The organism is Legionella sainthelensi, assembly GCF_900637685.1.
GTDB lineage: Bacteria > Pseudomonadota > Gammaproteobacteria > Legionellales > Legionellaceae > Legionella > Legionella sainthelensi.
The window spans coordinates 1,029,044-1,086,714 of the sequence record NZ_LR134388.1 but is presented as its reverse complement, the minus strand read 5'-3'; the positions used below and the strand labels follow the sequence as shown (position 1 = coordinate 1,086,714).

Sequence of the window (57,671 nt, the reverse complement as noted above, 5' to 3'; positions counted from 1 at the left end):
AAATTGAAGGATTTGAAGATATTAAAGACCAACATCATGCAGGCCTTAGAGAAGATTTACTGAATATTCGCAATGGCCTGATTGACTACATCAATCAACCCATCATTGCACCACGCAAGATCAAAGCCTTGGAAATGGATTTTGTGAGGAAACCCTAATGAGTAAAGACGAGATAGCCAGGATGTTTGCCACTTCCTTTAAACAAGCAAGCAATAACATATCGGCACAAGTCTTTTCCGGCAGTATCCGCTTTATTGCCATAGCCCTGGTGATATTAGCGGTGATGTGGTCTGTCAACCACATGATGGATGCAGAGGAAAAACAACAACATGGATACCTACTGCGTCTGGGTTCTCGGCTCATTAGATTAGTGATTGGTCTGATGATCTTCATTCTGGTTTTATTTGTTAAGGAGACAACATGAAAACAATGCTTCGCTCTATCTATTTTGGAGCCATCAATCTCTTTTATGCCCCTGTGCTATTGGCAGATAATTGGTTCCCTAAAATTTCCGATGCGGACAACATCGGAGATGGCTCTAAAAGCATGATGTCAGTAACAGGAAATTACGTTAAGCAAGGTCTGGGTTTATTGCTCTTCATTACCGCTGTCGTGACCTTTATTAAATTCATTACCACGGTACAACATGGTATTGAAGAATCCAAAAAGAACGAAGGCTCTATGGTGGCCTTTGGTACTTTCGCCGTAATGGGCATCACCTATTTAGCCATTAGCATTGCTTCTGGTTATGTGGGTTACACCATGATTACCAAGTTCAAAATATAGGAGGTGAAACTATGAGTCAGCCTTCTTCGCGCCATCTTTCACATGACTTCCCAGCCTGGAAAGGCTTAAGTCTGCGTGAATTGTTCTGGATTGTGATCACCACCACCCCAGCAACTACACTGTTCTTCGTTCTTTTAGGAGTAATGGTTGGGTTTCCGCTGGCCTCTGGCTGCATCGGTTTTGTGATTGGATTCATTCTATCAATTACTGTGTGGCCTAAAGGTGTTTCCAGCATCAAAGCAGGCAAACCTTACGGATATGTGATGAAGAAAACGATTCTGTGGATGGTGCGATTAAGGCTCAAACATTCACCCTGGATTCATTACCAGGGAACTTGGCAAAAAAATAAATCTGTTGGAGAGCCGCATGTTTAACTACTGGAAAAAAATCGACAGCCTACAACACCACAATCGTTTACTACTGGCTTTTGTCGGCGTGTTATCAATCATCGTTTTGGCATTAATTATTAACCTGATGACCATGCCCAAACGCTATGAATTCTGGCTTAGTCCTAATATGGCCGCTAATGGTGGTTTAATGAGAGTAAGTGAAATACCGAACGAATACGTGCAAGGATATGTGACTTCCTTAATGCCCACACTCTACAGCTGGTCTAATAAGGGCAAAGAAGAATTCAACCAAAACATTAAAGCTTTTCATTATTACTTCACCCCACGGCATGAGCAGTTACTTCGTGAAACCCTGGCAGCTTATAAAAACGCTCAACTCTTTGACCGCACTCAAGTAGCAAGTCTCTATCGCTTTATGGAACCGCAAGACATTAAAAAAATTGGTCCTGATACCTGGGAAGTCAAACTGATACTACGCATTACGCAAAGACTCAAAGATAACTCTGCCATGGTCATTGCTGACAAAGTAGTGGCTTATCACCTTCGCGTGGTCAAGCTCAATCTGTCGCGTCTACATAACCCCTTTCAATTAGCCCTGGATGGCTATACCCGTCCTGAAGAACGCTTACAAGATTTACTGGTCGACACGGAGGAACACCATGAAACTCATTAAAATTAGCTTATTCACTCTGGGCTTTATCGTAATGCACCTAAGCTATGCCTTGCAAAGTGAACATCTGGTTTGGGAAAAAGTCCCTTTAACGATTGAATTACCTATTAATAAAGAAAGGCTGGTTCAGTTTCCCCAGGCCATTAAGGTGATTGATCAACAACTCAGCGCCAATCTTGATATTCTGAAAGTCAAAGGAAGCCTCTATCTTAAAGCCAAAGAATCATTCAAAGATTCTCGATTGATTGTCCAGCTATTGCCTGAAGGTGAGGTAATTATTCTTAACCTTAACGCCAATGAAAAAGCAATCAATGCAATACCAATTGAGATTCTGATTGATGATCCTAAAACTACCCACAATGCAGGAGCCAGTCAGTACGAATATAATGCCATTCAATTAACACGTTTTGCCATTCAAGCCTTGTATTCGCCTGAACGAGTCAGAGAAATTCCAGAGGGAATTTACCGTTCACCCATGCAAACCAATAAAACCATCTCTTTGTTTTATGGAGCAAGTATTGAAGCTCAACCCCTGGCTTCATGGCGTGGAGGCAATCTTTATGTCACCGCAGTGGATTTAAAAAATTTGCTGAATCAACCTTCAAAGCTGCAATTCACCAAACTGATGGGGCATTGGCAAACCGCCAGCTTTTATCCTAAAAGCGAACTGCCGCCACGCAATCAGCATGAAAGCACTACTGTCTTTTTAATCTCTGATCAGCCTTTTGCAACAGCACTCACCCAACATGCGAGGTACAGCCGATGAATAAAAACAATGGCATTAAAATTTTGGCAGGCTCGGTGGTTTTTGCGGTCATTATGATTCTTATCAATAGCCGTCATAGCTCACCTGTTAGCGACAATATGCCTAATCCTAATAATTTTGGCGAGGCTATAGCAAGCCAATTCAATGACAACATTCGTGATGTTTCCGCACGATTATTAGAAACAGAAAAGAAATTAGCGCAAATGCACAAAGAGAATAAATCGCTACAAAAACAATTAAAACAACCCAAACAAGAAACAAGTTTTGCACTGCAAGATGAACTGAACACATTAAAGGAAAAATTTGCGTCACTCACTGAACACCAAACGCAATCTTACCCCATGGAAAGCAATCAAGCTACTGTATCTGGTCAAATTAAAGATCTGGATACCTTGTTGGATAAAGCTCCGACAGAAAGCAAAATTTTCACCGAACATGACACAACGACCAAGGAAGAAGCACCTACTAAAACGCCCTTTTATACCATTCCAGCTGGCAGTGATTTTAGCAAAATCACGCTCTTATCAGCTTTAATCGGCGAAGTGCCTGTTGAAGGTAAACTCATGCAGCCTTTATTTCCCTTCACAGCAATGGTAAGTCGAGGGGATTTAATGACAGCCAATGGAATGCAATTACCCGAAGAAATCACTGGTATGAAAATCAGCGGTTATTCGATTGGCGTTGGTTCCTTTCTCGATAACATCAGTTGTGTTCGCGCCTATGTCACCTCAGCCTTATTTGTCTTTGAAGATGGGCATTTTGTGAGTGTCGGCCAGGAACAAATGAAAAGCTCCGCGGAGCTGGTGAATAACGACAGCATTGGTTATTTGACTACCCAATTCGGCAACCCATGCATCAAAGGACAATACATCACAAATGCCCCCAGAGTATTAACTGCCTTCATGGCGGCTGGCGGTATTCAAGGTGCAGGAAATGCTCTGTCTAAATGGCAAATGAGCTATCAAGCTGAGGGCGGTTCTGCCATTGCCACGCCTACAGGCGATTTAGCACACTTTGCCGCGGGAGGGGCAATCAACGAAGGCAGTCAAAAGATTACTGACTGGCTTGAGAAAAGAATCCAGGGCAGCTTCGATATGGTCTTTGTTCCCGCCAGCATCCGCAGCCATTCAGGATTTATCCCTAATCAACTCAGTTTACATTTCAGCCAAACCATAGCCATTGATAAAGAACACCAAGGGAGGGTATTAGCTTATGGTTACCATCAACAAAAAAACTTTGATAATGCTTTGCGCTAGCCTGGCGTTAAGCGCTTGTTCCACTGCCAGGATGTCGCAAAACGCCATTCCTGAACAGGGTTTAACGGTGAGCCAGTTGTATCAGCAAAGCCTGCAACAACCCATACAAAAACCTGTTTACCAGCAGATGCGTTTTGATGATTCAGGTGAAGAATTTAAGCAACTGCCTAACCCTGAAGTGCCTATCCATGTTTTCGCACATGTGGCGCAATTGGGTGATGAACAAATCATCAAACCTGCCTACACGACACGCTTTTTCCTTTACAAGCAAAACCAGTATGCCTTGGCATCAGAACTGTATTAAGGAGCCATGATGAAACGATTATCTAACTGGTTGCTTGGGGAAATGAATCCCCAAGCTATAAAGGAACAAGCAGTTAAAAAGTATTACTCCAATCCTTTACCCTCATTTGCCGATAGACTCGCTATTGTTGATTTTAATGAACAAGAGCAGGTCTTTTTATTTGCCGATGGCAAAAGTTTAGGTTCAGGGTTTGAATTAGGCGACATTCAAGCAGAAGCCGCTTCTCCTGAGTACTTACAGGCTGTGTTTAATAAAATTCGGGATACCTTTGCATCTGTGGTTCCTCTCCATGCCGTTGACCCTTGGGTCATGCAGATGTTTGTTCAAGATGAATATTGCCTTGATCCCGTTATCACGCATATTAAAGCCCAAATTCCCCAACAATTTAGAGAAAGTTTATTAACACAAGATTATTTAGAACGCCTGCACGATCTCTACAATAAAATGACCCAACCCGAAGGCTTATTTATCGATCCTAAAACAGGTGCACCCTATCGTGGACGAAGACGAAGAATCAGAGTTTTGTTTTATAGACAATTACATCAAACTACCCTACCCCGAGAACAAATTCTTCTCGAACACCAAGAAGTCATTAGCCAGATTGAAACCAAACTGCGTTCACCTGGGTTAGAAATCAAACGCCTCAAAGGACAAGATTATTACCAGTGGTGGGTACGTTGGTTTAATCCCAAATCAGCTGACGCGATATTAGAACAATACCCTTATCCTAATCCGATACCAGCGGGTTTTAACCTAGCCCAAAATGTTTTTTTTACGCCGCCAGAAAGCGATGAGCAAGGATTCATCTTAGAAGGAATGAAACAAAGAATTCTATATGTGGATGGGTTAAAAGAAGCTCCTATCATTGGTTTAGTCTCACGAGAAAGACAACAAGCCAATCCCAAGCACCGATATGCACTTTTAGACACTCTGCCAGAAGGAAGCATCTACACAATCCAAGTCGTCTTTAGTCATGATGAAAATCTTGATTCTCATTTAACGCGATTGGAAAAAGGAATCGTTGGAACCAGTCTAAAACCTCAAGAAGTTAGAGATGATATTAGAACAGCTCGTAATGAATTAAGTACTGGCAATCGACTGTTCTGGGTTAATCAGGCCGTTTTTTATCAAGCAGAAGATGAACAACAAGCTCAAGTCATAGAAAAAAATCTGCATACGATTTTCAACGATGCCAAAATGCCATTGATTCATTCCAGGTATGATCTTCATCCTCTAAATTCCTGGCTCAATGCCTTGCCGTTTAATTTTGATCCTCACTATGCCCGTCAATACTTATGCTTTGACCGTCTTATGTATGCCACTGAACTAGCAGCTTTACTTCCGGTATATGGCCGTAACCAAGGTGCAAGGCATTTACCTTGTTTCCCCTTTTTCAATCGTTTGGGTGAACCTGTTTTCTTTGACTTACTGCATCATGATTTTGTTAGTCAAAATTCTCATTGCGCTATTTTTGCCAACTCAGGAGGTGGTAAGTCAGTTTTGACAGGCTGGATGATCCAATCATTATTGGCCATGAAAAATGCCCGAGTAGTGCTCTTTGAAATGGGAAACTCTTTTGACAGGATACTTGTTCATGCCAAGGCGCACGGTAAAAAGACCAAACAGTTATTACTGAGCAATAAGAAAGATGAAGCAGTTCCATTAAATCCATTTTGTGAAGCATATAAAGCCATTCCTGAAATCACGGATAATTTAAGTACAGAGCAGGCTACTTTAATCGCTCAAAAAATTATGGAATTAAAGGGCAATCTTCAAGAGCCTGCTAATTCAGAGGACGTGATCTGTGGTGATGGTCACCGCTCCTATCTGGCCGAGCTTGCTCTAGCTTTACGTACCATGATTACAGAAGCCAATGCTATGGAAGAAGAACAATTTACCTTGGCTGATGAAACGCTGTTAATAGAGGTGTTAAGTGATGCTATTTTAACATCCTTTAATAATGACATACCGCAAATGCTCACTGAACATATAGTCAGTGCGTTTAAACGACGATTAGATAAAGAAACGGTGGCTCGTAAGAAAGACCGCATTCTGGATATGCACGATCGCTTGAACAGCTATGTAATTAACAGCGCCAAATCTCGATTTTTTAATGTGCCGACAGAGCCTTTAGGTGACTTTGATATTTTTCATATTGATATTTCGGCTATTAAGGATGATACCGGAAAGCTGGCTTTGGTAATGGTGTCATTATTGCCAAGAATACTGGCTATGGCAGAAGCTACCCAAAACGATAACAGACCAACCTTTCTCTTTATTGATGAATCCCATTTGCAATTTCAAATCCCCTCTGTTGTAACCGTGTGTTTACTGGTTGCTAAAGTGGCAAGAAAGCTCGGGCTTTGGCTGGTTGCCATTACCCAAAACGTCACTGACATGAATTCTGAAAAAGCCACCAAAATTTTATCGTTGATTGAAACCTGGATTTTATTGGGGCTTGATGAAAAAGAAATTACTGACGTAAAACGCTTTAAATCCTTAACACCTCAACAAGAAACCTTAATCAGAGATATTGATTCGCAAAAAGGCTTGTATGCAGAAGCAGTTTTATTAGGGTCACGTTATCAGGGACTGTTTCGCGTCATTCCACCGCGCTACCTACTTGCCCTGTTAATGACTGAAAAATCTGAAAAAGCACAACGCCATCTTCTGGAGAAAGAACATGATGTCCTTGAAGCTGCTGAAATCATGGCTAAAAAACTCGAACAACCTAAAACGGACACTCACAATAGGACTTATTTTTATGACTAAATTGTCCTTTGCCTTAGAAAGCACGAGCCCGCCTCACCCTGTGAATACCTTCACTATAGCCACACGGGTCTTGCAAAAACTGTTTCAAAACAGCCATTACAAAGTGGTTGGCTCTTGCACCTGGACTGTAGGTCGTTTACCGCCAAGACTTGAGGTCACACCTGCTATTGAGCAGTTCTTGCCTGATTTAATCATTACTGTCAGTAATAAACCAGAAGAAAATCCCTGGCTTGAGGCACGAACGCTTTACGAAAATAAGGCAGCAAGAACAATGTACCAACAAGCTTATAAAGCTGCGACTGGTTCTGAATTAGGGTTTGGCAATGACAGCGGTCAAACCACCGATCTGCATATCAACGATGAGCGCACACGCATTGTTGATGTGATTGGCAGCCCTGCTGCTTTTTATCGTATTCCCTACCTGTCCCACAGATCTGAAACAGGTTTTGGTGTCCCTTATTATCTTGCAGAAGCTGATGCGGTCATGGATAGAACGGAAGCCGCTGAATTATTGTATATGGGAACTCATCCCCATCTATTAATTAACCATGACATTGGCACATTCACCCAAAATTGGGGCTCTGAAATTCCAAGATTAATGCGAGTGACTCAACCCTATAACTATAGAGCTTCAGTTGTTGCAGCAATGCACGCTGTAGATATTGTCACTAATAAAAATCCCCTTCATGTCTGCAAATCCACCCGTAATTCCTGTGGGAAAAACTGTGTGGTTGCTAATGCTATTTATGACCCGAGAAAAACCAAAGTCATATGGCAGGAAATCTACCCTATTAATCGAAATATTCGCCCAGGGGATGCGCAGGATTTTGGTACAGAAGATGACAAAGCGGGTAATGGTAATTATGTATTTGTCCTCTGGCGTAAATACCGAGGCTGTATTCAACACGAAGGCAAACTCGTGAACTTTTTAACCTTTCCCAAAGTAGAACAACCTCAAAAACGATAGGACGATGCCATGAAAAAATCACTACTGCTTATCTTACTAATACCTTCACTGATCCATGCTGGCGGCTTTATGCCCAGCCAATCTGATTACTATTACGAATTAGGAGGAACATCCAATTTATTTATTCCACCAGTCAATAAAGATCAAACACTGGTTATTGGTGCAGATATAGATGGTCGTATGGGCTTTTCCTGTAGTGGTTTTAATCCTGTGGTATCCATTACCAATACTTTTCAGGATTTAAAGAAATCAGCATTAAATATCCCTGGCGGCGTAATTGATAATTTGAAAGGCTCTGTCGCAGGATTTCCGCTTTATAAGCTACAGCAATCCATGCCTGCTTTATACAATGTTCTACAAAATGCTGCATCTAGCGCGCAAAATGAATTTTCACTCAAAGTTAAAGATTGTCAGGAGGTTAAACAAGCACTGGAACAAAACCAATCTCCTATGGAAGGCATGTTATCAGTCTCGGATAGTCAGGGATGGCTCGATGCTGCTAAACGGGCTAAGAAGGAAAACATCGATGTGACAGAAACGTCAAAAAGTATTGCCCAAAAAAGAGATGAATACGGCCTACCCTGGATAGGAAGTGATAAAGGCAATTCTGGCGGTAAATTCCAACGTCCCATTAAGGTGATTAATGATGTAGTCATTGCTGGGTACAACATTCTTTTGGAGAGAAAACCTTTAAATTCCTTGGAGAAACCAATTACCAAAATTCCTATGACTCTAAGTTGGCCAACGCCCACTGATGCGGCCAATTGGGCAGTTAAGGTTTTGGGTGATATTCAAGTCAGCAGCAGTGAAAACAAACAAAATCACGATGCTAAGGCAGGGATAGGCTTGTCAGCCTTATTGCAGAGCTGTGCGAATGCTAATACCTGTAGTCAGAACATTGCCAAAGCCTTATGGAATTTAGTCAATGGTGCATGGACACTGACCGAAGAAAATCTGCATAAAGTCAGCGCCTCCAATTTACTGATTACTGATGAAGTTATTATCACAATTCAACATTTACCCCGTGAAGAACAGATGCTCACAGTCTCGAAATTAGCTGAGGAAATTGCTGTCCAAAACATGTTGGATAAAGCCTTAATGATGCGTCGTATTTTACAGGCAGGATTGCAAGTGCAAGAAGTTCAGAATTTAAAACCTGCTATGAACATGGTCTTGTTTGCCCTGAAAAAACTGGATGATGACATACACTCTTTGTCCTTTGAAAACGATGTCCGCAAAAAAATGATGAATGAGACTTTAGGAACCATCATGGACATTCGACACCAAGCACAAAACCAAAATATCCCAGGCCAGGATCATGAACAGCCAGCAGTAAAAAATGGAGCAATCTACGTCAAAGAAAATAAAGGAGCTTAATCATGATCGTCTTTAATCCTTTATCCCTCTACACCACCTATCTAGGCTGGCAACAATATGAGGTTCTATTTAACGCCCTGTGGCAAACAGGGCTGTTATATCTTGGCTTTTTAGCCATTGGTTATCGCTTTCTTAAAAATGTGCTCAATCCAGCCGGTGCTTTCTATGCGGTGGAACATGCTTTAAATAATTTCCTTTATGAATTGGCAGTCACTTTTCTGATATGCAGCTTATTTGTCTATCCTTGTGTACCGTTGGAAACTAAAGCCTTACAATTTAAACCCTTATGTGGACTGAAGAACCCAACAACTGCGGTCATTGGCGACAGCGGCACAACTTATGATGAAGCCTTTGCGGATCTACTGACTAACCAGGTCAAAATTCCTATAGGCTTTGCCATCATCCAGAATTTCATGTCGAGCTTTACTTACAGTCTCATGAAAGTAACGGGGTGCACCGATAGCTTACAGTCCATTCAAGGCGATCTGGTATCAACCTATCTACCCCAGAGCGTTCGCAAACAGGCATTGGATTTTCATAAACAATGTTTTATTGAAGCGAGAACGCAATTCAACAGTGAAAAGCATGAAGCCAGTGAATTAGATCCCATGCTCAAACGCTATGGCGGTGAAGATGATTTAAACTGGATGGGTTCTAAAATCTTGCAAAAGATGTATTACACTAAACTTCATGCTCGCCAACCCGTCCCAGGCTTTACCTTTCATCAAGCTCCTAATCGCAATCTTGAAAAAGCGGCTAATCGTGGCGATATCCCACCCGAACAACTGCCAGAAGATGGTTATCCCAGCTGTCAGCAATGGTGGAATAAAATCAAAACTGACCTGGTTGAAGTCTCTAATCAGGCTAGTGTTTTTAATAAACATCTAAACTATTATGCCATGCTGGATAGGGTTCGTCAGTATAAAGTGAAACACCCCAAAGCATGGAAAGCAGACATCAGCGCAGAAGATTTTATTGCGAAAATGCTCTTGCAAGAAAGCAAAGACATGCAGACAAGTTCAATGCAAAACCTCATGGACAATAACAATGGAAAGGTCGCATCTGCCATTACCCATAGCCTGGTCAATGTCGGACAATGGACAAAATCCTGGACATCCACCCCATTAAAAAGAGAAGCAATCATGCAAACCCTGCCTGTGATGCAAGCGTTTTTTATGTTCTTTTTAATCATTTTAACACCGATGGTATTGTCTTTAAGTTGCTATAGTCCAAGAGCGTTGGGTAGTTTGTGCGCCCTATTTTTGATGGCAATTTTTCTGCAATACCTCTGGCACCTGGTGGGTTTTCTTGAACGCTCTGTGCTAGACCCATTAGGTGAAAACGATGCGATTTCGGCCATGAAGAATATGGCTGTAATGTTCTACCTCGTAGCACCTGTTTTGTTGCTGAGATTATCAAGTCATTTTGGCGGTGACGCTGGGGCTGGTCTTATGGATTTGGTTAATGGTGCGGATAGGAATAGTGAAAGCATGGCTCAATCTGGTATGCAGGTAGCCAAGACAGGACTAAAAATTATTTCAAAAGGAATTCGATGAACATGTTAAAGCACATCTTTACGTTCGAAGGCTTCATTGTATTCACGAATAGTGATCAAACCATTATCAAGTTTATCTTGAGCCTCATAAACAGACATGTAGCGTTTGGCAGGTTTATCCTCTGCCACTCCGACAATGGCATCAAGAAAAACTGCCAACAACCGAAATACCTTTCTCATTTGGAGCTATCCCTATGATTAAACATTACATCCGTTCATCCATTATAGTACTGATTCAAGCCATTTTACCAATCATTGGTTTATTGATAATTGCTCCTTGGATTATCAATACAAATCTTCTCACCCGTTGGCAACATACATTCGCCAATATACAGCCCTTGTTTCTGGGCTTACATGGACTACTTTATCTGGTTTTGATTTTGTTATGGCCAAGGTTGATCATGCGTATTAATGATCAACTCACATCCGAACAACTCACTACAGCTCTGAAAATTCGTTGGTATCTACTCGCTATTTTCTTGTTTATTGATGCGATGATGATTTGGAGAATGCTATGAGTACTTATCCAATTAATAACCTGTTAAGAGAACCAACAGAAGCCTGGTCAGCAATTACCTGTATGTCCTTAGCTCTACTTGCTTATAGCCAACCGCATCTGTTCTTGCTTACTCAAACTATGAGCCTGTATGCAGCGATTGCCCTATTAATCCCTGGACTTTATAGAGCATGGCAAACAATAAAGGTTAAGCGATATCACCGCAGACTTTTAGCCATGCCTACCTATGCCCTATCCACTAAAGAAATTCCTTTATCGAAAAACTGGTTATTCTTGGGCAAAGGCTTTCGATGGCGACCAAGCCATACCCAAAAGCTGCATCAGATCAAGCAAGTCAAAAATGAAAAATTTATGCAAAGAGGTTATTGCTATCAACTGGCTAGACAATTCTGCCAAAACCATGAACAAACCCGATTAGCAAAATGGTTTAACAAGCGTTCTAAGTTAAATCTATTTAGACCCGATCCTCCTGTTGGAGGAAGTCCCTTTCTGCATGGAGTTGGAGAAGAAGATAAACCCGTTTACATTCCTCAAGATGTACGTGTAGGTCATACTTTTGTGGTTGGCACCACTAGAGTCGGCAAAACTAGATTAGCCAGCATTCTGATTAACCAAGACATTCGAAACGGTGACGCAGTTATCGTTGTAGACCCTAAAGGCGACCAGGAATTGGTTAGAGACATGATGGCTGCCTGTGAAGTATCAGGACGAAAAGAAGAATTCAAAATCGTTCACTTAGGCTTTGCAAATCAATCGGCACGGTACAACCCTCTCAAGAACTACGACCAAATTAGTGAAGTAGCTACACGAATTACTGATGCAATATCTGCAGAAGGAGAAGGGAAACAATTTGCAGCCTTTGCTTGGAAGTATGTCAACATTGTGGCTATAGGCCTTGAGGAAATGAAACAACCCATTACCTATCAATCTATTGCCTTTTATATCAGTCGATTAGATCAACTATTGATGACATACGCCGACACCATTTTACCCAATCACTATCCCAACTATCATCAAGAGATTGAAGCTATTATAGAGGAGCATGACAGCAAAATTGGTAAAAACAATAAAACCAAATCCTCTATGGAACGCCATCAGGCAGTCATTCAATATGTCAAAGACCACATCAATAAGACCATTAAAAGCAACAATGTCGAAGCTCTACACGACCAAATCCTGATAGACCTTTATGATGCAGCTATTATGGATAAACACTACTATGACAAAATCACAGCCAGTGTAGGTCCTGTGTTATCTGAAATTAATAAAAGTAATGCTTCTAAAATTCTGTCATCCAAAATTGAACCAGGAGATATTGAACTGATGGATGTCATTAAAAATAAAAAGGTACTTTATATTGGCTTAGATAGTCTGACAAATCCTAATATCGCCCAGGCCGTAGGTAAGGCTTTCTTATCAGATCTTGTTTCCACTGCTGGCAAAATCTATAAAGAACCCAATGCTCGTTATACCTTGAATCTGCATTGTGATGAGCTATCAGAGATTATCCAGGATTCTTTCGTGAAAATTCTCAATAAAGCTGGTGGAGCTGGGTTTCAGGTTACTGCTTATGCCCAAACTATTCAGGATATGGAGGTGGCACTTGGCTCCAGGGCTAAAGCTGAGGTATCTGAGGGAAATTTTAATACCTTGATAATGCTTAGAGTTAAAAATGAGGAAACGGCAAATCTATTGGTTAAAGTGCTGCCGCAAGTAGGTGTTGTCGGGCATACCCAAGTTTCTATGGTTAACGACACACCACATGGGGATGATGGAGTTTATTTTAATACGACTAATGAAGACAGAGTACAAACATCTTCTGTGCCGATGATTGGAGTGGATGATATTATTTCTTTACCTAAAGGACAGGCTTTTATGATAGTAAATGGTGGAGAACTATACAAAATTCGAATTCCTCTACCTATAAGTTGCAAAAAACAGACTAATACACAATTGCCAATATTCAGCACCTACTTCAATCGCACTATATGATACAATTTATTCAAAGCATTATATTCCAATCACCTAATGAAGATTTAGTTCTAAGGGTATAACCAGAAACGCATAAGAATGAATACTGAATCAAAGCGAACTGAAAAATATACTATTGTCTCTAACACATTAGCGTGTATGAGCAATCAACAATTACAACAAGTCCTGTCAACCGGGAAAGAGGTGCATGCTGGTATTGGAGGAACTTCTGTTCGAATAGATATAGAAAATATCCCGGTTTTTGTAAAAAGGGTTCCAATTACTGAACTTGAACTCAAGCCAGATAACTTCATGTCAACGGCTAATATTTTTAAATTACCAATGTGCTATCAATATGGTATTGGCTCAGCTGGTTTTAGCGCTTGGCGTGAGCTTGCAGCACACATCATGACAACCAACTGGGTGATCAGTGGTAAGTGCCCCAATTTTCCAATTCTGTATAGCTGGCGCATTATCCCTAACTCTTCAAGTAAAACAGATCTTTCCTATTGGGAATCTACAGAAAAATATTTTGCTTATTGGGAAAACAACGAAAGTATCAAAGAGCGTGTGCATGGTCTGAATAGTTCGAGCGCTAGTGTTTTATTATTTCTTGAGCATTTCCCGAAAAATTTACACCAATATTTAAAAGAAGTTTTGTCATCAAGCATTGCTGAATTAGACTCAATCAACCACTTAAAAAGAGTGAATAAATCTTTTGAAACAGTTTTAAAATTTATGCATGAAAATGGTTTTCTTCATATGGATGCTCATTTTCATAACATTTTAGCTGATGAAGATGACATTTACCTCAGTGATTTTGGTTTGGCACTATCAAAGCAATTCGACTTATCAATGACCGAACATAATTTTGTAAAAGACCATGAACATTATGATAGATGTAGTTATTCAGTCAATTTGCTACATGGTGTCCTAACAACTTATGCGGGAAAGGAACATTGGGACAAGACTTTAAGTGATTACTTAGCAAATAAACTTTCAATTAAATTGCCCGATAAAATAAATGAAATCCTTTCTAAAAATGCCCCTATTGCAGAAAAAATGCATACATTTTATAAAGAAATTCAGAAAGATAAATCAACTCCGTATCCATCAAATCATCTGAATGGAATGCTCATAAACAGTGCGGCAGGGAAAATGCTATGATTCAAATTGAAAAAATAACGGGTGAACTAGCTAAAGCCTTGTGTCAAAAAATTACAGCGGAGTTACCGGAGTACTTCGGATTACCCGAAGCAAATGAGCATTACGCTATAGGTGTTACAAAACGTATAAATTTCGCTGCGAAAAAGGATGATAACTATATTGGTCTCATTTCAATTGATTTTCCTTATCCTAATAATGCCAATATTTATTGGATGGCCGTGAGACGTGATTTTCACCGTCAAGGTGTTGGAAAACAATTAATAGATGAAGCTTGTCATTTTGCTATAACACAAGATGCTAAAACTATAACTGTTGAAACGCTAAGCCCTTCTGAATCAGAAGAGAATTATCTTAAAACGTATCTGTTCTACCAATCGGTTGGTTTTAAAGCTCTTTTTGATTTAAAACCCGCCGGATATGAGTGGAATATGGCGTATATGATGAAACAGCTTGAACCTCTAGCAATAAACCAACAAGCAATTGTTATTAAAGCACTGGAGTTATCCGATATACCCTGCCTGGTCGATGCTTTTCAAAAAGCAAATTGGCAAAAGCCGGCCTCATTATTTGAAAAGTATTACCAAGAACAGCAAGACGCTGAGCGAATGGTGTGGTTGGCCTATTTTAAAGACCAAATTTCCGGCTATGTTACTTTAAAGTGGACATCACTCTATGAACCCCTTGCTCATAAACAAATCCCAGAAATTATGGACTTAAATGTATTGCCTTCTTTTCGCAAATTTGGAATAGGAACTACTTTACTAACAACCGCTGAAGAAAAAGCAGCAAGTCAGCATGATCGTGTAGGTCTTGGCGTTGGTTTATATGGCGGACAAGATGGGGGATATGGACAAGCGCAACGGCTTTACATCAAACGCGGCTATATTCCTGATGGACTGGGGGTCACTTATGACTATAAACCAGTTGATCCAGGAAAAATGGTTTGTTTGGATGATGATTTGATATTATGGTTTACTAAAAAGGTGAAATGACCAAATGAAATTTCCATTTCAGCTCGTCGAATTAACCCATACTTTAGATGCAAACAGTCCTGCCTGGGAAAAAAACTGTGGTTTTACGTCATCAATAGTATTGGATTACGCGGACTGTACTAGTGAAACTCCATTTCGCGTACAACATTTCACGATGCCAGCCGGAATGGGAACGCATATGGATGCCCCCTCGCACTGCTGCCCTAATGGCCTCTCTATAGATCAAATCCCGCTGGATCAATTAGTCGCTCCTTGTGTAGTTATTGATGTATCCCAAAAGGCACATGAACTTTACAGCCTGACACCCCAAGATATCGCTGATTTTGAAAAAACACATGACCTTATTCCTCCTGATTCATTTGTCATCATCAAAACGGGCTGGTCACGCTTCTGGGACAACCCCACTCAATATCGTAACAACCATAAGTTTCCCTCTATCTCGGCTGAAACAGCCACTTTGCTGGTATCACGGGATATTATGGGTTTAGGTATAGATACCTTATCGCCTGATAGACCAGATGATGGTTATCCTGTGCATCGCATCTTGTTAGGTTCAGGACGATACATCGTGGAAAACATTGCAATTAGTGAGCAATTACCATCTATAGGTAGTTTTGTCATGGCCTTCCCACTGAAAGTTAGACAAGCGACCGAAGCGCCTATGCGTTTAATTGGGCTATTGCCATGAATTATCATATGGACGAAAATAAAACTTTAATTCTGTTAAATGAACTATCAGAACAAATAAATAACCTATATGGCTTTGTCAAAATTGCTGGTGAAAATTTTGGGGAACCGGCAATAAACTCAGGCCCATGTGGACCTTTTGCTAATGTTTTTTATACAATTTGGAATCAAAAATTTACTGAAAAAGTAAATATTGCCTTTATCATGGTAAAAAATTCTGATGAATGTTGGCATGTATTAATTAGATTACCAAACGGGTTGCTTTTTGATGGTGGTTTTGGCGTTCATCAAGAAAACAAGTGGGATAAGGACAAATTTGATATAGTGGATATGCTCCAATATAACCTGCAATTATTAGAAAAAAATTCCGGTGGTTTGAATAGAAAGTATCCTCGATATTGCCCCAATTTTTCGATTGATAAAGTCACCAACTTGATAACAAATTGTATCAACCTGATTGAAGAATAGTATGAATATGCAACCATTGGTAGATAAGCTACAACTTGGTGAGTTAAAAACACAGCCTGAATTACTTAAAGGCGGTGCTTTACATACCATGATTAAAATAGAAACAAGCAAAGGTATCTTTGCAATTAAACGATTAAATCCGCATATTACCGATAAAAGTCATTTTAAAAAGTCGTATGAGTGCTCCGAACAGATTGCCAATAAAATGGCTAAAAATGCAATACCTGCGGTGAATGCTTTATCTTTTAATGATGAGTATGTTACTAACATCGCTAAAGATCATTACATAATCTATCCATATATCGACGGTCATTTACTTGATGAGTATAAGTTAACGCTTGAGCATGCTCGTTCGATCGGCGAGTTGTACTCGTTAATTCATACCGCAGATATTCATCACGCTGAAATAGATGAAGCTCAGTACGATTATTTTGAAGACCCGCATTGGGTAAAACTTATTGAGCGCTCCAAACACTCTGATTTGATGGCGCTATTGCCAGTAATTTCAGATTGGAATCAAGCCTATTTTCAGGCAATCCCAGCTCTAAAACAAGAATCTGTTATTACACATAGAGACATGCACATTCAAAATGTGCTTTGGGATAATCAAAATAAACCACATATTATTGACTGGGAAAGTGCCGGTTTGATGAATCCTATGCTGGAAATAATCGGATATGGGTTGGAATGGAGTGGTATTATTTTATATCAAAAGGCAAATGTTCCTTTCTTGCAGAAACTAATCACCACATACAATCAACATATTTCTAAAACATGGGTAACATCTTCTCATCAAGCATTCATGGGGTGGCTAGGGCATTGTGTATTGGCATGGACTGAATTTAACATACATCGTATGTTAGGCGAGGTTTCTACTGATGAGGCTGAAATACGAAAAGGTCGTGAAATTATCGAAGAAAAAATGATCCCGTGTATAAAATATATTAGATCAGAAGAAGCGTTTCTAAAGCCATTATTAGAGTCATTATTTTCAACCAAGTGAGCAATAAATATTTATTTTTGTGAAGGAGTATATTTTAATACGACTAAGGAGGATCGGGTTCAGACTTTTTTAGTGCCTATGATTGGGTCGATGATATTATCTCTTTGCCTAAAGGACAGGCATATATTCTGGTAAATGGAAATGAAGTTTGGAAATTAGAATCCCTTTCATATTAGACTCACATACGTGCAAATCTCCCCCAACGTAACATGACATTGTATTTAATGCTATAATCAGAAAATTGTTTATATGTCTCAAATTTGACATTCATGGATTAAAAAAAGGCCTATCGGGAGATGAGCAATGGGGCTTAAAAATAACGAAACGCAATTTTACATTTTTGAACTTAAATTGTCTTTAACAGGTCGTTTTGTTCAAAATGATCCCGAACTTACAGATGAGGAAAAAAAACGAAATAAGCGTACATTTTTTGATTCGTTGCTAAAAAATGATATTGATTTTAAAAAAAAATACACTATCGAAAATCTTTTAAATTACTTAAATTCAACTCAATTAACTCATTCACTAGAAAACGTTCTTATTAAATTTAATGATTTTCAGTTTATCGATGAGCAAAAAACAGTCTCAGCTTGCCTTTTCTTCTATGCAAATAGAAATATACACGCAAATGATTTGTATAATTTCAATACAAATTCAGAGCGAAAAATTGAACAACAGGATTATGAAGGAGTCCGCCTAGTTTCTCACATAATCATGAAAGTTATTGGAAGTAAAATAACAAAATCATCTCATCTTTTTGTAGCATTAGAAGCTCGCCCATACATATACCCGAATCAAATCCAAAAAGGATTAAATGCCATCTTAAGAGATTGGACTACTGAGTATCAAAGAGATGAACGAAAAATATCAGTACATCCCCAGGTAGAAGTACTAGCATTAAAAGGTGAAACTCTCGAAGAAATTTTAAAATCCGGTAAAGTTATAGGTATAAAACTCACACGAAATCATCCTGTAAACCAAAATCAAGATGAATCACCCTTTGTATATACAGGAAAAAGTGAACTTGTTTTAACTCCACCAAAGAAAATAGACCTCACCCCAGATGAACAGTTAAAAGGTTTAGCTACAGTGGTGAGAACAAAGAAGTTAGAGTATGATCGACTAAAAGTCACAGTAGATCTATCGGGTACAACAAAAACTAATGAATATGAACTTTCCAATCAAACGACACCAGAAGGGATATTACAAGAATATTTTTTCCATAAGGAAATATTAGAATTTGATGAAAATGTAATCGATGTAAATTATACCCACGTAATACCGAAAGTAGTACAAAAAGTTCTCCACGAGGTACTTACCAATGAGAAGCTTAAAATTTTTGATTAAACCATATCTTGATTATGTATTTTATACAGAAGGATATCCTAAATTAGCCTATCATTTTATTATTCCCTTGATGATGACACTCATATTGACTATTTTTGGAACATCCGACACGGATAAACTTGTAAACTCTGGTTATACAGTACTGACTTTTATTTCAGCTTTTTCATTTGCAGCGTTGATTAGCTTTTCAAACTTAAAATCAAAACATCTATCTGAAAAAATATGGGGTAATAAATTATTTAGTTCAGTAGTAATACCAGTTATCTATCATTGCTATAAAAATGGGCACAAAATAAAGATCAATCATTCCAGAAAATCATTTATCTCATTATTATTAGGTTACATCTGTTTCACAAGTACAATACTACTAACACTGCTAGTAGTATTTAATAGCTTACACATCCCTTACTTTTGCATTAAATTAATTGGAAAAATACTATTCTTTTGGTTATTTTTTTCATTATTAGTGAATGTGATTTATGCAATACAATATTTTACCAAAATAAATCTTGAAGAAGCATTAGAAGAGGATACTGAATTTGATAAATAGCATTTCTGCGTCACTGTAAATTTCCCAGCAGTGACGCAGAAAAATCACCTTGATTTTACCGCGTAAAATCAACACATTTCAGCATTTTGTCCGATCCCGCCAATCGGGATTGGACAAAATTCTTTCCAAAACCCCTTGCGAAGCAAGCACCGCTTTGCTAATTTGGAATCAAGCACAACTGATGAGCTGGTGAAACCCCGGCGAAACGTCAACCGACGTCTTATGCTAGGCCACTTCATTCCCTAACCCCGTGGCTGGACGTTCAGTAGGGAAAACCATCTAGGAATCTCTGTCATCCGGCAGGGCAACTCCCTCGGGAGTTTAAGTCAATTTATTTCAATTTGACCATGGACTTGTATGACAAGAGCCATTGTCTTGTCGTTTTTATTAATCATTAAAACAAGGAGAAAATAAGCACTCAAAAACTGTTGTAAATCGGCGAGATCGTTTGCCTTATAACGATTGATTTGCCCCCTACTTCGAGCTTTATGGCTTTGGCCAGGTTTCATCTTTGAGTGAGCCGCTCGTTCAACACTAAACCAAAGACAGGGCAAATAAATTTTTATCGGATGGGATGATGAGAAAATACAGCTTAAGACAAACTGCCAATCAATATTTAAAGCTCGGCAATCAAGGCAGTTACAAAATCAAAAAACAGCGGGCATATGTCATTCGTAAAATGATCGATGATCTCTATACCATTGATGAGGTACCCTCCTCTTGGAAAAAAATCCAATCACACCATATTCATCAACTGGTAGCCCATTGGAAAAAGAGTAAAATACGTGCCAGCACGATTATGAATCACATGACTATAGTCAGGCATTATCTAACCAGCATTGATTGCCTTATTCCCAATATAGACAATCAATCCTTACAACTTAGTAAAACCAACAGGAAACGTAAAAGAAAACTCAAAATCCAGCACGACCACTGGCACTCATGGGACAATCCAATACCACGTCTCATCATGGCATTACAAACAGAATTTGGTCTGACCTTTAAAGAGGCCATTTATATCAAACCTGAAATTAACATCCAAGATGACAGCATCTGGATAACCAGGAACATTGCATTTAATTCCTTAGATAGAACAATTCCTATCAGATTTGAAGTGCAAAAAGCAATCCTCGATGAAATTAAAGAGCTGACTCACGGTAAATCCATTGCTGAATTTAATGATTATGAAGACACCAAAATTGCCTGGCGAAAGACTTTAAAAAAACATGCCATACCAATTAACAAAGCCTACCGCTATCTCTACGCAAAACAGATGGCTCAGTATCTTTTACCACTGTTGGGGAAATACGAAGCCTTTTGGGTTATTCACAGCGAAATGGGCATCAAATCTCGTGATTCATTATGGAGGTATCTTAATGAGTAAGTCCAAACTTAAAAATGCCCAGTATTCAATCAATGAATGTATTAAGAAAATCCAAAACTACTCCCACGCCAGCCGAGCAGATATGAAACACATGTTGAATCGATGCATTAAAGACTTGCACGAATTAGGTTACATGGTCACACACGTAAAAGGATTAAAACCAAAACACATTCACATCCTGGTTGATCTCTGGAAAGCCCAGAATAAAAACCCTGCGACAATAAAAAATTACATGGCAAAATTACGAAAAGTAGCTTTAGTGCTAAACAATCCAGAACTGGTTAAACAAGGCAACGACAGCTATCAAATCAATAAACGTAATTACATTCCTCAATATAATAAAGCAATCAACAACGTTGATTTTTCCAAATGCTCAGACCCGATGATCCGTTTATCCTTGGAAGCTCAATCCCTTTTTGGTCTCCGTCGTGAAGAATCCATGAAGATTGTACTAAGCGATGCCTGGCAAGGAAATAAATTGGTTATAAAGCCCAGTTGGACAAAAGGTGGAATAGGACGTGATATTAAACTAACGAATGAGCAACAACGACTATGGCTACTCAATGCTACAAAGCAAGTTCCTGCTGGACAATCGCTCATTCCTAAAGAAAAGACTTATAAAAATCATCTAGCTCAGTATCATGAAGTAATAGAAAAAATGGGCTTAAGCAAATGCCATGGCCTTCGCCATGCTTATGCTCAACGAAGATATCATGAAATTACAAAATCCTATGACAAAACGGGCAATGGACTTATTTGTCCAATTCAAGGAGGCAGAATATATAAAGAACTGAATCCCCTTGAAAAATATTGGGATAGAACCGCAAGGGAAATTATTAGCCAGTCCCTTGGGCATTCGAGATTGAGTATTACAAAAATCTACTTAGGCTGACAATCTTTGCTTTTTTAAGTCATCAATACACAATTGCATTTTATAATGCGGTACGGGATGCCATGAAGCTATAAACTCCCCAATGATATTAAATCCAGCCTTTTTATAAACATGGACCGCTCGCTCATTTGAAATTTCAGGATCGATAAGTACGATTTTAGAATCAGAAAATTGACTTAGGATAAATTCATGTATCATCTGTACTGATAATCCCTTCCCAATATAATCCAACCTGCAAATAAATAAATCTAATGTAACCGCACCATCAGGATATTCTTCTGATTTCTCTATTTCAGAAGTAATTAAATAAGCGAAAGGGATTTCCTGATCATATGCTATCCAATGAGTAGCCCAAGATTCTCCATCATTCAAAAATTCATGAATATCTTTTATTGTATTACTTAAACCATCACCATGAAGCCATTCATTAATATGTGGCTGACTAATCCAGTCAAGAACAAGGTCTTCTTGTGTTTTATTCACTGGTTTAAAATGAAATCTGCTCTCAATATTCATGTTCATAATTGAATAACTCATATAGCTTGGATAAAAGATTGGTTTGTATTTGTATACCCACATTTTAAATACTGAATACTTCCGACAGGGTTATTTAATCGTATCATAATCCGAATAAATTTCATGCAAAACCCTTCTTACATCAGTACCTTTAATTGGCCAACATAAGGTTTTCCAAAATGCCCATCCTAAAGCTCGTATCCAGGTATCATTATCCACTTGAACTGCATTTTTAAATACTTCTCGTTCTTCGCTGGAAAAAAAATTCCATGCTATTACCAAATCACACGCAGGATCACCTACAGCAAGCTGGCCGAAATCAATAATAGCGCATAGTCTTCCGCTACGAACTAAAATATTTCCAACAGCAATGTCTCCGTGAACCCATACTGGCTTTAAACGCCATTCAGAAGAAAGCGCCTGTTTCCATAAAGATTCTGCAGCTCTTTGTTCATGGACGTTTTTAATTTTAGGAATTGAAAGTTGCATTTCATGATCATATGCCTTTAATGAACTGCCCCGATAAAAATTATGTGCGCCAGCCAAAGGCCCATCTATAGCATCTACAGATTGAAATTCTTTTAAACTTTTCCCTAATTCTTCTGCAAAACATTTTACATCATGAATATTCTCTCTTGAAGCAGACTCCCCTTTAATCCAACGATTGATACTCCAATGCCAAGGATAAGCTGGTGATGGTTTTCCTAATGCAATAGGTTGTGTAATCTGGAATGAAAGCTGTTTGGAGAGCCATGGCAGCCATCGATATTCTTTATTAATCTGTGGCTCATACTCCTTATCACTAGGCAAACGAATCACCATTTCTTCACCTAAGTGAAACGTTCGATTATCCCAACCACTTTGCGCAACTGGCTGTATTGGTAGTGATTTCCATTGTGGAAATTGCTCGGCAATGAGCTTTTGGACTAAATTTGTGTCAATTTTTATTTTATCCATTAAGCCCTCTATAGTTTCTTTATTGTAGATTTTCTATGAAACTTGTGCGTAATACCTGCATGCTCAAAATCAAACTCAAATTTAAAACCTAATTTTTCCATAACGCGCAATGATGGATAATTATTGTATGCGGTAAAACAAATAGTGCTAGCCAAATCCAAGTGCTCTTCGGCATACTCCAAGGATGCTTGCCCTATTTCAAATGCTAAACCTTTTCCCCAATAGCTTTGAGCTATTTGATAAGTTAACTCATCTTCCTCTTTTCCCTCAAATATAAAAGTCTTTAATCCCCCTCTCCCAACGTAGTTGTGGGTTTCTTTGTCATACCACATCCAGGGAGCAAAACCATATTGGTTGTAATGCGTCATATCCGATTCCAAACGATTTAAAGCCTGATCCTCATTGTATGAAACACCATAACATTGAATAAACTCAGGATTTGAAAGCATTATTGCATAGTCTTCGTGAAAAGCCACTTGGGGAATAAATGCAATAAGGCGGGGGGTTTCAATGAATGGTTTATTAAAGCCAAAATGTAAAAAGGCTTTCTTATCTATAAGCTGGCAAAATTCATTCTTGGCATTGGCATAATCAATCGTATTGTCATGGATTTTGCTCAAGTTGAGCTTAAGTGCTTCATATTCTTTGGCAATATTGGGGTAAAGACGCAAATAATCGCGAAACAACAGATGCTTCGCATACCAGGAAGATGGATAAGTAACCAAATGAATCTGATGCGTTCGCTCACCCTGTTCATTGTCTTTTTGGAAATAACGCCGATGTGGAAAAACTGTTTCAAAAACCTGGTTATATCGATAACCCAATGATTCAATTTTTTGGATATCTTCGGAAGTAAATTCACTCAAACACTTAACACCAATTAAAATATCAATCACTGGTTTTGCATAAATGCCAGGTATAGCTGTACTGCCAATATGTTCAATTTGGGTTATATTCTTGATACCCAATTGTAATAGCTGTTCCTTTTCAATTTCAAATGCAGCTTTCCATGCAGGATTATGAGGCTCTAAGGTAATCATATTCTAAGATTTTATATTTAATAATATTCAATAGTGGGCTATCTTAACATAGGTCTTAAAAGTGTATTAAAAATATTCATCATACCGAGGAAAAAATGATTGCGATAAAAAAACTAGACGAATTGCATGTAGATGAATTGTCATCCTATCTCAATCATTATCAAGAAACGACCATGTTCATTAGGAATAATCTATACCACTCGGGAATTACCTACCAAGATGCACCATTTCACGGAGAATATTATGGCTCCTTTGAGAACAAACAGCTTAATGGCGTTATAGCTCATTATTGGAATGGTAATGTGATGATGCAAGCTGAAAATTTTTGTGCATTATCATCATTAATAGATGAATTTAAACTTAAAAGGTCAAGACCAATTGCTGGAATACTGGGCGAAGACTCTCAAGCCAATTTTGTCATCGAAAAGCTGGGCTTACAATCAGCACTGTTTGCTATTAATTATCAGGAAAAATTATTCTCCCTTAATCTTGAAAAAATGACAATACCTCAAGCTATTCATTCATACAGCTACACACTCAAAACAATGCAAGAGTGTGACATGGATGTCATCAAAGAATGGCTTATCGCTTATCATATAGAAGCACTTGGGGACGATGCGAATAACCCCAAACTTGAACAATCCATTATTGATGAAATTCAAGATACACAGCTTAGCCAAAATCGATGGGTTTTGTTTGTAAATAACACTCCTGTTTCCTTATGTGGATTTAATGCCAATCTACCTGATATTGTACAGCTCGGTCCCGTTTATACCCCTCCCTCTTTAAGAAATAAAGGTTTTGCCAGAGTTGCCGTGTATCTCTGTTTAAAGCAAGCAGCCACACAACAAGTTAAAAGAGCTATTTTGTTCACTAATGATAATTCCGCTATATGCGCATACCTTGCCCTTGGTTTTCACGAAATTGGAAAGTATCGATTGGCCTTGTTAAAATGAGACCTTGTTGGAGGTAATACGTAACATGATATTATTAAAAAAAACCGGATGATAAATTGTTATTCAAACACTTTGAATAATATTCAAGATAAAATTCACTCTCTCAGAAACCGACAACAGAGGAATATCTATTAATTGATATCCCAGTTCTGCATATGCCTGTCTCAAGTCATTTTCAAATACCTGAGCCGCATCAAAAGTAAGTCTTCGCTCCGCATCGTTGATATAAATCTTCTCCCATGCCGGAGTAAAAAACACTGTTGGATTATATCGATGAGCATGGCTAGCTTTTAGCTCAGAACCGATATCTAAATTAAAGCATTTACTATATGCAATCAGATCAGGAAGGCCTCTGTCAAAAAATACCAACTCATGTTTGGGAGCACTCTCATAATCATAAAGCATCCGCGATAACATCAACTCTTTAAACAAAAAGGGATTTTTGTCATAAACACCATCTCCATCAATGAGCCTTTGCTGTGCTAAAACCAACCTGGCAGGCTCATCAATAATGGGGAAACCTCGCTTTGATAATTCAGCTAAAATTGATGTTTTACCGCTGCCTGGAGGTCCAGTTAATATGTAAAGTTGGTTCATTATTTCCTCTGAATAAATATTTTATATCTAATACATTAAAGTTAATCATGATTCAATTACGTTCATTTAATATCAACAGGAAAAAGTTCTTGATTTCCCATACTGGCTTGATAATCTGAAATCAACACAACTGATGAGTCAGTGCAATTCTGACGAAACCTAGGTCTTGTGATATGCCATCTTGTTCCCTAATTCCATGGCAAAGCGTTTAGCAGGGAAACCCATTAGGAGATATCTTTAAGGCTTTACGCCCGAGGAGTGCTTTAAGCACGTCATCATTAATAACCAGGTAAATCAACCGATGTTTCGGTGATCTTTTTTGCATAACCCAATTGGGATTAATAGTCCTTTTGGGGCTAATCCTCCCTACCCCTAAGGAGCATACCATGCAACAACAGGAACCAGTACAACTTGAGATTGAACATTTGCTCTTTGAGCTGAATTGTTGTGTAAATGATTTAAGCCGCCACCGACTTCAAATTAACACCCATGACATTCAGCAAGCAGAGCTAAGTTTAAACAAATTGGAATCACTGCTCTCCTTTGTCAAACAGTTCAATACTCAACGAATCGCTTGTTAATTGAAGTAATTAAAGCCTTATCCGCATAACAGAAAACCATCTGCCTATGCGGGTCTTTTTCTGTTATGCCATCCACGCCAACAATAACAGGAGAATAAAATGACCGCATCTTTAAATCGCGTTCAATTAATAGGTAATCTCGGTGCTGATCCTAAAAGCATCGCCGGAAAAGACGGACAATCTTTTGTCACTGCCACTTTGGCTACTAATGAGTCATTCAAACAGAATGATGAATGGCAAACCAGAGTGGAATGGCATCAGCTGGTGCTTTTTGGCAAGCTGACAAAGGTCGCTGAATATTTAAAGAAAGGTTCGCAGGTCTACCTCGAAGGTAAATTACGTTCCAATCAATGGACTGATAATGAAGGCAAAGCGCGTCAAGCTTTAAGTATTATTGTTAGCCACATTCAGCTTCTCAGCCCACCCAAATCAGCTGATGAATCCAGTAACAAAACCGCAGAACAACACATGGCTCAGATGCGTGAAATGTTGCAACCGGATTCAGAAGAAATTCCGTTTTAATCATACCCTACCACGGGAGCAAGCTCCCGTGTGGGATTGCTCCATTTACATAAGGAGATAATCTCATGGACACCCCTTCAATCTACGTCGCCTGTTTAGCCTCTTACAACAACGCCATTCTACATGGTGTATGGATAGATGCCACACAAAGCGAAGACGACATCATGGAAGAAATCTGGGAAATGTTGGATAACAGCCCTGAACCCAATGCTGAAGAATACGCCATACATGATTATGAAGGATTCGGCAGCATCAAAATCCATGAGTACGAAGGAATAAGCAATATTGTGGAGTATGCCTCATTTATTCAAGAACACGGAGAGCTAGGCTTAGCCCTTCTATGTGATTATTCAGTAGATGATGCACAAACTATGTTGGAGGAACATTACCAGGGTAGTTATGATTCAGAGATTGATTTTGCCAGGCAGTTATTTGATGACTGTTATGCCCATCAAATGCCGGATAGTTTGATCTGCTACTTTGATTTTGATGCTTTTGCACGGGATCTTTTTATTAGTGATTATTGTTCGGTAAAGTTTGGTAGACAGGCATATATTTTTTCAAGCTATTAAGCCCCTCGTTGGGGCATCTTTTTTAAAACTTGAAGCTCTAAAATCACTTTGTAACTTCTATTAGGTTTTAAAAAATTTATGTTATAGCCTGTCGGTCCAATGTTACAATAATCGATTATTTATCTCGAAATGAACTGAAATGGGTTCTGGTGTATTTATAATTTTATCCGCAATCCTCCATGCAGCATGGAATACATTTGCCAAACGCAATTCAACACCCTATTACGAAGTATTGGGAATTATGAGTTTTGCAACACTATTTTCGCTTCTATTTATTCCTTTTTTCTCTGGTCCATTGTTTGAAACACCTGATTCCTTTTTATGGGCACTAACCTCTGGTTTATTTGAAGGAGGTTACATAATCACATTAGCTATCAGTCTTAGTCAGTCTTCACTTGGGAAAGCCTATATTATTATGCGAGGAAGCGCCATGGTAATTGTCTGGTTTATTTCGGCATGCTTCCTTGGTGAAAATATAAATTTATCTAATACCATTGGTGTATCCTCTGTTCTTTTTGGATTGATACTTACAAGCCAAACTTTTAACCCCGATCAATCAAGGCAATTATTATTTCCGGTTCTATGTGGCATCTGCATTGCTGGTTATCATTTATGCTATGGTCGGTCTTTAGCCTATGGTGCAAACCCAGCTGCACTCTTTTCTGCAGCTTTATGGATTGCTTTACCCTGTGTTTTTCTTTTAATGAAGAAAAAACAAAGGAAAATATTCAAAGAACAACTTAAATCCAACTGGAAAATAACTTCTATAGGCGGAATGATAAGTGCATTATCTTTTTTACTATTTTTAATTGGATTACGTCATGCTGAAGCTGGGCTAGCCCTTACTCTTCGTAATACCTCAGTGGTATTTGCCCAAATATTTGCTTATTTTATTGGTGAAAAGATTTCCCAATATCAGTGGATTGGAGCATTCCTGGTAGCTTTGGGTGCTAGCTTAATATATCCATACTAAAGATGCATAAATCTATTGATCATTTGTCTTCTATAAGTTAACAAAAATTCCTTTCAAATACTCTATAGAGTTATTAGTGCTAGCACTCAGTTGCAGTAGATAAGCATTTTCATTATCCCACCAAAGGGCATCATGTGGTCCATAACAATTATTAAAACTTGCAATATATATATTGCTCGAAATCAAACCACTCTTCGGATTTAGGACTGTTAAATTAAAATTACTATATCCACTAAATGAGTTCATATTAGGCAATCTAGAAAGTGCTGGTTTCTTTATTGGAAAGGAGGCTTTATTAAAAACACGAAACCACGCAATTTGGTTTTTCTTTCCATTTTTCGGAAACATAACAAATTGAATCTCTTCAATTTGATTTCCATTACCATAAATAATTTGACTATCCAGATTAAAATCTAAGTTAAGCTGGTTTAAATACTTTATATTGAGATCCGGTTTGCTGCTTCTAAGAATATTATGTAATGGCCATCTTAAATTCCATATACTTGAAGGTGGTTTATATTCATTTCTATTAATACATGCATTCTCTAGGCAGTTGTTGTAACGAGACCAATAGGATAGTTCAAAAAAATTCTTTTTTAAGATTTCATTTGATGATGAAAGAGGAGAAAAAAATTTACAAAGTTCTAAGAACTCTTCATCGTTCAAGTTACCTTCAAGTAGACGGAGTTCAATATTAGTCCCATGGGATAAATAAGTTAATGTTTTCGATTTTGAATAGTCATAGCCAATCCAACAAACATTTTCCTGATTCAATACATAGGGTTTCATTTCCCAAACCCAATGATCGTATAGAGCGGCGTGATCTAATGTTGATAATGGTCCAAAGTCATACAAAAATTGCTTACATCTTAAGAGAGCATTTTTATACTTAATATAGTAGTAATAAGAAGAGAAATGAGCAGAACACCAAGCAGACCATTTTTTAAATTGATAATGACCAGGTTGTTCATTATAAGGAATATCCTCTACTCTAAGTATAAAGTTAGATAAAACTGCCTCATCAGTATTGGGTACCAAAATAACAAAATTTACCTTTTCTTGAGCTAGTGTAGGTGTGATTTCATGCACTAAATTCATTAATTAATTCCAATCATATATATTAAGATTGATAGTTATCTATAATCTGGCGGGACTAAACTAATTCAAATAATTGTCAGATTGAATGTTCTTTTTCTGCCTCTTTCGTTTCATGTATTTTGTCATTACTCATAAAAAAACCTGTTATCGATGCCCTTACATGATTTCCTGCCGCATTTTCTACTTTTTTTATACAGTGCAGAATATTATTTTTAAAAATAACCAATCTATTGGGTTTGGGAACAATATAATATCCAATTCCGTCATCAGCATACTTATTCAATTCAGAGCTATTAAGATGGTATCCTACCTTTTTCTTCTTATTATTGATTAACGTCACTTCAGGATAATCGAAGTCAAGTTGAGGTGTAGGATTAATCAATAATTCAGCTCCCCAATTTATGTCCCAAATGGGATGGCAGTAATATACATAGGCACCTGAAATTTTGTACTTACCATCAGTATGCCAAGAAAGACCTGAGCCTCTAGGATATAGATAAGGTCTAGCATAGAAAAAATCCCAATCTCTGTCTTTGAAACCAATTAAATGAGAATACTCAGGGGATCTTGCAATTAATTCATTTATAAATAAATCAATGGTTGTGTTTGTAGGGTAAATTTGCTCTGTTGTGCAGGCTTCAGGCCTAGGATGAGAAATAGTAACGCTGCCCCATAAAGGAGATCCATCCTCAAGACTAAAAGCATTTACCCATTTAGAAGAGTGAACAAACTTGAATTTTTCAGTTTGAATAAAATTCCAAATTTTTTCAAAAGCTGATAGCTCTAAGAAGTCATCAATTACAGCAAGAACATCATTGTTTAAAACTAATTTCATATCAATATAAAATTATCAAAGGAGATATAAGCATCTCCTTTATTTACCAAGGCATATATTCATCCTTATCTTCATCGGCATCAATTCTATTAGAATAATATACGTTCATAACATCTCCTTATTAATATCCTTGAATAACAGATTCAGATTATAATTTTATTATTTCACCAAAACAATAATATTAAGGCGTGTTTTTTTACACTATGATCCATATAAACCCACAAAATGATTATTTATCTCGTATTTTGTTTGTATTTAGATCAAACAAATTGTTACTCTTTCACTAATTGGCAAAACAAATTCATCATAGTGATTTGATCGACGTTATTTGGTACGGAATCCAGCAACGCTGGAGAATAAACCACAATTGCCATACATTGTGCTCTTGATACCGCAACATTAATGCGATTTTTATCAAAAAGAAAATTTAACCCGCGAGGAGACTCGTTAGCACTGCTTGCGCACATGCTTAGAAACACAACAGGCGCTTCTTGCCCTTGGAATTTATCTACACTCCCTACCCTAGCCTGATCGCCAAGAGCCGCTTTGAGTTTATTGACCTGATAATTATATGGAGCAACAAACAATATATCTTTCCAATCAATCATTCTTTGTTGACCGTTTTTAGCATTAAAAGTCCTTCCCAACAATTCATGAGCCAAAACAACAATTTGTTCAATTTCTTCGTCACTAGCTTGCGTATTGCCTTCATGCATCACGGGTACAGTGATTATTCCAGCTTCCTTGTTTAATACACCATGATACCCTGCAGGTACAGTTATCAATTGCTCGTCATTCTCTGGGGCGGTTTCCAATTTACCCTCATATATAGCTTCGCTAATGAAGTGGTTTACAGCCGAATGCATACGGTATGTTGTTCCCAAAAATACACCCATGGAATCAGGTATAGTTGGGGTCGAATGTAACAGATAATCCAAAATCGATAAGCCACTGTCCTCTGGATGGCTTCCTTGTGAAGGCTGACCTAATTGCATCTGATCCCCCATTAAGATGATATTGGAGGTTGATTGACTCATAGCAATTAAATTGGCAACACTAACTTGTCCGGCTTCATCAATAAACAGATAATCAAAGGCATTTTCAAGATCATCTCTGGAAAAACCCCAAGCGGTAGTTCCTACAACACAGCCAGCCTGCAAAAAGCCAGCAATATCTTTATTTTCCAGCACACTAATCTTCAAATCATCAATAGCTGGGTCAGTATTACTTGCACAAGCAAAATATCCCGTAATTCCCTCTTTATGGCAGTATTGAGCAGTGCTAATCAATAAATTATTAATCGCTTTATGGCTATTAGAAGATATGCCTACTTTCTTACCTCGTTTAATCAATTCAGCAATTAAATGTTTACCTGTGTATGTCTTACCAGCTCCTGGTGGTCCTTGTATCGTCAGATAACTGTTATTCAGATTCATAACTGCCTGAATGATTTCATTCAATCGTTGTTTAGGATCATGGCTAGGAGCGATTGGCTGACCTGAATTATGTCCATTGATTCTGGGGATAGATTTACCCAGAAAATCAACTATAGCTGTTTGCGCAAGCTCCCCTTTTGCAAACGCTTCCGCCTGCTTTGTAATTGCTTGAGGTATTGGGTCAGGCTTAATATATTCATTCGGAATCAAAGTAATCGGGCTATCTGGCTCATCTTTTATCTGCAGTGCAATAATCCCATGATCCAAATCGCTACCTTCTGCATGATAAGCCGCTTTAATGTTTTTACCATCGGGAGTCTCATTCCCTAACAAATAGTAATCTTTTGCATTACCCTTGAATTCCTGAGTTGGATCAAATGAATATTCATAAACTAAATTACGAGCTTTGGGGGTTGGCTTATAAGGTAGTTTTTCAGTTCTATGACAAAAGGCCAGGCAATCAATATCATCTAATAATTCTTCTTTACTTAACCCTAATCGATCAAACAGACGCCAAAACACGGGTTTTGATTCACGTCTATGAAACTCGATTGACCATGCCATCACAGTATTAATTTTAGATAATTGTTCCTTACCCTCATCTTTTAATTGCGAGACTCGTGCCAGCAAGTTATTGCGAAGCTTAATACCCTCATTAATTTCTTCTTTAATTTCAGGCTCAACTAATTCTGTTTTACCAAGGAAGCAAATGCCGCTGGATTTCTGCTTGTCTCGTAACCAGACCACTAACTCTTGAGTAGAATTACAATCATCAATGTTGTAAGAACGGATATCATTTAATACCTTGGAGGTCTGCCAGGTATCACCGTCAGGATTTTCTCGCCACCGTTCGTAGACAACGACTGAATCCCCTCCAGAACCTACCTCTGTATCTCGTTTGGCACGGTATAAATGCTCAACATTTTTAATCGAATAACGTGGTTCGCCTATTAACAAAGCACCTTTTACGATTTTATATAAATCCACAAATCCTTCATTGCGTAGCAACTGGTCAACTTCGTATTCACATACACCATACCTACTCATTAGTTTACGACAAGCTGTAATTTCATAGCTGGCATAATGGTATATGTGCATAGATGGATCCTGTTGCCATCGTTGATAAGTCCATTCAATAAATGCCCTGAAACTCTCTTTTTCCTGATCTCTGTCATGCGCCCAAAAATCCATATATTGACGCTGGTTATTATCGTCAAAATAAGCCACACCCCAAAGATACTCCAAACCTCCGTCTTCCAGAGGGAATCCTTCAATATCAAAAAAGATATCATTTTTGGATAGTGTGGGTAGCAAAGCCAATCCCTGCTTTTTTCCATCATCATTATCGATTAACTGGTAAGCTGGTATTTTTCTTCCAATACTCTCTTTTTGGACTTTGGCTTGAGCTTTTAGTCGCTCAAATAATTCAGGTTTCATGCCTTTTACATTGTTACTATTTGCTTCGGCTAAAGCAGTCATGGTATTGATGCCAGCTTTATTCAATTTCTTGATTTGTACTGAAGTAATGGTAGCGACCTGTATCAGGTGATCAGCTTTTAATAACAGACTTTCGGCATATGTGCTCCATCTTCCCCAGCTTCTTGATGAGGCTGGATCTGGACATTTATTTGGCTCAAAATGTAGATGCTCAGATAAAAATTTTTGTTTAAGATTCTGGTAGAAATAAAAATAATCATTAAGTCTAAATCGTTTTTGTTCCTTGTTACCTAGAATAATAGTGATATGCTCAGCCCTCTTTTGCTGCATTACTCCAAGCATTTCAGCATAACAACATAATTGCACCAGAAAATAAGCTTTAACTGACTTTGCTAATTTGGTATCCCAAATCTCATAGCAATAATCTCCAAAAATACTTTTACCTGGGACCTTAATTAAAAAATCCGCATACCCTTTAAAGGGTAACAATTCTAAATGTGCCTGATAAATGACATCTGCCCCATTTTTCATAGCATCAATAGTGGCTTGGTATGAATCAGACCGCTTACGCAAATTAGCAATTGTTAACCCTTTAGTTTCAAACTCAGCTAATACTTCTGACTCATGTTGATTTCCCATGTCATGCAAAACATCCAGCAACTCATCACTTTCATCAGGGGAGGGTATTAAATCCGGATGTATGATTGTGAGATGTTCCATCCATGAAGCAAAAGGACTCTCCATAAACTGTGTGAGATCTGATGGTGAGAATACAATTTGCTTGGATTCAAGATACATTTGAGCTCTACCCTGATTTGATTAATGACTTGTTTTACTAAATTTGGAAAATGTATAAAAGATCACAATGAAATAACATTATATTATAGAGTATGACATAGAGTGTTGTGATTGGATGTAAGGGTGGCCAAGATTTTAGAGAATACCCAATGTTACTTTGATATCAATTAATGTCTATCAATTACATTTCAAATCTGGTACCAAAACAGGTACCAAATTTTTACAATTTTTAACTTATGATCTGTAACCTATTGATTTTACTATGCCGCTGCGCAGAATCGAACTGCGGACCTTTTGATTACGAATCAACTGCTCTACCGACTGAGCTACAGCGGCGTATGAAAAGTATACTTAAGTTTAGTGATGATGCAACAGCTCATAATGGTTATTATTTTGTCCTTATCTAAAACAAGTATAAAGTTGTTTGGTTATTAATTTTTATTGAAAAATAAAATGAACTTTTTTAATGACTTCTTACGAATACTAATTATGGATGCTCGGACGTTGGTTCATAATAAATTTCACCAAATTAGCAAAAAAATATTCAAATAGATAAAAAATGATTTATAATAATGCGTTGAGCCAGCTTTTATATTATTAGAAGAAAAAATTAATGTAACATAAGAAATATTTTTCTGCTTTTTTAATTGAGAATAGTTTTAAATTATTGCAGATGAATATAACATAGCGTCACCCAAAACCATGGCAACCTGTGAGAAATAAACAGCTCGTGAAAAATAGTACAGTAGAAACAGAAAAAACCGTTAAAGACAGTGGCTATAGTCGCCGATTAAAAGATCGCCATGTGCAGCTTATTGCATTAGGTGGGATTATTGGCTCAGGCTATTTTTTAGGTACAGGTGAGGTTATAAACTTGGTTGGTCCATCTGTATTTTTAGCTTATATATTAGGCGGTTTAATCATTTTCCTAACTATGCTGTGTATGGGTGAACTTGCTGTAGCTATTCCTATATCAGGTTCGTTCGTTACTTATACCGCTGATTTTATATCTCCATCAGTTGCTTGTGGTGTAGGATGGTCATATTGGATTAGTTGGGTAGCCTATATCCCTGCTGAATGTGTGGCGGGGGGAATAATTATGGAAATGTTTACCGGAGTGAATGGCTATATATGGGCTATTTGTTTTGGTTTACTGATTACCTACATTAACCTTGCAAAAGTAGATACTTTCGGTGAAATTGAGTTTTGGCTAGCTTTAATTAAAATTTTAGCTTTATTTGGCTTTGTTATTTTAGCAATTTTAATTTTCTTTGGCTTAATCCATGGCCCAGAGTCCAATGGCATAATTGGAACTAGGTATATTATAGGTGATGGAGGTTTCCTCCCTAATGGAACCATGCCATTGTTAACGGCGATGGTTCTCTTGCTTGTCAATTATCAAGGATCTGAAATTATTGGTCTTGCTGCTGGAGAATCAGAAAACCCGGCGAGAATGATTCCGCATGCGATCAGAAATGTTACTTTAAGAATTCTTTTTATCTACATTATCCCAGTATTTTGCTTGGTATTAATCTTTCCTTGGCAAAAGGCGGGGTTATCAAATTCAGTATTTGCTGATGCGCTCAACTTCTACAATCTAAAATGGGCCGGTGCAGTAACCAGCTTTGTGACCCTTAGTGCAACATTATCTTGCGCTAATTCTGGATTTTACGGCACAGTACGGGCTTTGAACGCCTTAGCTCGTGATGGAATGGCACCCCATACCTTTGCAAAATTTAATGAAAACTCCGTACCTCAAAATGCCATTATTGCCACATTAATAACCATTTGGATCCTTTTAGGTGTAGGTTATTTTTTTGGACAAACAAAACTTTATATTGCCCTACTCCTGGTGTCTGGTTTTACTGGCACCCTTGCCTGGATTTCTTTATGTACATCCCAAATTCGCTTTAGAAGCAGGTTATATCAAGCAGGATATACTACAGAAAATCTGCGCTATGTAACTCCTTATTCACCTTATACAGGTATTCTTGCAATCGTACTTATGTTTATCGCTTTGTTTTTCCTAGTACTTAACAAGGATCCCACATATAAACTCGCTTTTTATATTGGTACAGTTAGTTTTGTGATCCCCATAATAATCTATAAAATCTTTGACCTGTCGAAGAAAAGGAAAAAAGCATTACATTTAAAAACTAGAGTTAAATTCCAAGATCTATTTCCTCCAGTTTGATTGGTTTTGCTAGAAATATGATAAAACTCGAAGTAAATTATTCTTAGTTAATAATTACTGATTTTATTAAATAATGGCTTGAGTATATATGAAGGGAACTCATAGCAGTAAGATTGCAAGACACAGTCGTTTAAAAAACCTCAATAGCCGCTGGCCAACTTGGCTTGCTCTTATCATTATTGCATTACTTTATGAAGCGTTACCCAAAATATTTTATTGGGGCCCCAGAGGCTTACTACTTGGCTTGGTAAGCATACTTCTGATTCCACTAATCATTACCCTATGGAATAATAACAATCGTATTAATCACTACCTTATCTTGGCGGTTAATATTCTCATTACGCTCTATACAGTCATTTCAGTAAGCCGCTTGATTCTTGCTACAATTCACGGACAAATTGGTCCGAACCACTTACTACTTTCTTCAGTTATCTTATGGACAACTAATATTCTTGTTTTTGCATTATGGTATTGGAGTTTAGATGCAGGAGGCCCAGTACAGCGAGAATTAAAAGAAAGTGCAGGCTCAACTGCATTTTTATTTCCTCAAATACAACTTTCATTAACACAAACGATTGGAATATCCAAATCCCTAAAAAACTGGACGCCCAATTTTGTAGATTATTTGTTCTTAGCTTTTAACACCACAACAGCCTTTTCCCCAACAGATACGCCTGTATTAACCCGCTGGGCTAAGTGTATGACCATGCTCCAAGCTCTTATCTCATTAACCATTATATTAATGCTTGCTGCGCGCGCGGTTAATATTCTGAACTCTGGTTCAAGTTATTTCGTCTCATAGAGATTAGAGCATCTCTAGACTAATGTAATTTTTGCCCATTAGGTACTTTTGGATCAGTGGTAATCAAGCATATAGCTCCATTCTCATCTGAAAATCCAACTAATAAGAATTGTGAAATAAAACCTGCAACGTTTTTTTCGCCTAAATTAACACATCCTACTACAGAACGTCCTAATAAAGATTCTGGAGTGTAATGTATCGTAACCTGTGCGGAAGTTTGTAATATCCCAATATGCTCACCAAAATCAACCCATATTTTATATGCTGATTTTTTTGCGCGTGGAAACTCTTCAACCCTAACAACCGTACCCGAACGCAATTCTATTTTTGCAAAATCATCATAAGAGACTATCATTCCAAACCTCTTGCCCTTAGTACTAAAAATTAAGTTACGTCTACTTCACAAATAAATTCAATTAAAATACTGTCTCCAGAACCGTTGCATGTAGTTCGGGAACTAAACTTCTTAATAAAATAAGTAACTCATCTTCCTGGTTTTCCTGGCACGCATTATTCAGTAAGTGCATTGTTTGCATTAGTTCATCCCAGTTTAATTCACGAAACTTTGCTTTGAATAATTTTTCATGCTCTGTTGAATCCAATTGCTCTGACTCATGGAAAAGCTCCTCAAACAATTTTTCCCCTGGACGTAAGCCTGTATATTCAATCATGATATCTTTTCCAGGCTCCTTCCCAGCTAAACGGATCATTTGTTCTGCCAAGTAGCTAATTTTAACTGGCTCTCCCATGTCTAGCACAAATATTTCACCACCTTTTCCATTAACCATAGCCTGCAAAATTAACTGACATGCTTCTGGTATAGTCATAAAATATCGTTGCATATCAGGATGAGTCACCTTTATTGGGCCACCACTTTGCAATTGTTTTTGGAATAGTGGAACCACACTTCCGGCGGAGCCTAAAACATTGCCAAAGCGAACGGTAATGAACTGAGTCTTTACCCTAACATTCAAATTCTGGCAAAAAATTTCTGCAACTCTTTTAGTGGTTCCCATAATATTGGTGGGGTTTACTGCTTTGTCAGTGGAAATCAAAATAAATTTTTCAGTATCTGCCGCCACACTTGCTTTTGCGACAATCTGTGTTCCTAGAATATTGTTCACAACGGCAACACGTATTTGATTTTCCAGAAGAGGAACATGTTTGTAAGCTGCAGCATGAAATACAATTTCAGGAGAATAATCGTTAAATAATTGCTTAATTGCTATTTCATCAGTAATGTTGACTAATTTAAGCTGCAAAGGAATATCGGGGAAACTGTGCTTCAACTCAAGTTCAATTTGATATAAATTAAATTCGCAATTTTCAACAATGACCAAGCTTTGAGGTTTAAGAGCTAAAATTTGCCTGCATAATTCAGAGCCAATTGAACCTCCTCCTCCAGTTACTAGTACTCTTTTCTCAGAAATTTCCGCGATTAACTTGTCCCATTGCAAATTAACTTGCTCTCTGCCTAATAAATCCTCTATATTTACAGGCCTCAAAGCATTCACTTCTACTCTGCCAGAGGCTAAATCATTAAGACCAGGAAGTGTACTAAAAGGAACTTTACTCTCTTCGCAACAGGTAACGATACGCCGCATAATTGAAGAGCTTGCTGATGGAATAGCAATGAAAATCAAATCAATCGCATACTCTTGAACTCGCATGGTAATTTGGCTAGTAATGCCCAGCACTGGAACCCCATGAACTTCTAAGCCTTTTTTCGATAGATTATCATCAATAAAACCAATCGGTTTGTACTGATTGCTCCGTTTTAAATCCCTAACTAATCCTTCTCCAGCCATACCGGCACCCACTATAAGTACTCGTTTTATTTCTGCTGGCTGAGTCCCCCTAGCGCGTCGGTCCCAATAAATTCGCCTCAACAATCTGGCACTGCAAAGAAAAGCAGTTAAGATAACGCAGTACAAAGGAAATATAGAACGAGGCAACTCATGAAGAATTGAGGTTAAATATAAAACAGGAATAGCTATTGTCGTAGCAGTCAAAGAGGCTTTTAATATTCGAATAACATCGTTTAATGAAAAAAACGCCATAAACCACGATATGTTTTAAAATAGAAGTAGCAAGTCACTTGAATGACGGTTAACAAAGCCAATGCATAAAAAGAATGTGTAGACGTAAGCCGTTCTGGAAAAGGCTGTAAATTATATCGTAACCAATATGCGGCATACCAAGCTACGGGAATTGCAAGAAGATCATTCAGAAGAACGGGTGATTTTATATACAACCTCTTCAAAAAAATTTTCACAATTTCGATCATATAATAATCCTTCTGAACTCATTTGTGAGCAAGAGATAGTACATCAGGTTTATCTTTATAACATTAAAAAGTTGCTTTTTATAATGGAAAACTCTAATAAATAATTTATTTCCTAATCGGCAAAATATCAGAAGAGTTTGTATATATTTCATAACGATAAATTGAGTCAGGGTTATTGGCCATATAAACTTTGCTTAATGTATAATTATTTTGCTCATTTAACAATTTTTTTAAGCATACATCACTAGGTGTATATATTACTTTCCCTTGCTCAATTAATGAGGTCAAAATAATAACTGCTGGTTTTTTATGCAAAATATTGTTGCAAAATAACTCATGCCTAAGTTTTTCAGGGTAATGTGCCATTGATAAGTTATTTAAGCAATATGAATCAATAAAATTTAAATGACTCAAATAAGGGATTAAGCCACAATCGGCTAGAACAACCGAAGCCCCCATAGGAGTATGATTATTTAACCAATCTACTACCTGAATGCGTAACTGCTCGCCGCGAATGGGATTTTGAGAAAAATATCGATAATCTGCCAGGCTCATTTTCGGTATAAAAAAAAGCACTATTGAAAAATAAACCAAATAAAAAAACGTATTAAAAACAAAGTCTCTTTGTTGCCAAAAAGAATTGATTAAAATGCTAATTCCTTGTAACGCTAAAGGAAGGAGTAGTACAAATGCAGGCAAGAAAAGACGATTATCAAAAGCAACTACAGGGTCTGAATTTACCAATACTATTAAATAAAAAATACTTGGTAACCATAAAAAATAATGTCGTTTCCCCTCAGACTTAATACAAGCTGGAAGGGCAAGCAGCGCAAATGGCCATATCAGTTTTATGTAGTTCCTATCTAAAGTTACAGTAAAAATATTCGACAATCCTTTACAATACACTGAATTAGGAAAGAGAAATCCGAAATAAGTAAGTCGCCATAAAAAATAAGGCCCATAAAATAGAACTAGAGTGCAACAAAAAAGAAATACTCCTTGCCAATAATAGTTTACTTCTTTTTGAGGTCTATCCCAGCATAACAAAATAAAAAATAAGACCATTAAGGCTGGAGCCTCAGGTCGAGTCATCCCCGCAAGTGCAAGAAATAATCCTGCAAAAATAAAGTACTTCTTTTCTGATTTGCCACGAAAATCAGGAAATAACTGGTACCCCATCCCTCTGAAACAAAAATATATCGCTCCACAAATAAGTGCTTGGTAAACCGCTGTTTCCAAGCCACTGATCGCCCAGATAATTTGCCCCTTATAAAACAATAAAGCCAAGCCAGGTAAGAGTGATTTTCGTCTAGAAAACCAAAATCGAGCGATTAAGTAGATAAAATAGCAGGTAAAACAAAGTCCTATTAATCCTGCTATTTTTAAAGCAATAATTGGATCCCCTTTTAAAAGGAGTATTAAAGCCCCAAGAGCAACAAAAAGAAAATTTGAATAACCCTCTACTGGAGGGGCATTCATGTTCCACAATAAGCCTGTGCCATCAGCCCAATGCCTCGCATAACGCAACGAGATATACATATCATCAATAGTGAAGGGCCAAATCGCTTGGATTTGTAAAATCAATAAATAAAAAAATAATAAAATGAAAATAAAATCACACCAACGCAATTTCGATTTCATTGAGCTAGTGCCATAAAAGTTAAAATAACAAAACACCAAAGATTGATTCGTGATAATCGATCATGTAAAAAAACAATTACAGGATCGTCATTTTCAATGTCTTGCATTGCCAGCCAAGCAAAGCGCCATAACGCGATTGCAGCAAAAGGCACAGTCAACATGAAATAAAATGATTGATCTCTTGCATAAATAATATAAAAAACATAAGTGAGAAAACTAGCAACGCCGATAGTGACTATTAGCCAATGAAGCATTAGAGGATTATATTTCTTTAATACCTGACGTGTTGTATGTTTTAGACCTAACTGCATTTCCATTCTGCGTTTATTTAAAGCAATAAAAAGACTCACTAGCGTTGCAGCAACTGTAAGCCAAACAGAGATGGTTAAACCAATACCTGCCGTACCAGCTAAAACCCGCAACATGAATCCTGCAGCGATACAAAGTACATCAATAACAGGAATCAACTTAAAAAGATGGTTGTACGCAATATTTATTACTAAATAAACGCAAAGAATAATTGCTAGTTTCTTAGAAATTAACCAACCTAAAGTAAGCCCGACCAGTAACAGCAAAAACAGCATAAAAATTGCCTCAGAAACTGTAATTTTCTCACTTGCTAATGGCCTATGTCGTTTATGAGGGTGCAAGCTGTCTTCGGTTCTATCTTCAATATCATTATAAATATATACAGCACTGGAAATAAGGCAAAATGCTAAAGTAGCTAACAGTGCGGGAATAAAATATCCTGAGATAGGAGTATAACAAAATCCCAGCATCACAAACGCACCTTTAGTCCAATGTGAGATGCGAAGCAGCTTAAACAAATGTTTAAGACTTTCTTTGAGGTTTACCTTTTGCGTGTTGTTTATCAATTCACTTACCTTTCATAAAAAACTTAGTTTGATGAACAATACTATAGTCAATAAATTAAAAGTAACACAATCTGAAAAAAAAGCATCATTTCAATGGTTTAAACTCTAAATAAACTAAAAACCTTCAATTTATTACGACACTTTAGTAAAAAATAATCAAATAACATTGCATTTATACAATTTAGAAGTAAGATAAATAGTTAATGGAACAATACGTACATTTACGTACTTTACCAAAAGGACGGGGAACATTATGCACTTTATTCTTACACCAGGAAATCTTGCCAAATTCGATAACATACGTAAAGTTTATGAAACTGAAAAGCATGTTGATCTCAACGCAAAACCTTCACTAATCGGCACACCTATCTTTTTTGGTGGAACTGATGTCATCAGTAGAAACAAACAAGTTTCATTTTTGGAAAAAGTGAATGCGATTCTTAAAATTCACCTGATAAGCGAAGAAGAAATTAAAACACCGCAACAACGTCAAGTTTATCTCATTGCGGCACGATTCATGGTTGCAGCCTGTCTTTATGTGCAGTCTCAGATTAATAGCTCAAAAAGAAACTCTGCTCTATATCGAATCATCGAAGACAATTTAGGAATAAGCTCTGAAAACTTCTTAGATGATGAAGACAAAGAAACATGCTGTTTAACAGCAACACGACTGATTAAAACACCCAGTGCGTTTGAGCATTCTAATGCAACATTACAGAAAAAAGGAATAACACCATTTACTGAGAAAGAATGGGAACAATTCTCAACATTTTTAAACGAAATGTGTCATAAAAAAGAAATAAAAGATCCATCTGCAAGCTTCCCAACTATATCACTTACTCAGCCTTTATTCGGAACAGCCTTTTCCTATGTTGGGGCAACTGTTGGTGTAGTATTGGCAGAAGGAGTGAGTAACTCAACCTCAGCAATCAGTCCGCGCGTGCAATTAACTGCCCTCGTTGGAAGTACTTTATTAGTTTTCAGTCCCGCAGGAACTACTGGCGTTGCTCTTTTTGCACCAGTCATAGCGACGAAGCTTCTTACTTCTTTTTGCACTATCAGTCTAGCCCATGCCATGAGTAAAGCTGCAGGATATTTGGGGCAAGGAGTAGGCATAGGAGTGGGGCTTCCATTTGATATTGCTTATAATCTGCTGTGGTCCGTTTGCTCTTTGATTGGTCGTTACTACAGTAAGACACCCCAATTTGCAGTTATAGACGGAATACGTATTGTGGATGGTGCCACAATCATCGCAGGGATTCCGATTCAACTTGTACCTGAAAATGCATTACCTACTGGTTGTACCAAAAAAACTCTTGAAATTACCGAAGAAGGTGAAATTCACATTGAAGGTGAAGAAGTGCAAGACACACCGATGCAGATCCCTCCCGAAGTCATTGAAGAGCTCAACAAACAAATTGTCCTTTACACCCCAAATAAAGGAGGTATAGAAATAAAACAATCAGACAGTAAAGAACCCATAATCACTGAACCTGATGAACTTGAAGGACTATCCCTAATCTAAAATAAAAAACAGTTAAATCATAAGGTCAGAGTTAATACTCCGAAGATTTAACTGCTTTTTAACCTTAAGTGAAATCCATTATTCATAAAACCCGAAAACACTTTAAAGCGCGCCCAGGCTACCAATTAAGGACGATTATCAATTTCCTTGCGCTGGCTTGGTAGAAAATCTTTTCTATCCAGCCCCATGGCTACAGCTAAAGCTCCAGCCACATAGATGGATGAATAAGTACCAATAAGAATACCAATGATCAGTGCCAAAGAAAATCCATGTATGGCCTCACCTCCATAAATAAATAAAGCAAGCACGACAAACAGAGTCAACGTAGAGGTCATAATAGTTCTTGAGAGGGTCTGGTTAATCGAGATATTCATAATTTCAATAGACGTAGCACGACGAATTTTAACAAAATTTTCACGTACTCTATCAAAAACTACAATCGTATCATTCAATGAGTATCCAATTACTGCTAATAATCCAGCCAATGCCTTTAGATCAAATTCGACACCGAAAAAAGCAAAAATTCCCAAGATCAAAACAGGATCATGTACTAGTGCAACGGCAGAACTCACAGCAAGTCGATACTCAAACCGCATTGCAATGTATATCATTGTTGCTAATAATGAAACAACAACCGCTAATGCACCTTTAGTTGCCAACTCCTGCCCTACCTGAGGACCTACAAACTCAACTCGTTGTTTGTTTGCACCTGGTAAAGCAGTCATTACTTGGTCGACCAAACGCGCTTGTTCTTTGTCTTCTCTTGGAGCAATACTGATTAATACATCTTTAGACGTACCATAACTTACAACCTGCGCTTCTTTAAATCCGGCCTTAGCCAGGTTTTCTCGAATTGAGGGTAAATCAGCTGCGGAAGAATAAGAAACTTCAATTTGAGTTCCACCCGTAAAATCCAGTCCCCATTTCAAACCATGAATGGTCAAAGCACCAATAGAAAGAACAAAAATCAATATAGAGAACATTGCCGTCCAACGACGAGCCCCCATAAAGTCCACGTTTGAATTTGGATTAAAAAATTCCATCTGAGCCTCGTCTTTAAATACCTATAGATAGTTTTTTTACGGTTCTGCCACCATAATACCAATTTACAATTCCACGGGTATAAGTAATACCTGTGAGCATGGAGGTTAATAATCCTAATGAAAGGGTTACCGCAAATCCACGCACAGGCCCTGTACCCACTGCAAAAAGAATAATTGCCACAATTAGGGTAGTTATATTTGCATCAAGAATGGTTGAAAAGGCACGTTCATATCCAGCATAAATTGCTGCTTGTGGTGACAAGCCATGTCGCAATTCCTCTCGAATACGTTCATAAATCAGCACATTCGCATCTACAGCCATACCTACCGTCAATACAATTCCAGCAATACCTGGAAGTGTAAGAGTTGCATCAATTATAGATAATAAAGCACTCAGCAAAACCAGATTAAGTAATAAAGCAACATCTGCTATGAACCCAAAAAAACGATAATAGAACAGCATTAAAATTAAAATTAAGCCCATACCTACTTCGAGAGAAATGATACCTCTGCGAATATTTTCTTTTCCTAAAGTGGGGCCTACAGTACGCTCTTCTATAGGATAAATTGCTGCTGGTAACGCTCCTGCTCTTAACAGTAAAGCCAAATTGCTGGCTTCTTTAGAATCAGTAAGCCCTGTAATTTGGAAATTATTGCCTAAAGCATTTTGGATCACAGGTGCGCTAATAACACGCTCTTCACGGTGGGTAATTCTCTTTTCAACGCCATTGACGGTTTGTATGTTATTTTTAGTTTCAACATACACAATCGCCATACGTTTACCAATATTCTCACGAGTCACTTTAGTAAACAAACTTTCACCGCCTCCGCCAAGTTGTATTTGTACTGCTGGCGTTGCCGTTTGCTGATCGTAGCTAGAAACCGCAGAAGTGATTGAATCGCCACTAAGAACTACTTGCCTCTTTAGTAAAATAGGATATCCATCCATCATCAACAATTTATCATTGACAGGAACAACTCCAGTTTGTTTGGCAATTTGTGGATCATTATCTTGATCTACTAAATAGAATTGTAGGGTTGCAGTACCTCCAAGAATTTGCTTGGCACGTGCTGCATCCTGAATTCCTGGCAAATCAACAGCCACCCGAGTAGCTCCTTGTTGTTGCACTACTGCCTCACCCACCCCTAGTTCGTTCACTCGATTACGCAAAATACTCATTGTTTGCTCAATGGTATTTTGTCGCATCGTGTTTAATTCGGTAGGAGAAACTGATGCCATGATTCCATTATTTGTTTTACTTTTTACAAAAACAAGATCCGGTATTTTATCTTTTAAACCTATAAAAGCATTATCTCTAGATTCAGCATCACGGAAACGTAAATCAACACCTTTATCAGGTATAAAACGTATGCCAGTATAACGAATACCTAGCTCACGTAGCTCCTGACTGATGTTTTTCATGATTCCTTCATAGCGACGACTAATCACACTTTCCACATCAACTTCTAATAAAAAGTGCACTCCTCCTCTAAGGTCCAGACCTTGCTTCATCGGCGCAGCATGAATCGCATCCAACCAGCCTGGGGTTGAAGGTGCTAAATTTAAAGCCACTGTGTACTGGGATCCTAAAGCATTTTTAATAGTGTCACGAGCTAATAATTGAGCATCAGTAGATGAGAAAACTACTTCAACACCTTCGTTTTGAACAACCAGAGATGTATAGTGCAGTTTGTCCTTATTTAATATATTTTCTACCTGATTTTTTAATTCATCATAATCTACTGGTGTTTCAGATGATATTTGTACCACAGGATTTTCTGTATACAAATTAGGTATGGCGTAAACTAACCCAACTACTGCTATGACAATCAGCATCAGGTTTTTCCATAAAGGATATTTATTTTGCATTTTCCGTGTACCTATGACTTTTTAAAGAGATTTTAAAGTACCTTTTGGCAATACAGCACTCACCGCGCCTCGTTGTAAATTAATCTCTACACCTTCTGCAAGACTGATTTTGATGTATTGCTCATCTAAACTAACTACTTTAGCTAGTATTCCCCCTGAAGTGATGATCTCGTCACCTTTTTTTAACTTGCTTACTAAATCACGATGCTCTTTTGCTCTTTTGTTTTGTGGTCTAATGAGCATAAAATAAAACAACACAAAAATAGCGGCGATCATAATGAGTGAAAAAGTTCCATCTGCTTGGGGTGCTGGTGCAGCGCCAGCCGCAGCCATAGCATCGCTAATAAAAAAACTCATACTATCTCCTTTAATCTACGATTGATAATCGCGTGACATCATATAGCGAATTGCGCTCAAGGTAAATGAATCAAAGAGGAAATTAAAACAGTTTTTCATAATATTACCTTCAATTTTCTACGCTATAATTTCAGGTAACAGTTTAAAAAGGGATATAAATGAGCAATCTGATGCTTGTTCTTCTGTTATTTATAATGAACTACCCTATATCAGGGTATACATTAGATGAAAAAAATTTTGATAGTTCTAAGCAATCAACCATTCTCATTATAAAAAAAGTTCCTCTTGTTATTCATGGAAAAAAAACTGAAGTATTTAAAATTGAACAACCCGATGGAACTTGGGGTTATAAAGGGATAAAGGGACAATACTTTGATGCTGTGGTTAAAAATACGACCAATCATCCCACAGTCGTTCATTGGCATGGATTAATTCTGCCTAATGCAGAAGACGGTGTTCCCTATGTCACGCAGCTACCAATACCCCCACAAGGAGAGTATCACTATCGTTTTAAATTAAATCAGTCAGGAACTTATTGGATGCATTCTCATTTTGACTTACAAGTCCAGCGCTTTCTTTCTGCTCCATTTATCATTTATGAACCACATGAAAAAAATAATGAAAATGATGTGATTTTGTTTCTCAGTGATTTTAGCTATAAAACTCCTAAAACAATCTTATATGAATTAAAACACAAAGGCACTCCATCTTTAATGAAGACGAAAGATATGGATAAAAAATCAAAAACAAATACGATGACGATGACGATGACGATGACGATGGAGAAACATACGTCAAAACCTGATTTAAATGATGTAACTTATGATGCCTTTTTAACAAATTATCATAGTCTTTCCAATCCAGAAGTATTCTCAGTCCACAGTGGAGAAGAGGTTCGTCTCCGCATTATCGACGGAGCTGCAATGACTAATTTTTTTATCAATCTGGGAAAACTTCAAGGCAAAGCAATCGCTGTTGATGGGCAACCTATTAAACCAATTTCGGGAAACCAATTTCAGCTTGCTATAGGACAACGTATTGATATTCTTATTAAAATCCCTAAAGGTGAAGGAGCATATCCCATTTTGGCTCAGGGAGCCGGAACCCAAATGCAAACAGGATTAATTTTGGCTACTCCCAATGCACCCAAAATATCAGTGCCCGAAAAAGCAGCCACCGTTGCTGGGGGACTAAATAACGAACAAGAGTTCAAAACGCATGCCTTGACCCCTCTTTCCCTAAAAAAACCCATGCAAACATTAACTGTCACTTTAGAGGGTGATATGATAAATTATGTTTGGAAAATGAACAATCAGGCTTGGCCCGATATTACTCCACTAGGTGTTGATAAAAACAAAAGAACAGAAATAGTTTTAATCAACAAAACGGGAATGCCCCACCCAATGCACATACATGGTCATTTTTTCGAAGTTACAGAAATTGATGGTAAAGTACTTAAAAACGGCCCCATGCGAGATACCGTTTTAGTTTTGCCTCATTCTACGGTCAAAATTCAATTTGATACTGATAACCCTGGCAATTGGATGTTTCACTGCCATATGCTCTATCATGAAGCGACTGGAATGATGACTTTTATCAATTATAAGGGCATTAAAGTACCAGACTTTAAAAAGGATGCTTTTCATCAATGAACACGTTTTAATAAGCCTCGAAGCAATATAACTTCATCAGGTACCTCCCCCACATCTCGATAATGAATTGACGCCATGAGCCAAATGATAGACAGCAAGAAACCCAGCCTCCTTTAATAAGATTACCGCTCGTTGACTTCTGCGGCCTGACTGACAATAAATCAGGATAGGATCTAAGGGATTAAGCTCATTCAAACGCATGGGCAATTCAGCCAAAGGAATTAATCTCCCACCTAAATTTTTATCGCTGTGTTCCTCTGCTGTACGAACATCCAGCAATAATATCCCTGGATTTGCTTCTAAAAAAGGGGCCAAATTCTCTGCTGAGACTGTATGCTCATGATTCAACTCAATACACAATCCAAAATCACGTTCATTCAGAGTCTGCCCATAAACACAAAATGGGCATTCTTCATTTTTAGTAAGTTGAATACTTTTTATATCCATAGTTAGAAAGTCGATACATAGCAATCGATTCAGTAATGAAACACCACTAGCAGTAATCCATTTAATTATTTCTGTTGCTTGCAAAATACCTAATAACCCAGGAAGTGTACCTAAAACACCACCAGTCTGACAATTTGCGCCCGTGTCAGGAACAATCGGAAATAAACAATGTAAACATGGATTTTTTTTTCCATGAAATAAAGAACAATGTCCCTGGAACTGATAAGCACTTGCATAAACGTAAGGCTTTTCGAGACGATAACAAGTATCGTGAACCAAATAGCGCGTATAAAAATTATCAGAACAGTCTGCGACAAGATCGTATTGAGCAATAATTTCTTCAGCATTATCTGCGGTTAAACGAAACGCATAAGAGTCAATCTTAATATTTGAATTTAACTCCTGTAATTTCGTTTCTGCAACAACAGCTTTTGCCTTGTAAATATCCTTTTCTTGATAAAGAATTTGGCGATGCAAATTAGCTTCTTCAATAAGATCATCATCGATAATCCCTATAGTCCCAACTCCTGCACCAGCAAGATAAGTCAGTAAAGTAACTCCTATTCCTCCAGCACCTACGCACAATACTCTTGCATTTTGCAGTTTTTCTTGTCCAAGAATACCTATTTCTTCTAATTTAATTTGCTGAGTATATCGTTTTAACTCAGGTAAAAAAGACATTTTAGTTCCTCTTAACATAGTAAATAGTTTAACAAAACTAAGAAAATCAGAGAACAAAATAAAAGATCGTTTTTAAATTTAAGAAAGATCTGTAAAGTAAAAACATAGATCTTACTAAAATCAACATCCAATTCCAAATAGGAATGGGTTAGTTTAAATACTCCATTGCTCTTAAGAATTCAATCATATCTATTCACTAGAATAACTCAAAGACTTTTAGAGCCTATTACAATTCATTGCCCTATATCTCATATTTTACGTACAGAATGTAGATAAGTGGTCATTGTCAACTGCTCCAAAAGAAATCGCTGCTTTAATAACGATTGGAGAAAACATAAAAATGAAAAACGAACAAAATCAGCAAAATATTTATGGGATATTAGGAATAACGCCTACTGATAATTTTACCATAGTAAAAAAAGCCTATATTAAAAAAGCGTTAAACACTCACCCTGATAAAAACCCTGGTAAATCTGATGAAGAATTCAAAATACTACAAAACGCCTGGGAACAAATAAATAGTGAAGCAAAACTTCAATTATATTTTGAACTTTATAAGCAAAACAAAACTCATGAATTTGATGAAAAATTAAATGAACATTTTTCTCAATCTCCATTCACTTCAGCCCCAGATAAAAATGAACAAGCGAATACAAACTTTTCCAATGCTCTAAATGAATATCGTTCTGGTGATGTTGATGTTTTTATCCCAGTACCATTTGCTCCTTCTGGTATACCCGGACTAAGCAATGCCCGAGTTCATCTTTCTCTTGATCCTAAAGAACAAGAAGAGAACTTAGAAAATATCAGGAAATTTATTGTTAACGCAAATAATGGTTTTTATCAGGTTGGTGTGACCTATAAAGAAGCCGTGGATATTGTCAATCAACATGGCCATAACAGTATGACACTCATTGTTCGACTCAGACTACCTATAACGCGCTTATCAAATGTCAGAGCTTCAGAGCAAGAACTTGTTGGTCCATATATATTAAATGCACATTCAGATAATAAATATTTTACGTTGCAGCCTAATACGGTCATTCACAAGGAAGATATTCATACAGTACAACCTATGAGTTTGAGAGAGTACCATAATTCAATTCGCTTTATGCACTCTTTAGAAAAAGCAGGTTCTCGCAGCGAAGCAATTTATAGTGAAAAACCTGTTGCGTTCTATGACAAAAATCAAAATAAAAATGCATTAGAAAATGAAAAACTAACCCTTTCTTCACATAGCCTAACGGGGTTTCATGTTCGTGATAATATTCGTGCGGGTTTGAATTGGTTATTTTTCTCTTCCTCATCATCAAGCCCTTCTTCTAAAACAAATACTGAAGAACAGAAGTCAGAAAGAAATAATTACCCTTTTAAACAATAAATAATAGATTCTTTCCTTACAAAGCATTATTGCGTATAAAAAACCTTAGCAACTGCTTATAAGAATTTGAGACAGTTGCTTTATACTCACAACAATGCCTATCGCGGTGAGAAAGCAATCCATGCAAGCGATGACTACTTACATTTTAATACATTTTAAAAGTTGTTCCGTAGCTTTGCGTGGATCTTGCGCTTTTGTAATTGCAGAAATAAGAGCCACCCCCTGAACACCTGTTGTAACCACCTCGGACACACGTTCAATGTTTATCCCTCCAATTGCGACCAAAGGATAATTTAAAGTGCGTTGCCAGCGTTTTAAACGTTCAATTCCCTGTGCCAAGAAAGGCATTACTTTGCTGGTAGTTGGATAAATTGGCCCAATAGCAATATAGGAAGGGTTAATTGCATGTGCTTTTGCCACCTCATAATAGCAATGGGTACTTACCCCCAGCAATAATCCCCGTTTTCTAATTGCATCGACATCAGCAGCATCTAAATCAGCTTGTCCCAAATGCACTCCATCGGCCTCGAATTTTAAGGCCAACTCCCAATAATCATTAATATATAAAGTAGCACTATGTTTTTTAGCCAAAGCAATGCTTCTCTGAATTTCTTTTTCTAAAGTTTCTGTTCGTTCTTTTATCCGCAATTGAATAGTTTTCACGCCAACATTCAACAATAACTCAACCCAAGAAAAACTATCTACAACAGGATAAAGACCCAAGCGATGGCAACGTTTAAAGGGTTTTGGTACTTCATATAATGGCGTTGACGCAAGATAAGGCAAATCGATTTCATCTTCAGGAAATCCCCTAAAATCAAAACCAGTTTGCGTCCGGCGCATAGTCTGATGGGTATACATTTTTGCGATAATGATTGCATCTTCTAACGAATACCCCAGAGCCAAAGATGCAGTGATGGCTGCTGAAAGAATTGAGCGACTTTCGCTTGTATGAGGAAGACGGTTTTGAGTCAACCAAAATGAAGTAACTCCATTAGTCCAATAATCATGGCACCAAACTTCGGTTGAATGTTCGCCTAATAAAAAAATATTTTGGTTGCCCAAACTTAATAACTCGTGAGCCGCTATTTGCATCGACTGATGAGAGGTAATTTTATAACCTAAAATGAGTTCCGCTTCATGAGTATCCAATACTAAAAGATTAGTTAAAGAAAACCAGGGAATTAAGTCACTTTTTTTGTAATATACTTTTTGTAGCAAAAAATCCGCATCTAAAACAATAGGAATCGAATATTGCTTTGTAAAATAAATGTCTTCCAAAGAGATTTGCAAACCTACTTTTATTGCTGCAGGCATACTTTGCGCATAAAATTGGGGCCGTTGCACTTCAACCCCAAGATCTTGAAAAGTATGTAAATCGGCTTCTATTTCGGTATCTGCCCACACTATTTGCATTAGGGAAACTCCCTATGCCAAAATGGCGTATCAATTAAAGGAGTGCATGATTGGGCTGTCATTCGCTCAGCCATAATCCCAGCTTCAAATGCATTGCGACCTGCAATAACCGCATGGGCAAACGCTTCTGCCATAGTCACTGGATGGATTGCCAAGGCAACTGCACTATTAAGTAACACTGCGTCAAAACCTAACTCTAAAATATGGGTTGCATGGGAGGGTTTGCCAATTCCTGCATCGACAATAAGCGTAATATCAGGTAATCGTTGCCGTAAAGTTTCCAATGCATAGGGATTCAATAGACCTTTCCCAGAGCCAATAGGCGCAGCCCATGGCATCAAAATACGACAACCACAATCAATTAACCGCTGACACAATATCAAATCATCAGTACAATAAGGAAATACTTCAAATCCGCGTTTTACTAATTCCGCAGCAGCATCTACTAACTCAAACGGATCAGGCTGTAAACTGTAATCATCTCCGATTACCTCTAATTTAATCCACGAAGTTTGAAAGAGCTCTCGCGCCATTTCAGCAGTAGTAATCGCTGTTTGTGCATCACGGCAACCTGCCGTATTAGGAAGCAAATGACAAGGTAACGATTGGATTGTTTTCCAAAATAAATCGCCTCCTTGGCCATAGGACATCTGACGCTTCATCGAAACAGTGAGTACATTTGTTTTGGAAGCATGAATTGCCTGAGTCATCATTTCAAGCGATGGATAAGCAGCCGTCCCTAAAAGCAGGCGACTCGTAATTGTTTTACCGGCTAAATTCCACATATTTTAACCCCCTTGCATGGGTGTAATCAAATCAATACGATCACCTTCTTGCAAAATCGTGCTGCAAAACATGGATTTAGGAATAAATTGATTATTTATAGCAATCGCAATGTGTGCTGCACTCTTATTTTTTTGCTCAAGCATTTCGTGTAGCGTACACGAAGAATCTAAAGATAAGGGTTGATCATTAATATAAATAATCATACATAAGCCTCCCATAGTTCTGGATAATAAACCTTTTTATGATTGCTTTTGAGCCCACGTAACACCTCTTCTACCAATGCTGGGGCAATTAAATATCCATGACGATAAAGTCCATTAATCGCAATAAATTGTTTTGCATATTTAATGCGAGGTTGGTGATGCGTTAAAGTTGGACGACAATGGGTTACTGTTTTAATGATTCGGGCTTCAGAAAAACCTCGATGCACATAATAAGCAGCAGTTAATAACTCAAGAGTAGTATGTACAGAAATAGAACTTAAATCTTCTGTTTCTAATTCACTTGCACCAAGTAGGTAATAAGAATCAGGACGTGGAACAATATAAATGTTATATCGCGGATGTAAAAGCCTTATAGGTCGTTGCAAATTAACATAAGGCGCATGTAACCAAATGAGTTCTCCACGTAATCCACGCAAATCAGAAAACGTTTTTTTCGCACCCACCCCCCTACAATCAAAGACAAAATCGAAAATAAGGCTCTGCTTCTCAATTTCTATTTTCCCTGGATATACTGATGACACAAAAATCCCTTCTCGCCATAAGATACCTGCCTGAGAAAGATGTTTTTTCAATGCAGATAATAAATTCTGATTATCCAGTTGCCCTTCTTGTGGAAAATAATAGGCCGTTTGAAATTGGTGTAATTCAGGCTCAAGCTGTTTTAAGGCATGATGAGTCAACAGCTCATAACAGGAGTTACTCAACTTATTGACAATTCGCGCACTGAAATGCTGCCATTCTGTCTTGTCTTGTGGATGATGAAGAATAAGAGAGCCTTGGCGACGAAAGTAAATTGGTTCGCATAATTGATTAAGAATGGGCTGCCATAATTTTTCAACAGACTCCATCCCTAAATTAAAGATCACTTGCTCCGCCTTGTCGAGCTCAGACATAGGAGCCAAAAGTCCTGCTGCCGCATTACTGCAATTATTAAATGAGACTTCTGATTCAAATACAGTTACCTGCCAACCCTCATTATGCAAACGTAGAGCGAGCAGGCACCCCATAATCCCAGCACCGACAACAGCTGCATTTTTCATGTTGCTCTTATTCACTCACACAACAAGCGATAGGTTCTAAATCAGAATGAGGCATTTTAGGCAACCATTCATTGGTATAACAAGAATGGATATCAAAAGAATCATTGATAATTCCCAAGTGTTTACCAAACCGCCCTACTTTATTCCAATCACGATCTACATTTAATAATGTTCGCGAGAAAAAGGGTAAACTGCGAATAAAAATAGTATGATACATTGGAGTTCTTAATTGTGGTTTTGCACGACATAAAAGCTCATAAGCTTCATCTGGATTTTCTGTAGTAAACGCAGCCCCTCTTTGGGTGGCGTTGAGAAACCCTTGAATTAGCTGAGGTTGAGCTAGCATACGCTCAGGTACAATAAACTGAATCGAGCAAAAGCAGCAGCAACCTAATCCAGCAAGTTGATCCAGACGTAAAAATACAGTTTCACCCCGCAAATGTTCTAATTCAACCCGCTGAAAATTAATAAAACCGATACCGGTATCAATAAGATCACGACAAATCGCATCTGTTACATTCATTCCAATACGTACTGTTTCATAACTTGAGGGATCAATGCCCGCTAAATTTGCTAAATTATCAATAATAATTTTGCCAAACTCGCCAATATAACCCACGCGCTTACCAACAATATCTTGAAACGAATTAATACCACTGGATTTAAGCGCAATCAATCCAGTTGGCGGTTCATCCAGCAATGTCCCAATTGAAGTTACAGGGTAACCCTTTGCACGAGCAGCCAAAGTATGAATCATTGCCTTAACACCAAAATCCACATGCCCCATACCAACAATCTCAGTGACATCACTGGGATCACTGGGCTCCAAAATAGCAAGCTTTATGCCTTCTTGTTGGTAGTATCCTAAAGCCTGCGCAATGAAAATCGGAGTGTGATAAGGGTTTGCATACCAATTAAGTAGCAAAGTTGTTCGTGTAGATAAGGCGTTCATACCTTGGCTCCTTGTGTTCAATAATAAGAATTACAGAATGGCAGAATGGCAAGGAATATTTGCGGTAAGAAAAACTGAAACGTTTTAGTCTGAAACAAAATACATTTTTGAGAGAGCAAGATCAAACTTAACTCAAGCAGCAAAAAAATGCTTTTTGGACATCAGGCGTTCTTACGCTGGTATGAACCAGATCAAGTTCAACGGGTAATTCTCAGCCGCTTTTACGACACCCCGCGCCATCTATTGGTAGCTATGCTAGCGTGGATAAAAAAGACTGTCAAATATTATAATCGGATAAAATTGATTATTTGCTGTTGCATATATTAAGATCTCTGATTTTATAAGGAATTATCATGATATCTTTCGCGCAATTGTTAGGATTTAGACGCTCTAATAGACCAACAATTGTCCACGAAAATCCCGAGCCCATGGATCTAGAAATAGTCCCCGACAATTGCGATTTCAGCCGAGAGGGTAGTGGGTTAACAACCGTCACTGGCGCTGTGGGAAAAAATGTCAACTTAACTATTCGTGGAAATAGCAGTCTAAGAATACTAGGAAACGTAGGCAGTGGCTGCAAAATTCTCAAAGAAGGTAATGGAGTGTTGACTTTTGAGGGTGTTTTAGCAAGCGACTTAAAATTAACGCTCTATGGCGGAGGAGAGGTAACTTTTACGCAACAACCTAGTGAGGCCGTCATTAGCTCAATCAAAAATCGAGGGGCAACGGCACGAATCATCTGTGCTGGCACGATTTTACCACAATCAAGTCAAAGATATCTGCATCATAATTTAGGCAACCCAGTGAGACAGCCTACACATGAGCATTACGAGCAATCAGCACAGGTATTGAATCAGCTGTCACAGAGCTACCCCCTTGCTCCCTCCCCTAAACCCGCAACTACAGAGGATTATTATCAGCCGTTCACTCAGAACTACATTGAGCATTGTCAAACGAGTAAACTTGAAACAATCGCTGTTCGTATCAATCAGCTTCACTTAACTAATGAAGAAGAATCTTTATTCGAAGATTTTAAGGATCCAATCACACTCGATTACTTCGAGGATATTCCTGTGATGTATGATGAAAGATATTATAATTTAAGTACGCTCCTGGAATTATATAAGAACAACAAACCAGATCCTTTTACACGAAATCCATTAAAATTAGCTGGCATTTCTCCTGCACGAACTCTATTAAACAATTTCGATAAAGCAGTTCTTGAGCTCAATAAAAAACGAGAGGCAACACCACAAATTGCTCCTGATCATCACCTTGATGAAGAGGAGCAATCGAATAAACTTTTACTCAAAAAATAGATTAAATGTGAGAGGATGGATTTGAGTTGATTGCCTGAGAGGTCATGATCGTTTATCCATCCATTTATCGCTTGATAACTCGTTTTTAAAGTCAACTGGGCTTTTGATGGATTTCCCTGTAACTACCCAAATTCATTTATTTTTCGTCAAATAGAATCGCAATTGCTAATATTGTCTTAATTTTAACCCAATATAATGTTCACGTTTTTAAAACAACATATAAATACTTGTTACTTATTTAAGTGTATTTATGCCGCCTTAACATTTTAAAAAGAGAAAACATATGAAGTTTGGACTTAAAGATTTAATTAACGCAACGATGATTTGCAATTCTGTAACAGATACCATACCCATTACACCAACTAACCTCCCTACCTATAAAGCAACAATTCAATATGCTGAGCATATTCTTAACAATTTAGAACAAGAGATCGCTATAGGAAAAATTGATGAAGGGCGAGTATCCAAACTTAAAAATGCAATTAGACAATTAAAATCTGATCTCTATCTGTATCTTAAATCTGAAATTAAAAACGCTCCACAAGTAAAAACAGATCTTGAAGAGTTTTTCCGAAACGAGTATTTAACAAGTTATGTTAAAGAGCATGCAGAAGAGATTATTAAAACTGAACAAGAAATTCAAAAATCTGCTCTTAGCACTTTAGGAATTTTTACGAAATTCGATCAAAACGACATTAATCCTGAGATAACTGATATTAAGGCCACATTTAAATAATGTTGTTGTTTTAAAAGCATAAAAATCCTTGTTATTTATTAAGTATTTTTATGCACGCCTTCACATTTTAAAAAGAGAAAAACATATGAAATTTGGAACTAGACATATAATCAGCGCAAAACAAATTTGTAATTCTATAACAAATGAAATACCCATTACACTTACTAACATGCCGATGTACAAAGCAGCGATTCAAAATGCTGAGTACATTCTTAAAAATTTAAAACAAAATGTTAATAAAGGGGAAATCTACGAACTTAAAAACGCTGTGAGACAATTAAAAGCCGATCTAGAGCTGTATTTTACAAATGAGGCTCAATCATATTTAAAAGAATATGTACAAT

57 protein-coding genes, 1 tRNA gene, 1 pseudogene and 1 riboswitch (2 of these 60 running past the window's edge) are annotated in these 57,671 nt (G+C 37.7%); of the genes and pseudogenes, 36 read left to right on the top strand and 23 right to left on the bottom strand.

Going from position 1 to position 57,671, the window contains the following annotated elements:
* The 12 genes in view from EL220_RS04840 to EL220_RS04785 are tightly spaced (at most 11 nt apart) and all read left to right on the top strand, a layout consistent with a single transcriptional unit that may run on beyond the window.
* Nucleotides 1–158 carry the end of an RAQPRD family integrative conjugative element protein gene (locus EL220_RS04840; protein ID WP_027270691.1) on the top strand. It extends 169 nt beyond the left edge of the window, so 158 of the gene's 327 nt are visible here — the last part of the coding sequence; its start codon lies beyond the left edge, outside the window; it ends in the stop codon at nucleotides 156–158.
* Entirely contained in the window at nucleotides 158–424 is a 267-nt protein-coding gene (locus EL220_RS04835; RefSeq protein ID WP_027270690.1) for a hypothetical protein, read from the top strand. The genes EL220_RS04840 and EL220_RS04835 overlap by 1 nt, the downstream gene beginning before the upstream one ends.
* Nucleotides 421–786 (top strand): hypothetical protein, encoded by a 366-nt coding sequence (locus EL220_RS04830; protein ID WP_027270689.1) that lies wholly within the window; start codon nucleotides 421–423, stop codon nucleotides 784–786. Before EL220_RS04835 ends, EL220_RS04830 begins: the two co-directional genes overlap by 4 nt.
* Nucleotides 787–797: 11 nt before the next feature.
* Nucleotides 798–1,160 (top strand): TIGR03750 family conjugal transfer protein, encoded by a 363-nt coding sequence (locus tag EL220_RS04825; RefSeq protein ID WP_027270688.1) that lies wholly within the window; start codon nucleotides 798–800, stop codon nucleotides 1,158–1,160.
* Nucleotides 1,153–1,809 carry a DUF2895 family protein gene (locus EL220_RS04820; protein WP_027270687.1) on the top strand — a complete coding sequence of 219 codons (657 nt, stop codon included), beginning with the start codon at nucleotides 1,153–1,155 and terminating at the stop codon, nucleotides 1,807–1,809. Before EL220_RS04825 ends, EL220_RS04820 begins: the two co-directional genes overlap by 8 nt.
* Nucleotides 1,796–2,572 (top strand): TIGR03749 family integrating conjugative element protein, encoded by a 777-nt coding sequence (locus EL220_RS04815; protein ID WP_027270686.1) that lies wholly within the window; start codon nucleotides 1,796–1,798, stop codon nucleotides 2,570–2,572. The genes EL220_RS04820 and EL220_RS04815 overlap by 14 nt, the downstream gene beginning before the upstream one ends.
* Nucleotides 2,569–3,828, top strand: coding sequence for a TIGR03752 family integrating conjugative element protein (locus EL220_RS04810; protein ID WP_027270685.1), 1,260 nt, complete (start codon nucleotides 2,569–2,571; stop codon nucleotides 3,826–3,828). Before EL220_RS04815 ends, EL220_RS04810 begins: the two co-directional genes overlap by 4 nt.
* The gene (locus EL220_RS04805; RefSeq protein WP_027270684.1) at nucleotides 3,785–4,132 is read left to right on the top strand and encodes a TIGR03751 family conjugal transfer lipoprotein; all 348 of its coding nucleotides are present in this window, start codon (nucleotides 3,785–3,787) and stop codon (nucleotides 4,130–4,132) included. The genes EL220_RS04810 and EL220_RS04805 overlap by 44 nt, the downstream gene beginning before the upstream one ends.
* Nucleotides 4,133–4,141: 9 nt before the next feature.
* Entirely contained in the window at nucleotides 4,142–6,904 is a 2,763-nt protein-coding gene (locus EL220_RS04800; protein WP_027270683.1) for a conjugative transfer ATPase, read from the top strand.
* Nucleotides 6,897–7,871 (top strand): TIGR03756 family integrating conjugative element protein, encoded by a 975-nt coding sequence (locus EL220_RS04795; RefSeq protein ID WP_027270682.1) that lies wholly within the window; start codon nucleotides 6,897–6,899, stop codon nucleotides 7,869–7,871. The genes EL220_RS04800 and EL220_RS04795 overlap by 8 nt, the downstream gene beginning before the upstream one ends.
* 9 nt (nucleotides 7,872–7,880) lie before the next feature.
* Nucleotides 7,881–9,248, top strand: a complete 1,368-nt coding sequence (locus tag EL220_RS04790; RefSeq protein ID WP_027270681.1) for an integrating conjugative element protein — start codon at nucleotides 7,881–7,883, stop codon at nucleotides 9,246–9,248.
* A gap of 2 nt (nucleotides 9,249–9,250) precedes the next feature.
* Nucleotides 9,251–10,804 (top strand): conjugal transfer protein TraG N-terminal domain-containing protein, encoded by a 1,554-nt coding sequence (locus EL220_RS04785; protein ID WP_027270680.1) that lies wholly within the window; start codon nucleotides 9,251–9,253, stop codon nucleotides 10,802–10,804.
* A 5-nt stretch (nucleotides 10,805–10,809) separates the two neighbouring features.
* Here the strand turns inward: EL220_RS04785 and EL220_RS04780 are convergent, their stop codons facing one another.
* Nucleotides 10,810–10,983 carry a hypothetical protein gene (locus EL220_RS04780; RefSeq protein ID WP_080334604.1) on the bottom strand — a complete coding sequence of 58 codons (174 nt, stop codon included), beginning with the start codon at nucleotides 10,981–10,983 and terminating at the stop codon, nucleotides 10,810–10,812.
* 14 nt (nucleotides 10,984–10,997) lie between these two features.
* Here EL220_RS04780 and EL220_RS04775 point away from each other — a divergent pair, with 14 nt between their 5' ends.
* From EL220_RS04775 to EL220_RS04735, 9 genes are all read left to right on the top strand, one after another.
* A complete protein-coding gene (locus EL220_RS04775) occupies nucleotides 10,998–11,321 on the top strand; it encodes a hypothetical protein (protein WP_027270679.1) in 324 nt (107 codons plus the stop codon).
* Nucleotides 11,318–13,312, top strand: coding sequence for a type IV conjugative transfer system coupling protein TraD (gene traD / locus EL220_RS04770; RefSeq protein WP_027270678.1), 1,995 nt, complete (start codon nucleotides 11,318–11,320; stop codon nucleotides 13,310–13,312). Before EL220_RS04775 ends, traD begins: the two co-directional genes overlap by 4 nt.
* A gap of 78 nt (nucleotides 13,313–13,390) precedes the next feature.
* Complete coding sequence (locus tag EL220_RS04765; RefSeq protein ID WP_027270677.1) at nucleotides 13,391–14,458, top strand: hypothetical protein; 1,068 nt, start codon at nucleotides 13,391–13,393, stop codon at nucleotides 14,456–14,458.
* Nucleotides 14,455–15,450, top strand: coding sequence for a GNAT family N-acetyltransferase (locus tag EL220_RS04760; protein WP_027270676.1), 996 nt, complete (start codon nucleotides 14,455–14,457; stop codon nucleotides 15,448–15,450). Before EL220_RS04765 ends, EL220_RS04760 begins: the two co-directional genes overlap by 4 nt.
* A 4-nt stretch (nucleotides 15,451–15,454) precedes the next feature.
* Nucleotides 15,455–16,138, top strand: a complete 684-nt coding sequence (locus EL220_RS04755) for a cyclase family protein (protein ID WP_027270675.1) — start codon at nucleotides 15,455–15,457, stop codon at nucleotides 16,136–16,138.
* Between the two features lie 8 nt (nucleotides 16,139–16,146).
* Entirely contained in the window at nucleotides 16,147–16,605 is a 459-nt protein-coding gene (locus tag EL220_RS04750) for a hypothetical protein (protein WP_035905939.1), read from the top strand.
* A 1-nt stretch (nucleotide 16,606) separates the two neighbouring features.
* Nucleotides 16,607–17,608, top strand: coding sequence for a phosphotransferase (locus tag EL220_RS04745; RefSeq protein ID WP_027270673.1), 1,002 nt, complete (start codon nucleotides 16,607–16,609; stop codon nucleotides 17,606–17,608).
* A 303-nt stretch (nucleotides 17,609–17,911) separates the two neighbouring features.
* A complete protein-coding gene (locus EL220_RS04740; RefSeq protein ID WP_027270672.1) occupies nucleotides 17,912–18,955 on the top strand; it encodes a hypothetical protein in 1,044 nt (347 codons plus the stop codon).
* Nucleotides 18,930–19,505, top strand: coding sequence for a hypothetical protein (locus EL220_RS04735; RefSeq protein ID WP_027270671.1), 576 nt, complete (start codon nucleotides 18,930–18,932; stop codon nucleotides 19,503–19,505). Before EL220_RS04740 ends, EL220_RS04735 begins: the two co-directional genes overlap by 26 nt.
* 326 nt (nucleotides 19,506–19,831) lie before the next feature.
* Here the strand turns inward: EL220_RS04735 and EL220_RS04725 are convergent, their stop codons facing one another.
* Nucleotides 19,832–20,014 carry a hypothetical protein gene (locus EL220_RS04725; protein ID WP_027270670.1) on the bottom strand — a complete coding sequence of 61 codons (183 nt, stop codon included), beginning with the start codon at nucleotides 20,012–20,014 and terminating at the stop codon, nucleotides 19,832–19,834.
* Between the two features lie 68 nt (nucleotides 20,015–20,082).
* Here EL220_RS04725 and EL220_RS04720 point away from each other — a divergent pair, with 68 nt between their 5' ends.
* Together EL220_RS04720 and EL220_RS04715 are read left to right on the top strand one after the other, a co-directional pair.
* A complete protein-coding gene (locus tag EL220_RS04720; protein WP_027270669.1) occupies nucleotides 20,083–20,889 on the top strand; it encodes a phage integrase N-terminal domain-containing protein in 807 nt (268 codons plus the stop codon).
* Nucleotides 20,882–21,781, top strand: a complete 900-nt coding sequence (locus tag EL220_RS04715) for a phage integrase N-terminal domain-containing protein (protein ID WP_027270668.1) — start codon at nucleotides 20,882–20,884, stop codon at nucleotides 21,779–21,781. The genes EL220_RS04720 and EL220_RS04715 overlap by 8 nt, the downstream gene beginning before the upstream one ends.
* Here EL220_RS04715 and EL220_RS04710 read toward each other — a convergent pair.
* From EL220_RS04710 to EL220_RS04700, 3 genes are all read right to left on the bottom strand, one after another.
* The gene (locus EL220_RS04710) at nucleotides 21,773–22,303 is read right to left on the bottom strand and encodes a GNAT family N-acetyltransferase (protein WP_027270667.1); all 531 of its coding nucleotides are present in this window, start codon (nucleotides 22,301–22,303) and stop codon (nucleotides 21,773–21,775) included. The genes EL220_RS04715 and EL220_RS04710 overlap by 9 nt on opposite strands.
* 84 nt (nucleotides 22,304–22,387) lie before the next feature.
* A complete protein-coding gene (locus tag EL220_RS04705; protein ID WP_027270666.1) occupies nucleotides 22,388–23,254 on the bottom strand; it encodes an aminoglycoside phosphotransferase family protein in 867 nt (288 codons plus the stop codon).
* Nucleotides 23,255–23,262: 8 nt separating this feature from the next.
* Complete coding sequence (locus tag EL220_RS04700) at nucleotides 23,263–24,294, bottom strand: bifunctional GrpB family protein/GNAT family N-acetyltransferase (protein WP_027270665.1); 1,032 nt, start codon at nucleotides 24,292–24,294, stop codon at nucleotides 23,263–23,265.
* 95 nt (nucleotides 24,295–24,389) lie between these two features.
* Between EL220_RS04700 and EL220_RS04695 the strand changes: the two genes are divergently transcribed.
* Complete coding sequence (locus EL220_RS04695) at nucleotides 24,390–25,250, top strand: GNAT family N-acetyltransferase (protein ID WP_027270664.1); 861 nt, start codon at nucleotides 24,390–24,392, stop codon at nucleotides 25,248–25,250.
* A 63-nt stretch (nucleotides 25,251–25,313) separates the two neighbouring features.
* Here the strand turns inward: EL220_RS04695 and EL220_RS04690 are convergent, their stop codons facing one another.
* Nucleotides 25,314–25,847, bottom strand: coding sequence for an AAA family ATPase (locus tag EL220_RS04690; protein WP_035905921.1), 534 nt, complete (start codon nucleotides 25,845–25,847; stop codon nucleotides 25,314–25,316).
* A gap of 386 nt (nucleotides 25,848–26,233) precedes the next feature.
* Between EL220_RS04690 and EL220_RS04685 the strand changes: the two genes are divergently transcribed.
* The 4 genes from EL220_RS04685 to EL220_RS04665 all read left to right on the top strand — a co-directional run bounded on the left by EL220_RS04685 (nucleotide 26,234) and on the right by EL220_RS04665 (nucleotide 28,495).
* Nucleotides 26,234–26,428: a hypothetical protein gene (locus EL220_RS04685; RefSeq protein WP_027270662.1), complete on the top strand. Its 195-nt coding sequence runs from the start codon at nucleotides 26,234–26,236 to the stop codon at nucleotides 26,426–26,428.
* Between the two features lie 99 nt (nucleotides 26,429–26,527).
* On the top strand, nucleotides 26,528–26,950 hold the full coding sequence (locus tag EL220_RS04675) for a single-stranded DNA-binding protein (RefSeq protein WP_027270661.1): 423 nt from the start codon (nucleotides 26,528–26,530) through the stop codon (nucleotides 26,948–26,950).
* Between the two features lie 65 nt (nucleotides 26,951–27,015).
* The gene (locus tag EL220_RS04670; RefSeq protein WP_027270660.1) at nucleotides 27,016–27,522 is read left to right on the top strand and encodes an antirestriction protein ArdA; all 507 of its coding nucleotides are present in this window, start codon (nucleotides 27,016–27,018) and stop codon (nucleotides 27,520–27,522) included.
* A 139-nt stretch (nucleotides 27,523–27,661) separates the two neighbouring features.
* Nucleotides 27,662–28,495, top strand: coding sequence for an EamA family transporter (locus tag EL220_RS04665; RefSeq protein WP_027270659.1), 834 nt, complete (start codon nucleotides 27,662–27,664; stop codon nucleotides 28,493–28,495).
* A gap of 30 nt (nucleotides 28,496–28,525) precedes the next feature.
* Here the strand turns inward: EL220_RS04665 and EL220_RS04660 are convergent, their stop codons facing one another.
* The 4 genes from EL220_RS04660 to EL220_RS04645 form a co-directional block, all read right to left on the bottom strand.
* On the bottom strand, nucleotides 28,526–29,593 hold the full coding sequence (locus tag EL220_RS04660; RefSeq protein WP_027270658.1) for a hypothetical protein: 1,068 nt from the start codon (nucleotides 29,591–29,593) through the stop codon (nucleotides 28,526–28,528).
* Nucleotides 29,594–29,669: 76 nt separating this feature from the next.
* Entirely contained in the window at nucleotides 29,670–30,428 is a 759-nt protein-coding gene (locus EL220_RS04655; protein WP_027270657.1) for a 2OG-Fe(II) oxygenase, read from the bottom strand.
* Nucleotides 30,429–30,700: 272 nt separating this feature from the next.
* Nucleotides 30,701–34,099, bottom strand: a complete 3,399-nt coding sequence (locus EL220_RS04650) for a TM0106 family RecB-like putative nuclease (RefSeq protein ID WP_027270656.1) — start codon at nucleotides 34,097–34,099, stop codon at nucleotides 30,701–30,703.
* Between the two features lie 263 nt (nucleotides 34,100–34,362).
* A tRNA-Thr gene (locus EL220_RS04645) sits at nucleotides 34,363–34,435 on the bottom strand.
* A 394-nt stretch (nucleotides 34,436–34,829) separates the two neighbouring features.
* Here EL220_RS04645 and EL220_RS04640 point away from each other — a divergent pair.
* Together EL220_RS04640 and EL220_RS04635 are read left to right on the top strand one after the other, a co-directional pair.
* Entirely contained in the window at nucleotides 34,830–36,293 is a 1,464-nt protein-coding gene (locus tag EL220_RS04640; protein ID WP_027270655.1) for an amino acid permease, read from the top strand.
* Nucleotides 36,294–36,381: 88 nt separating this feature from the next.
* Nucleotides 36,382–37,095 (top strand): membrane protein, encoded by a 714-nt coding sequence (locus tag EL220_RS04635; RefSeq protein WP_027270654.1) that lies wholly within the window; start codon nucleotides 36,382–36,384, stop codon nucleotides 37,093–37,095.
* Between the two features lie 19 nt (nucleotides 37,096–37,114).
* On the opposite strand, the gene EL220_RS04630 is transcribed toward EL220_RS04635, so the two are convergent.
* The 4 genes and pseudogenes from EL220_RS04630 to EL220_RS04615 form a co-directional block, all read right to left on the bottom strand.
* Nucleotides 37,115–37,450, bottom strand: coding sequence for a tRNA-binding protein (locus EL220_RS04630; RefSeq protein WP_027270653.1), 336 nt, complete (start codon nucleotides 37,448–37,450; stop codon nucleotides 37,115–37,117).
* Nucleotides 37,451–37,511: 61 nt separating this feature from the next.
* Nucleotides 37,512–39,382 (bottom strand): annotated as a pseudogene (locus tag EL220_RS04625) (polysaccharide biosynthesis protein).
* 105 nt (nucleotides 39,383–39,487) lie between these two features.
* The gene (locus EL220_RS04620) at nucleotides 39,488–41,023 is read right to left on the bottom strand and encodes an ArnT family glycosyltransferase (RefSeq protein ID WP_027270651.1); all 1,536 of its coding nucleotides are present in this window, start codon (nucleotides 41,021–41,023) and stop codon (nucleotides 39,488–39,490) included.
* Nucleotides 41,020–41,898, bottom strand: coding sequence for a decaprenyl-phosphate phosphoribosyltransferase (locus tag EL220_RS04615; RefSeq protein WP_027270650.1), 879 nt, complete (start codon nucleotides 41,896–41,898; stop codon nucleotides 41,020–41,022). Before EL220_RS04615 ends, EL220_RS04620 begins: the two co-directional genes overlap by 4 nt.
* Before the next feature lie 253 nt (nucleotides 41,899–42,151).
* Here EL220_RS04615 and EL220_RS04610 point away from each other — a divergent pair, with 253 nt between their 5' ends.
* Nucleotides 42,152–43,423, top strand: coding sequence for a hypothetical protein (locus tag EL220_RS04610; RefSeq protein WP_027270649.1), 1,272 nt, complete (start codon nucleotides 42,152–42,154; stop codon nucleotides 43,421–43,423).
* 125 nt (nucleotides 43,424–43,548) lie between these two features.
* Here the strand turns inward: EL220_RS04610 and secF are convergent, their stop codons facing one another.
* The 3 genes from secF to yajC are packed head-to-tail and all read right to left on the bottom strand — an operon-like array spanning nucleotide 43,549 to nucleotide 46,693.
* Nucleotides 43,549–44,466: a protein translocase subunit SecF gene (gene secF, locus EL220_RS04605; RefSeq protein ID WP_027270648.1), complete on the bottom strand. Its 918-nt coding sequence runs from the start codon at nucleotides 44,464–44,466 to the stop codon at nucleotides 43,549–43,551.
* A 13-nt stretch (nucleotides 44,467–44,479) separates the two neighbouring features.
* Complete coding sequence (gene secD, locus EL220_RS04600; protein WP_027270647.1) at nucleotides 44,480–46,336, bottom strand: protein translocase subunit SecD; 1,857 nt, start codon at nucleotides 46,334–46,336, stop codon at nucleotides 44,480–44,482.
* 21 nt (nucleotides 46,337–46,357) lie between these two features.
* The gene (yajC, locus tag EL220_RS04595) at nucleotides 46,358–46,693 is read right to left on the bottom strand and encodes a preprotein translocase subunit YajC (RefSeq protein WP_027270646.1); all 336 of its coding nucleotides are present in this window, start codon (nucleotides 46,691–46,693) and stop codon (nucleotides 46,358–46,360) included.
* A gap of 158 nt (nucleotides 46,694–46,851) precedes the next feature.
* On the opposite strand from yajC, the gene EL220_RS04590 reads away from it, so the two are divergent.
* A complete protein-coding gene (locus EL220_RS04590; protein ID WP_027270645.1) occupies nucleotides 46,852–48,345 on the top strand; it encodes a multicopper oxidase family protein in 1,494 nt (497 codons plus the stop codon).
* Nucleotides 48,346–48,381: 36 nt separating this feature from the next.
* Here the strand turns inward: EL220_RS04590 and EL220_RS04585 are convergent, their stop codons facing one another.
* Nucleotides 48,382–49,473, bottom strand: coding sequence for a ThiF family adenylyltransferase (locus tag EL220_RS04585; RefSeq protein ID WP_027270644.1), 1,092 nt, complete (start codon nucleotides 49,471–49,473; stop codon nucleotides 48,382–48,384).
* A gap of 340 nt (nucleotides 49,474–49,813) precedes the next feature.
* On the opposite strand from EL220_RS04585, the gene EL220_RS04580 reads away from it, so the two are divergent.
* The gene (locus EL220_RS04580) at nucleotides 49,814–50,854 is read left to right on the top strand and encodes a J domain-containing protein (protein ID WP_027270643.1); all 1,041 of its coding nucleotides are present in this window, start codon (nucleotides 49,814–49,816) and stop codon (nucleotides 50,852–50,854) included.
* A gap of 138 nt (nucleotides 50,855–50,992) precedes the next feature.
* Here the strand turns inward: EL220_RS04580 and thiE are convergent, their stop codons facing one another.
* Genes thiE through EL220_RS04555 form a run of 5 tightly spaced genes read right to left on the bottom strand, consistent with a single transcriptional unit; the run spans nucleotide 50,993 to nucleotide 55,272 of the window.
* The gene (thiE, locus tag EL220_RS04575) at nucleotides 50,993–52,270 is read right to left on the bottom strand and encodes a thiamine phosphate synthase (RefSeq protein ID WP_027270642.1); all 1,278 of its coding nucleotides are present in this window, start codon (nucleotides 52,268–52,270) and stop codon (nucleotides 50,993–50,995) included.
* On the bottom strand, nucleotides 52,270–53,055 hold the full coding sequence (locus tag EL220_RS04570; RefSeq protein WP_027270641.1) for a thiazole synthase: 786 nt from the start codon (nucleotides 53,053–53,055) through the stop codon (nucleotides 52,270–52,272). Before EL220_RS04570 ends, thiE begins: the two co-directional genes overlap by 1 nt.
* Before the next feature lie 3 nt (nucleotides 53,056–53,058).
* Entirely contained in the window at nucleotides 53,059–53,259 is a 201-nt protein-coding gene (gene thiS, locus EL220_RS04565; protein ID WP_027270640.1) for a sulfur carrier protein ThiS, read from the bottom strand.
* Nucleotides 53,256–54,320 carry an FAD-dependent oxidoreductase gene (locus EL220_RS04560; RefSeq protein ID WP_027270639.1) on the bottom strand — a complete coding sequence of 355 codons (1,065 nt, stop codon included), beginning with the start codon at nucleotides 54,318–54,320 and terminating at the stop codon, nucleotides 53,256–53,258. The genes thiS and EL220_RS04560 overlap by 4 nt, the downstream gene beginning before the upstream one ends.
* Nucleotides 54,321–54,327: 7 nt before the next feature.
* Nucleotides 54,328–55,272 (bottom strand): ABC transporter substrate-binding protein, encoded by a 945-nt coding sequence (locus tag EL220_RS04555; protein WP_027270638.1) that lies wholly within the window; start codon nucleotides 55,270–55,272, stop codon nucleotides 54,328–54,330.
* A gap of 151 nt (nucleotides 55,273–55,423) precedes the next feature.
* Nucleotides 55,424–55,516, bottom strand: a riboswitch (TPP riboswitch).
* A gap of 109 nt (nucleotides 55,517–55,625) precedes the next feature.
* Between EL220_RS04555 and EL220_RS04550 the strand changes: the two genes are divergently transcribed.
* The 3 genes from EL220_RS04550 to EL220_RS04535 form a co-directional block, all read left to right on the top strand.
* A complete protein-coding gene (locus EL220_RS04550; protein ID WP_232002621.1) occupies nucleotides 55,626–56,591 on the top strand; it encodes an RING finger protein in 966 nt (321 codons plus the stop codon).
* A 283-nt stretch (nucleotides 56,592–56,874) separates the two neighbouring features.
* Nucleotides 56,875–57,327 carry a hypothetical protein gene (locus EL220_RS04540; protein WP_027270636.1) on the top strand — a complete coding sequence of 151 codons (453 nt, stop codon included), beginning with the start codon at nucleotides 56,875–56,877 and terminating at the stop codon, nucleotides 57,325–57,327.
* Nucleotides 57,328–57,412: 85 nt separating this feature from the next.
* Nucleotides 57,413–57,671: the 5' portion of a hypothetical protein gene (locus EL220_RS04535; RefSeq protein ID WP_027270635.1), read on the top strand. 170 nt of this gene lie beyond the right edge of the window; 259 of the gene's 429 nt are visible here — the first part of the coding sequence; its start codon is at nucleotides 57,413–57,415; its stop codon lies off the right edge, out of view.

What these genes read in the sequence shown, in the direction of transcription:
- EL220_RS04835 (WP_027270690.1), top strand. Translation starts at nt 158, where the DNA reads ATGAGTAAAGACGAGATAGCCAGGATGTTTGCCACTTCCTTTAAACAA.
- EL220_RS04830 (WP_027270689.1), top strand. Translation starts at nt 421, where the DNA reads ATGAAAACAATGCTTCGCTCTATCTATTTTGGAGCCATCAATCTCTTT.
- EL220_RS04825 (WP_027270688.1), top strand. Translation starts at nt 798, where the DNA reads ATGAGTCAGCCTTCTTCGCGCCATCTTTCACATGACTTCCCAGCCTGG.
- EL220_RS04820 (WP_027270687.1), top strand. Translation starts at nt 1,153, where the DNA reads ATGTTTAACTACTGGAAAAAAATCGACAGCCTACAACACCACAATCGT.
- EL220_RS04815 (WP_027270686.1), top strand. Translation starts at nt 1,796, where the DNA reads ATGAAACTCATTAAAATTAGCTTATTCACTCTGGGCTTTATCGTAATG.
- EL220_RS04810 (WP_027270685.1), top strand. Translation starts at nt 2,569, where the DNA reads ATGAATAAAAACAATGGCATTAAAATTTTGGCAGGCTCGGTGGTTTTT.
- EL220_RS04805 (WP_027270684.1), top strand. Translation starts at nt 3,785, where the DNA reads ATGGTTACCATCAACAAAAAAACTTTGATAATGCTTTGCGCTAGCCTG.
- EL220_RS04800 (WP_027270683.1), top strand. Translation starts at nt 4,142, where the DNA reads ATGAAACGATTATCTAACTGGTTGCTTGGGGAAATGAATCCCCAAGCT.
- EL220_RS04795 (WP_027270682.1), top strand. Translation starts at nt 6,897, where the DNA reads ATGACTAAATTGTCCTTTGCCTTAGAAAGCACGAGCCCGCCTCACCCT.
- EL220_RS04790 (WP_027270681.1), top strand. Translation starts at nt 7,881, where the DNA reads ATGAAAAAATCACTACTGCTTATCTTACTAATACCTTCACTGATCCAT.
- EL220_RS04785 (WP_027270680.1), top strand. Translation starts at nt 9,251, where the DNA reads ATGATCGTCTTTAATCCTTTATCCCTCTACACCACCTATCTAGGCTGG.
- EL220_RS04780 (WP_080334604.1), bottom strand. Translation starts at nt 10,983, where the DNA reads ATGAGAAAGGTATTTCGGTTGTTGGCAGTTTTTCTTGATGCCATTGTC.
- EL220_RS04775 (WP_027270679.1), top strand. Translation starts at nt 10,998, where the DNA reads ATGATTAAACATTACATCCGTTCATCCATTATAGTACTGATTCAAGCC.
- traD (WP_027270678.1), top strand. Translation starts at nt 11,318, where the DNA reads ATGAGTACTTATCCAATTAATAACCTGTTAAGAGAACCAACAGAAGCC.
- EL220_RS04765 (WP_027270677.1), top strand. Translation starts at nt 13,391, where the DNA reads ATGAATACTGAATCAAAGCGAACTGAAAAATATACTATTGTCTCTAAC.
- EL220_RS04760 (WP_027270676.1), top strand. Translation starts at nt 14,455, where the DNA reads ATGATTCAAATTGAAAAAATAACGGGTGAACTAGCTAAAGCCTTGTGT.
- EL220_RS04755 (WP_027270675.1), top strand. Translation starts at nt 15,455, where the DNA reads ATGAAATTTCCATTTCAGCTCGTCGAATTAACCCATACTTTAGATGCA.
- EL220_RS04750 (WP_035905939.1), top strand. Translation starts at nt 16,147, where the DNA reads ATGGACGAAAATAAAACTTTAATTCTGTTAAATGAACTATCAGAACAA.
- EL220_RS04745 (WP_027270673.1), top strand. Translation starts at nt 16,607, where the DNA reads ATGAATATGCAACCATTGGTAGATAAGCTACAACTTGGTGAGTTAAAA.
- EL220_RS04740 (WP_027270672.1), top strand. Translation starts at nt 17,912, where the DNA reads ATGGGGCTTAAAAATAACGAAACGCAATTTTACATTTTTGAACTTAAA.
- EL220_RS04735 (WP_027270671.1), top strand. Translation starts at nt 18,930, where the DNA reads ATGAGAAGCTTAAAATTTTTGATTAAACCATATCTTGATTATGTATTT.
- EL220_RS04725 (WP_027270670.1), bottom strand. Translation starts at nt 20,014, where the DNA reads ATGAAACCTGGCCAAAGCCATAAAGCTCGAAGTAGGGGGCAAATCAAT.
- EL220_RS04720 (WP_027270669.1), top strand. Translation starts at nt 20,083, where the DNA reads ATGAGAAAATACAGCTTAAGACAAACTGCCAATCAATATTTAAAGCTC.
- EL220_RS04715 (WP_027270668.1), top strand. Translation starts at nt 20,882, where the DNA reads ATGAGTAAGTCCAAACTTAAAAATGCCCAGTATTCAATCAATGAATGT.
- EL220_RS04710 (WP_027270667.1), bottom strand. Translation starts at nt 22,303, where the DNA reads ATGAACATGAATATTGAGAGCAGATTTCATTTTAAACCAGTGAATAAA.
- EL220_RS04705 (WP_027270666.1), bottom strand. Translation starts at nt 23,254, where the DNA reads ATGGATAAAATAAAAATTGACACAAATTTAGTCCAAAAGCTCATTGCC.
- EL220_RS04700 (WP_027270665.1), bottom strand. Translation starts at nt 24,294, where the DNA reads ATGATTACCTTAGAGCCTCATAATCCTGCATGGAAAGCTGCATTTGAA.
- EL220_RS04695 (WP_027270664.1), top strand. Translation starts at nt 24,390, where the DNA reads ATGATTGCGATAAAAAAACTAGACGAATTGCATGTAGATGAATTGTCA.
- EL220_RS04690 (WP_035905921.1), bottom strand. Translation starts at nt 25,847, where the DNA reads ATGAACCAACTTTACATATTAACTGGACCTCCAGGCAGCGGTAAAACA.
- EL220_RS04685 (WP_027270662.1), top strand. Translation starts at nt 26,234, where the DNA reads ATGCAACAACAGGAACCAGTACAACTTGAGATTGAACATTTGCTCTTT.
- EL220_RS04675 (WP_027270661.1), top strand. Translation starts at nt 26,528, where the DNA reads ATGACCGCATCTTTAAATCGCGTTCAATTAATAGGTAATCTCGGTGCT.
- EL220_RS04670 (WP_027270660.1), top strand. Translation starts at nt 27,016, where the DNA reads ATGGACACCCCTTCAATCTACGTCGCCTGTTTAGCCTCTTACAACAAC.
- EL220_RS04665 (WP_027270659.1), top strand. Translation starts at nt 27,662, where the DNA reads ATGGGTTCTGGTGTATTTATAATTTTATCCGCAATCCTCCATGCAGCA.
- EL220_RS04660 (WP_027270658.1), bottom strand. Translation starts at nt 29,593, where the DNA reads ATGAATTTAGTGCATGAAATCACACCTACACTAGCTCAAGAAAAGGTA.
- EL220_RS04655 (WP_027270657.1), bottom strand. Translation starts at nt 30,428, where the DNA reads ATGAAATTAGTTTTAAACAATGATGTTCTTGCTGTAATTGATGACTTC.
- EL220_RS04650 (WP_027270656.1), bottom strand. Translation starts at nt 34,099, where the DNA reads ATGTATCTTGAATCCAAGCAAATTGTATTCTCACCATCAGATCTCACA.
- EL220_RS04635 (WP_027270654.1), top strand. Translation starts at nt 36,382, where the DNA reads ATGAAGGGAACTCATAGCAGTAAGATTGCAAGACACAGTCGTTTAAAA.
- EL220_RS04630 (WP_027270653.1), bottom strand. Translation starts at nt 37,450, where the DNA reads ATGATAGTCTCTTATGATGATTTTGCAAAAATAGAATTGCGTTCGGGT.
- EL220_RS04620 (WP_027270651.1), bottom strand. Translation starts at nt 41,023, where the DNA reads ATGAAATCGAAATTGCGTTGGTGTGATTTTATTTTCATTTTATTATTT.
- EL220_RS04610 (WP_027270649.1), top strand. Translation starts at nt 42,152, where the DNA reads ATGCACTTTATTCTTACACCAGGAAATCTTGCCAAATTCGATAACATA.
- secF (WP_027270648.1), bottom strand. Translation starts at nt 44,466, where the DNA reads ATGGAATTTTTTAATCCAAATTCAAACGTGGACTTTATGGGGGCTCGT.
- secD (WP_027270647.1), bottom strand. Translation starts at nt 46,336, where the DNA reads ATGCAAAATAAATATCCTTTATGGAAAAACCTGATGCTGATTGTCATA.
- yajC (WP_027270646.1), bottom strand. Translation starts at nt 46,693, where the DNA reads ATGAGTTTTTTTATTAGCGATGCTATGGCTGCGGCTGGCGCTGCACCA.
- EL220_RS04590 (WP_027270645.1), top strand. Translation starts at nt 46,852, where the DNA reads ATGAGCAATCTGATGCTTGTTCTTCTGTTATTTATAATGAACTACCCT.
- EL220_RS04585 (WP_027270644.1), bottom strand. Translation starts at nt 49,473, where the DNA reads ATGTCTTTTTTACCTGAGTTAAAACGATATACTCAGCAAATTAAATTA.
- EL220_RS04580 (WP_027270643.1), top strand. Translation starts at nt 49,814, where the DNA reads ATGAAAAACGAACAAAATCAGCAAAATATTTATGGGATATTAGGAATA.
- thiE (WP_027270642.1), bottom strand. Translation starts at nt 52,270, where the DNA reads ATGCAAATAGTGTGGGCAGATACCGAAATAGAAGCCGATTTACATACT.
- EL220_RS04570 (WP_027270641.1), bottom strand. Translation starts at nt 53,055, where the DNA reads ATGTGGAATTTAGCCGGTAAAACAATTACGAGTCGCCTGCTTTTAGGG.
- thiS (WP_027270640.1), bottom strand. Translation starts at nt 53,259, where the DNA reads ATGATTATTTATATTAATGATCAACCCTTATCTTTAGATTCTTCGTGT.
- EL220_RS04560 (WP_027270639.1), bottom strand. Translation starts at nt 54,320, where the DNA reads ATGAAAAATGCAGCTGTTGTCGGTGCTGGGATTATGGGGTGCCTGCTC.
- EL220_RS04555 (WP_027270638.1), bottom strand. Translation starts at nt 55,272, where the DNA reads ATGAACGCCTTATCTACACGAACAACTTTGCTACTTAATTGGTATGCA.
- EL220_RS04550 (WP_232002621.1), top strand. Translation starts at nt 55,626, where the DNA reads ATGATATCTTTCGCGCAATTGTTAGGATTTAGACGCTCTAATAGACCA.
- EL220_RS04540 (WP_027270636.1), top strand. Translation starts at nt 56,875, where the DNA reads ATGAAGTTTGGACTTAAAGATTTAATTAACGCAACGATGATTTGCAAT.